This window comes from Pseudomonas gessardii (genome assembly GCF_001983165.1).
GTDB classification, from domain to species: Bacteria; Pseudomonadota; Gammaproteobacteria; order Pseudomonadales; family Pseudomonadaceae; genus Aquipseudomonas; species Aquipseudomonas gessardii.
Window position 1 is genome coordinate 1 of sequence record NZ_MNPU01000038.1, and the last position, 56867, is coordinate 56867.

The 56867-nt window shown below is 59.4% G+C and carries 52 protein-coding genes, 1 pseudogene and 1 riboswitch; of the genes and pseudogenes, 23 read left to right on the forward strand and 30 right to left on the reverse strand.

Translation table 11 applies throughout. The annotated features are described in order from the left end of the window. Window positions 1-116 (forward strand): annotated as a pseudogene (locus BLL38_RS31990) (IS110 family transposase); the annotation flags it as partial. A gap of 48 nt (window positions 117-164) precedes the next feature. Here BLL38_RS31990 and BLL38_RS21670 read toward each other — a convergent pair. The 3 genes from BLL38_RS21670 to BLL38_RS21680 form a co-directional block, all read right to left on the reverse strand. Next, window positions 165-1181: an ABC transporter substrate-binding protein gene (locus BLL38_RS21670; RefSeq protein WP_057959204.1), complete on the reverse strand. Its 1017-nt coding sequence runs from the start codon at window positions 1179-1181 to the stop codon at window positions 165-167. A 116-nt stretch (window positions 1182-1297) separates the two neighbouring features. Continuing rightward, window positions 1298-1495, reverse strand: a complete 198-nt coding sequence (locus BLL38_RS21675; RefSeq protein WP_057959203.1) for a hypothetical protein — start codon at window positions 1493-1495, stop codon at window positions 1298-1300. Continuing rightward, complete coding sequence (locus BLL38_RS21680; RefSeq protein ID WP_057439059.1) at window positions 1495-1944, reverse strand: hypothetical protein; 450 nt, start codon at window positions 1942-1944, stop codon at window positions 1495-1497. Before BLL38_RS21680 ends, BLL38_RS21675 begins: the two co-directional genes overlap by 1 nt. 392 nt (window positions 1945-2336) lie before the next feature. On the opposite strand from BLL38_RS21680, the gene BLL38_RS21685 reads away from it, so the two are divergent. Together BLL38_RS21685 and BLL38_RS21690 are read left to right on the forward strand one after the other, a co-directional pair. Beyond that, window positions 2337-2591 (forward strand): hypothetical protein, encoded by a 255-nt coding sequence (locus BLL38_RS21685; RefSeq protein ID WP_057959202.1) that lies wholly within the window; start codon window positions 2337-2339, stop codon window positions 2589-2591. An 80-nt stretch (window positions 2592-2671) separates the two neighbouring features. Beyond that, window positions 2672-2908, forward strand: coding sequence for a DUF2789 domain-containing protein (locus tag BLL38_RS21690; RefSeq protein WP_057439060.1), 237 nt, complete (start codon window positions 2672-2674; stop codon window positions 2906-2908). A gap of 7 nt (window positions 2909-2915) precedes the next feature. Here the strand turns inward: BLL38_RS21690 and BLL38_RS21695 are convergent, their stop codons facing one another. The 12 genes from BLL38_RS21695 to BLL38_RS21750 form a co-directional block, all read right to left on the reverse strand. Beyond that, on the reverse strand, window positions 2916-3119 hold the full coding sequence (locus BLL38_RS21695; protein WP_057439061.1) for a hypothetical protein: 204 nt from the start codon (window positions 3117-3119) through the stop codon (window positions 2916-2918). A gap of 125 nt (window positions 3120-3244) precedes the next feature. Then, window positions 3245-4885: a methyl-accepting chemotaxis protein gene (locus BLL38_RS21700; protein WP_423213046.1), complete on the reverse strand. Its 1641-nt coding sequence runs from the start codon at window positions 4883-4885 to the stop codon at window positions 3245-3247. Between the two features lie 142 nt (window positions 4886-5027). Beyond that, entirely contained in the window at window positions 5028-5432 is a 405-nt protein-coding gene (locus tag BLL38_RS21705; RefSeq protein WP_003214706.1) for a TraR/DksA family transcriptional regulator, read from the reverse strand. Window positions 5433-5836: 404 nt separating this feature from the next. Further along, a complete protein-coding gene (locus BLL38_RS21710; RefSeq protein ID WP_076964286.1) occupies window positions 5837-6874 on the reverse strand; it encodes an ABC transporter permease in 1038 nt (345 codons plus the stop codon). Between the two features lie 21 nt (window positions 6875-6895). After that, entirely contained in the window at window positions 6896-8434 is a 1539-nt protein-coding gene (locus BLL38_RS21715; protein WP_057959200.1) for a sugar ABC transporter ATP-binding protein, read from the reverse strand. A gap of 62 nt (window positions 8435-8496) precedes the next feature. Further along, window positions 8497-9432 (reverse strand): sugar ABC transporter substrate-binding protein, encoded by a 936-nt coding sequence (locus BLL38_RS21720; protein ID WP_057439065.1) that lies wholly within the window; start codon window positions 9430-9432, stop codon window positions 8497-8499. Between the two features lie 364 nt (window positions 9433-9796). Then, complete coding sequence (locus BLL38_RS21725; RefSeq protein ID WP_076964287.1) at window positions 9797-10843, reverse strand: Gfo/Idh/MocA family protein; 1047 nt, start codon at window positions 10841-10843, stop codon at window positions 9797-9799. Between the two features lie 137 nt (window positions 10844-10980). Continuing rightward, window positions 10981-11991, reverse strand: a complete 1011-nt coding sequence (gene iolG, locus BLL38_RS21730; protein WP_076964288.1) for a bifunctional inositol 2-dehydrogenase/D-chiro-inositol 1-dehydrogenase — start codon at window positions 11989-11991, stop codon at window positions 10981-10983. A 23-nt stretch (window positions 11992-12014) separates the two neighbouring features. Then, on the reverse strand, window positions 12015-13946 hold the full coding sequence (iolD, locus tag BLL38_RS21735; RefSeq protein ID WP_076964289.1) for a 3D-(3,5/4)-trihydroxycyclohexane-1,2-dione acylhydrolase (decyclizing): 1932 nt from the start codon (window positions 13944-13946) through the stop codon (window positions 12015-12017). A gap of 25 nt (window positions 13947-13971) precedes the next feature. Continuing rightward, window positions 13972-14766, reverse strand: a complete 795-nt coding sequence (gene iolB / locus BLL38_RS21740) for a 5-deoxy-glucuronate isomerase (RefSeq protein WP_076964290.1) — start codon at window positions 14764-14766, stop codon at window positions 13972-13974. Next, a complete protein-coding gene (gene iolE, locus BLL38_RS21745) occupies window positions 14763-15656 on the reverse strand; it encodes a myo-inosose-2 dehydratase (protein ID WP_076964291.1) in 894 nt (297 codons plus the stop codon). Before iolE ends, iolB begins: the two co-directional genes overlap by 4 nt. A gap of 87 nt (window positions 15657-15743) precedes the next feature. Then, window positions 15744-17681 carry a bifunctional 5-dehydro-2-deoxygluconokinase/5-dehydro-2-deoxyphosphogluconate aldolase gene (locus BLL38_RS21750; RefSeq protein WP_076964292.1) on the reverse strand — a complete coding sequence of 646 codons (1938 nt, stop codon included), beginning with the start codon at window positions 17679-17681 and terminating at the stop codon, window positions 15744-15746. 242 nt (window positions 17682-17923) lie between these two features. Between BLL38_RS21750 and BLL38_RS21755 the strand changes: the two genes are divergently transcribed. The 3 genes from BLL38_RS21755 (at window position 17924) to BLL38_RS21765 (ending at window position 21018) form a co-directional block, all read left to right on the forward strand. Then, window positions 17924-18844 carry a MurR/RpiR family transcriptional regulator gene (locus BLL38_RS21755; RefSeq protein WP_076964293.1) on the forward strand — a complete coding sequence of 307 codons (921 nt, stop codon included), beginning with the start codon at window positions 17924-17926 and terminating at the stop codon, window positions 18842-18844. A gap of 124 nt (window positions 18845-18968) precedes the next feature. Next, entirely contained in the window at window positions 18969-19652 is a 684-nt protein-coding gene (locus BLL38_RS21760) for a response regulator transcription factor (protein WP_076964327.1), read from the forward strand. Beyond that, window positions 19630-21018, forward strand: coding sequence for a sensor histidine kinase (locus tag BLL38_RS21765; RefSeq protein WP_076964294.1), 1389 nt, complete (start codon window positions 19630-19632; stop codon window positions 21016-21018). The genes BLL38_RS21760 and BLL38_RS21765 overlap by 23 nt, the downstream gene beginning before the upstream one ends. Before the next feature lie 28 nt (window positions 21019-21046). Here BLL38_RS21765 and BLL38_RS21770 read toward each other — a convergent pair whose 3' ends face one another. After that, entirely contained in the window at window positions 21047-21463 is a 417-nt protein-coding gene (locus BLL38_RS21770) for an SRPBCC family protein (protein WP_076964295.1), read from the reverse strand. Window positions 21464-21702: 239 nt separating this feature from the next. Between BLL38_RS21770 and BLL38_RS21775 the strand changes: the two genes are divergently transcribed. After that, window positions 21703-22659, forward strand: coding sequence for a nucleoside-specific channel-forming protein Tsx (locus tag BLL38_RS21775; RefSeq protein ID WP_076964296.1), 957 nt, complete (start codon window positions 21703-21705; stop codon window positions 22657-22659). A 7-nt stretch (window positions 22660-22666) separates the two neighbouring features. On the opposite strand, the gene BLL38_RS21780 is transcribed toward BLL38_RS21775, so the two are convergent. Further along, the gene (locus BLL38_RS21780; RefSeq protein WP_076964297.1) at window positions 22667-23122 is read right to left on the reverse strand and encodes a DMT family transporter; all 456 of its coding nucleotides are present in this window, start codon (window positions 23120-23122) and stop codon (window positions 22667-22669) included. A 4-nt stretch (window positions 23123-23126) separates the two neighbouring features. Continuing rightward, window positions 23127-23612, reverse strand: a complete 486-nt coding sequence (locus tag BLL38_RS21785) for a DMT family transporter (protein ID WP_076964298.1) — start codon at window positions 23610-23612, stop codon at window positions 23127-23129. A gap of 116 nt (window positions 23613-23728) precedes the next feature. On the opposite strand from BLL38_RS21785, the gene BLL38_RS21790 reads away from it, so the two are divergent. Next, window positions 23729-24661, forward strand: a complete 933-nt coding sequence (locus BLL38_RS21790) for a LysR family transcriptional regulator (RefSeq protein ID WP_076964299.1) — start codon at window positions 23729-23731, stop codon at window positions 24659-24661. A 1-nt stretch (window position 24662) separates the two neighbouring features. Here the strand turns inward: BLL38_RS21790 and BLL38_RS21795 are convergent, their stop codons facing one another. The 4 genes from BLL38_RS21795 to BLL38_RS21810 form a co-directional block, all read right to left on the reverse strand. Further along, window positions 24663-25982 (reverse strand): Nramp family divalent metal transporter, encoded by a 1320-nt coding sequence (locus BLL38_RS21795; RefSeq protein ID WP_076964300.1) that lies wholly within the window; start codon window positions 25980-25982, stop codon window positions 24663-24665. Window positions 25983-26030: 48 nt separating this feature from the next. Further along, window positions 26031-27587, reverse strand: coding sequence for a DUF726 domain-containing protein (locus BLL38_RS21800; protein ID WP_076964301.1), 1557 nt, complete (start codon window positions 27585-27587; stop codon window positions 26031-26033). Between the two features lie 75 nt (window positions 27588-27662). Continuing rightward, window positions 27663-27968, reverse strand: a complete 306-nt coding sequence (locus tag BLL38_RS21805; RefSeq protein ID WP_076964302.1) for an XRE family transcriptional regulator — start codon at window positions 27966-27968, stop codon at window positions 27663-27665. Beyond that, window positions 27961-28326, reverse strand: a complete 366-nt coding sequence (locus tag BLL38_RS21810) for a type II toxin-antitoxin system RelE/ParE family toxin (RefSeq protein ID WP_076964303.1) — start codon at window positions 28324-28326, stop codon at window positions 27961-27963. Before BLL38_RS21810 ends, BLL38_RS21805 begins: the two co-directional genes overlap by 8 nt. A gap of 278 nt (window positions 28327-28604) precedes the next feature. On the opposite strand from BLL38_RS21810, the gene BLL38_RS21815 reads away from it, so the two are divergent. Next, window positions 28605-30413, forward strand: coding sequence for a monovalent cation:proton antiporter-2 (CPA2) family protein (locus BLL38_RS21815; RefSeq protein WP_076964304.1), 1809 nt, complete (start codon window positions 28605-28607; stop codon window positions 30411-30413). A 73-nt stretch (window positions 30414-30486) separates the two neighbouring features. Next, complete coding sequence (locus BLL38_RS21820) at window positions 30487-31071, forward strand: DcrB/PsbP domain-containing protein (RefSeq protein WP_076964305.1); 585 nt, start codon at window positions 30487-30489, stop codon at window positions 31069-31071. 144 nt (window positions 31072-31215) lie between these two features. On the opposite strand, the gene cobF is transcribed toward BLL38_RS21820, so the two are convergent. Further along, on the reverse strand, window positions 31216-31974 hold the full coding sequence (cobF, locus tag BLL38_RS21825) for a precorrin-6A synthase (deacetylating) (protein ID WP_076964306.1): 759 nt from the start codon (window positions 31972-31974) through the stop codon (window positions 31216-31218). 47 nt (window positions 31975-32021) lie between these two features. After that, window positions 32022-32588, reverse strand: a complete 567-nt coding sequence (locus tag BLL38_RS21830) for a histidine phosphatase family protein (protein WP_076964307.1) — start codon at window positions 32586-32588, stop codon at window positions 32022-32024. A 179-nt stretch (window positions 32589-32767) separates the two neighbouring features. On the opposite strand from BLL38_RS21830, the gene BLL38_RS21835 reads away from it, so the two are divergent. The 4 genes from BLL38_RS21835 (at window position 32768) to BLL38_RS21850 (ending at window position 40903) form a co-directional block, all read left to right on the forward strand. Continuing rightward, window positions 32768-37330, forward strand: a complete 4563-nt coding sequence (locus tag BLL38_RS21835) for a hypothetical protein (protein WP_130898254.1) — start codon at window positions 32768-32770, stop codon at window positions 37328-37330. Between the two features lie 66 nt (window positions 37331-37396). Further along, a riboswitch (cobalamin riboswitch) is annotated at window positions 37397-37601 on the forward strand. Between the two features lie 91 nt (window positions 37602-37692). Continuing rightward, a complete protein-coding gene (locus tag BLL38_RS21840; protein WP_076964309.1) occupies window positions 37693-39633 on the forward strand; it encodes a TonB-dependent receptor plug domain-containing protein in 1941 nt (646 codons plus the stop codon). After that, window positions 39633-39992: a (2Fe-2S) ferredoxin domain-containing protein gene (locus BLL38_RS21845; protein WP_076964310.1), complete on the forward strand. Its 360-nt coding sequence runs from the start codon at window positions 39633-39635 to the stop codon at window positions 39990-39992. The genes BLL38_RS21840 and BLL38_RS21845 overlap by 1 nt, the downstream gene beginning before the upstream one ends. Window positions 39993-40012: 20 nt before the next feature. Then, window positions 40013-40903, forward strand: coding sequence for an ABC transporter substrate-binding protein (locus BLL38_RS21850; RefSeq protein WP_076964328.1), 891 nt, complete (start codon window positions 40013-40015; stop codon window positions 40901-40903). 208 nt (window positions 40904-41111) lie between these two features. On the opposite strand, the gene BLL38_RS21860 is transcribed toward BLL38_RS21850, so the two are convergent. The 6 genes from BLL38_RS21860 to BLL38_RS21885 form a co-directional block, all read right to left on the reverse strand. Next, entirely contained in the window at window positions 41112-41546 is a 435-nt protein-coding gene (locus BLL38_RS21860; RefSeq protein WP_076964312.1) for a response regulator, read from the reverse strand. Between the two features lie 133 nt (window positions 41547-41679). Continuing rightward, on the reverse strand, window positions 41680-45318 hold the full coding sequence (locus BLL38_RS21865) for a transporter substrate-binding domain-containing protein (RefSeq protein WP_076964313.1): 3639 nt from the start codon (window positions 45316-45318) through the stop codon (window positions 41680-41682). 1 nt (window position 45319) lies between these two features. Next, window positions 45320-45946, reverse strand: coding sequence for a response regulator transcription factor (locus tag BLL38_RS21870; RefSeq protein ID WP_076964314.1), 627 nt, complete (start codon window positions 45944-45946; stop codon window positions 45320-45322). Between the two features lie 327 nt (window positions 45947-46273). Next, window positions 46274-46990, reverse strand: a complete 717-nt coding sequence (locus BLL38_RS21875; protein ID WP_076964315.1) for an MgtC/SapB family protein — start codon at window positions 46988-46990, stop codon at window positions 46274-46276. Window positions 46991-47307: 317 nt separating this feature from the next. Continuing rightward, a complete protein-coding gene (locus BLL38_RS21880; protein WP_076964316.1) occupies window positions 47308-48645 on the reverse strand; it encodes a lysine N(6)-hydroxylase/L-ornithine N(5)-oxygenase family protein in 1338 nt (445 codons plus the stop codon). Then, complete coding sequence (locus BLL38_RS21885; protein ID WP_076964317.1) at window positions 48642-48890, reverse strand: hypothetical protein; 249 nt, start codon at window positions 48888-48890, stop codon at window positions 48642-48644. Before BLL38_RS21885 ends, BLL38_RS21880 begins: the two co-directional genes overlap by 4 nt. A gap of 330 nt (window positions 48891-49220) precedes the next feature. On the opposite strand from BLL38_RS21885, the gene BLL38_RS21890 reads away from it, so the two are divergent. From BLL38_RS21890 to BLL38_RS21930, 9 genes are all read left to right on the forward strand, one after another. Then, the gene (locus BLL38_RS21890; protein ID WP_076964318.1) at window positions 49221-49844 is read left to right on the forward strand and encodes a LysE family translocator; all 624 of its coding nucleotides are present in this window, start codon (window positions 49221-49223) and stop codon (window positions 49842-49844) included. Between the two features lie 211 nt (window positions 49845-50055). After that, window positions 50056-51435: a class I adenylate-forming enzyme family protein gene (locus tag BLL38_RS21895; RefSeq protein ID WP_262383188.1), complete on the forward strand. Its 1380-nt coding sequence runs from the start codon at window positions 50056-50058 to the stop codon at window positions 51433-51435. 63 nt (window positions 51436-51498) lie between these two features. Next, window positions 51499-51747 carry an acyl carrier protein gene (locus BLL38_RS21900; RefSeq protein WP_076964320.1) on the forward strand — a complete coding sequence of 83 codons (249 nt, stop codon included), beginning with the start codon at window positions 51499-51501 and terminating at the stop codon, window positions 51745-51747. A gap of 12 nt (window positions 51748-51759) precedes the next feature. Next, window positions 51760-53160, forward strand: coding sequence for an aminotransferase class III-fold pyridoxal phosphate-dependent enzyme (locus BLL38_RS21905; protein ID WP_076964321.1), 1401 nt, complete (start codon window positions 51760-51762; stop codon window positions 53158-53160). Further along, a complete protein-coding gene (locus BLL38_RS21910; RefSeq protein WP_076964322.1) occupies window positions 53157-53561 on the forward strand; it encodes an acyl-CoA thioesterase in 405 nt (134 codons plus the stop codon). Before BLL38_RS21905 ends, BLL38_RS21910 begins: the two co-directional genes overlap by 4 nt. Beyond that, the gene (locus tag BLL38_RS21915) at window positions 53558-54127 is read left to right on the forward strand and encodes a hypothetical protein (RefSeq protein WP_076964323.1); all 570 of its coding nucleotides are present in this window, start codon (window positions 53558-53560) and stop codon (window positions 54125-54127) included. Before BLL38_RS21910 ends, BLL38_RS21915 begins: the two co-directional genes overlap by 4 nt. Window positions 54128-54217: 90 nt before the next feature. Beyond that, window positions 54218-55327, forward strand: a complete 1110-nt coding sequence (locus BLL38_RS21920) for a beta-ketoacyl synthase N-terminal-like domain-containing protein (RefSeq protein WP_076964324.1) — start codon at window positions 54218-54220, stop codon at window positions 55325-55327. Next, window positions 55321-55923: a beta-ketoacyl synthase N-terminal-like domain-containing protein gene (locus BLL38_RS21925; protein WP_076964325.1), complete on the forward strand. Its 603-nt coding sequence runs from the start codon at window positions 55321-55323 to the stop codon at window positions 55921-55923. Before BLL38_RS21920 ends, BLL38_RS21925 begins: the two co-directional genes overlap by 7 nt. Continuing rightward, window positions 55920-56705 carry an enoyl-ACP reductase FabI gene (locus BLL38_RS21930; RefSeq protein WP_076964326.1) on the forward strand — a complete coding sequence of 262 codons (786 nt, stop codon included), beginning with the start codon at window positions 55920-55922 and terminating at the stop codon, window positions 56703-56705. The genes BLL38_RS21925 and BLL38_RS21930 overlap by 4 nt, the downstream gene beginning before the upstream one ends. Window positions 56706-56867: the final 162 nt, after the last annotated feature.

Sequence of the window (56867 nt, forward strand, 5' to 3'; positions counted from 1 at the left end):
CGACTCAAGCCCTGGTCATCATTGGCCGCAAGCTGGCGCGCATCGCCTTTTCGCTCATGAAAAACCTGAGCGAATACCAGTCAAAAGCGGTTTTGGGGGCTTCCCCAAAACCATAGAATCTCCCACACAAGCCCGCGCCCACAGTTTGATCCTCATATGAAAGGTTATTTGAGGCTGGCCTCGACCTTTGCAGCCACTTCCTCCGTCAACCAGGCCTTCCACACCTGCGGGTGATCCTTGAGAAACGCCTGCGCCACTTCACGGGGCGGAGTGTGTTTCTCGCTCATCGTCGCCAGGGCCTGATTGAGCGGGCCAATCGGAAAGTCGACTTTTTCAAAGAACTGCGCAATCTGCGGATACTGCTGCTGGAACGGCGTGGACACGCCAATGCTCAGCTTGGACGCCAACGAACGCGTGGGCTTGGGGTTGGGATTGTCGGCATCGGTCAGGGTCTTCCAGGCCTCGGCGTCGAACGCCGGCTCCTCCAGCTGGACCAACTTGTAACGCCCCATCAAGGGGGTTGGCGACCAGTAGTAGAACAGGATCGGCTTGCCACGGCGGATCGACGAGGCAATCTCGGCATCCAGCGCCGCGCCTGAACCGCTGCGAAAGTTGACGTAGCTGGCGTCCAGGCCGTAAGCCTTGAGTTTTTGCTTATTGACCACTTCCGAGGTCCAGCCGATGGGGCTGTTGAGGAACCGCCCCTTGCCCGGGGCTTCCGGGTCCGCGAACACGTCCTTGTAGCGCACCAGGTCCTTTACGCTACGCAGCTCAGGTGCCAGCGGCGCAATGCCCTTGTCCGGGTCGCCCTTGACCACGTATTCCGGCACCCACCAGCCTTCGGTCGCACCCTTGACGGTATCTCCCAGGCCAACCACCTTGCCTTCGGCTTGCGCCTTGATCCACACCGGGCTGCGGCCCGCCCACTCCTCGCCAATCACCTGGATATCATTTTTCGCCAGGGCGGTTTCCAGGGTAATGGTGGTTCCGGGCAAGGTGTCGGTGGGTAAATCGTAGCCTTTCTCGACAATAAACCGCAGAACTTCGGTGATCAGGCTGCCACTTTCCCAATTCAGGTCGGCAAAGTGAATGGGCGCCTGGGCAGCCGCTACCGGTGCGGCCGCCATCGACAGGCCCAGGGTGGTAATGGACGCTGCCAACAGCGCGCGAATTGCTTTCATGCCTTTGAACCTCGTGTATGCATAGCCAGGGTGGATGGCTTTGCTGTCACGCCGCGAAAGCCTCTGAACAATTAAGTCCACTGAACTGTAGTAGAGGTTCAAACGGTTGCCGATATTCAGAGCTGCTGATGCAAACGCTGTAGTTCCCGGCGCACCATGCTGGCGTACTCGGCAGGCCGCAGGGCATACAGTTGGCTGGCCACCCAGTTCAACCAGGCACCTTGCAGATCATCTTTGCGGGCAAACAGTTCAGCAGCCTTGGCTTGGGCATCCGCCAGGTGTTGCTGGTGAAACTGTGCCCGGCCTTCGCTCATTATTCGCTGGCCTTGAACGTCACCAGCTCACCTTTGCGCCACTTGGCGGCTTTGCCGGTCACGGCCTTGAGGGTCTTGCTCAGGCCTTCCTGCAATTGTTCATTGGCGGCGAACACCAGCATTACGCTGTGACCTTCCTTGAACACAATGCCCTCGCCCTGCGCGGTGGACACAAATGCATAGTCGCCCAGGCCATAGACCGTCAACTTGATGTCGCGAAACTTCAGTTCGAACTTGCCACCTTCACGACTGGGCAGGACTGCCGCACGAAAATGATCGCCGACCTTGAGTTCCAGTCGAGGCTTGTCATCTACCACCAGCGCTGTTTCAGTATCTATTTCGGCAATGTAAATGCCTTCAGGGGTTTGTTCCGTGATGTAAACAAACCGCGACTGAAATTGTTTAACCAACTTCGCGCGCAAATCACCCAGCACGAACAATGCGTGCATATCCAGATTACTGACTGCCAAGGAAACGCCCCCACATCTAAAAAAGCGCTACCCGCCCGAGGCAGGCAGCACAAAAAAGGCCGATACGGCTCGACACATTGAAAAAACATACTGAAGTTGATTCCCGCCAGACTCGTGCAGCCGGGCATGACAGTCCTTGTACAAGGTCGTCAGGCTTTGCAGGAAATCACAGGTTTATCGGCCAGAGAATACTGGACGCCCCACTTCAGAGAATACCCCACTTGAAAGGGTGGTTTTCCGACAGCCAAAAACCAAGGAAAAACGTTGGATGGAACCGAACGTGAGCTGCCGACAACAATATTAGAACAGCAACACAGCTCAAAACCACCCGAAATGCTGCAAGCAGGTCAATAGATCGAAAGGAGCTGGTCATGCAACGAGTTCAACGCCAACCGACACAGACTTCCGGTGCCTTATCACGCAAGGATAGCGCGCTATTCTACAGCGTGTATGCCAATGGCGTGTGCGCAGATTTCGCCTTGTACCGCGTCGTCCCCGCGGGAAGGAATTTTTTCCATATCCTGGAAGTGCCCAGCGGCCGGATCAAAGGCTTTCGCAGTGATCACAACAAGGCCTGCGCCCTGGCCAAGGAATTGGAAGCCCTCCTCTGCCCCCCTGCCCGTTGAGGAGCGGCTACAGCCAAATCGAACTATGCGCGCTGGCACACCTCCCATACGAGTAGAAGCTCACTCTTTTGGAGAATGAAATGGACGCGCCAACGCACACCCTACACGACCTGTTCGAACAATTGGGCCTGGAAGCCTCGCCTGCAGCCATTGACAAATTTATCGGTGAACACCCCCTGCCAGAGGATGTGAAGCTGATCGACGCGCCTTTCTGGACCCCACAACAGGCGCAGTTCCTCAAGGAAGAGCTACGCGAAGATGCGGACTGGGCGATTGCCGTGGATGAGCTGAACCAGCGTCTGCATCAGAGCGCCTGACCGGCCCTCAGTGCAGGCGGTCTGATTGCTCGAGGTCCATCAGGGCCTGCCAGGCGGCGCGGCACTCCTGGGCTTCGTCGCGACTGGCGAAGGCCGTGCCGCGCTGTTCCCCGTTGAGCAACACCACCCAACAGGCGCGCAGGCCCAGCGCACGCAGGGTCTGTGGCACCCCACTGCCAATCATCACCGCCACATCGACTTTGTTTTGCATGGAAGCTCTCCGCCAGATTAGCTAGCCAGCTAACGATATGCCGCATCTTAAGCGGTTCCTTTCACCGGAAAAAGCGACCGGCGTAAAAGCTTCCTTGCATAACACGCAACAATCCTGGCCAGGGTCTAGCGCGCCCCAGCCTGCCCTTCAGGCTTATAGCCCAGGCGCAAACCGCCCCAATGCCGGCCGTTGACCATGATCGGCACGGACAGATCGTGCATCAACTCCCCGGTGTCGCGGGTATAGGTTTGCAACAACACAGCCTGCTGGTGGCTGCCACAGCGGATCCCGGTGCGGTCTTCAAACTTGCGCTTGGTGCGATTGTTCACGGCATCAACCTGGGCATCCCCGGTCAGTGCCTGGGAAAACGCCTTGTTGTGCGTCGGCACATAGCCCTGTGGTGTGCAGGCAATCGCGAACACCAGCCCTTCATGACGGGGCAGCAAGGCTTCCTGGATAGCGGGCAAGACCTGATCGGTGTAGCCGTCGAAGCGGCTGTGATATTTGGTCGGGTGGCTGTTGGCTATCGGCGTGTAGCTGCGATTGAACAGGTCATCGAGGCTGATGCGGTTCTGTTGGATATCCGCCTCGAACTGCGCGGCGATCTGGCTGGCGCCTTCGCGGGCGAGGTCGTAGATACGCTGGTGATAATCATCCAGACCGACTTCGGCCAGGCGCTCGCTGATGGTTTCGGCCTGCCCTTCCATTTGCACGGCGGCCTGGGCCAATTGCTGGGTCTGTTGGTCGCTGACGGTCAAGTCGCTGCGCATCTGCTCCACGGCATGGAACAGGCTGTCGAGTTGCGCACGGTTGGTCTCGGTGCCCTGGGCAATCTCGCTGACCTGGCCCTCCACACCCGCCGCCAACGTGGCAATGCTCTCCAGTTGCTCGCCGGCATGCTCCACTTGCTCGACGCCGGCCTGCAAATCCACGGACAGTTGGCGGATTTGCTCCACCACCTGGGCGGTACGCTGCTGGATATCCGCGACCATCACCCCCACTTCATCGGTGGCGGTCGCCGTACGGCCCGCCAGGCCGCGCACTTCGTCGGCCACCACGGCAAACCCACGCCCATGCTCACCGGCGCGGGCGGCTTCAATGGCGGCATTCAAGGCCAACAGATTGGTCTGGCTGGCAATCGACTGAATCACCAGGGTCACCCGCTGGATTTCTTCGCTGCGCTGACTCAGGGCCTCGATCAATTGCCGGCTGTCGCTGGCACGCTGGCTGAGCTGATGCATGCGGCTGATGGATTCCCCCAGCACCGCACGCCCTTCGGTGCTGCGCTGATGGGCCTGGCCGGCCGCCCCCAGGGCCTCGCGGCTGAGCTGGGAAGTGACTTGCTCGGTGCCAATCATCACTTCGGCACTGCTGACGATCTGCTGGGCCGCGCTCAATTGCGATTGCAACCTGGCGGCCAGTTGCTTGACCGAATAGGCCACGCCAGCGGCCGACAGCGCATTATGGCTGGTGGTGTAGGACAGATCGCGAGTCAACGCGCCAATGGCATCCTCGCCAACATCAGGCGCTGGGCTGCGGGCCGGCCTTTTCAGGCACGGCAGCCAGATCAGCAACAGGGCCACGGGCAGGCAGAGGTAGATCGACAGGTTGGCGAACGCCAGGCCCGACAGTATCAGCACCAGGGCGATGCTTTGCAGCAGCGGAGTCACCCAGCCAGGCAGCCGGCGGTTCACCGCGTGCGGCACCACGACGGCGCCCATCAGAGATCCATCCCCGGCCATGTTTGTCACCCCACTGCTTGTCATTATTGTGTCTGCATTAAACGCCACTATCTGGCCATTATCTATGGGCCTTTGGTGTTAGGGCTTGCAGCAGATCAATAGACGGGGGGATGACACGCGGGGATCTGTAGGGGCCGGCTCGCCGGCGCCTACAACATCAAACAGATCAGGCCTGGCGCTGATGCTTGTCGATTTGCTCGTGGCGCTCTTGCGCTTCGATGCAGTACTTGGTGGTCGGGCTGATCAGCAGGCGCTTGAGGCCGATAGGCTCGCCGCTGTCGTCACACCAGCCAAAGGAATCTTCCTTGATACGGCCCAGGGCCTGTTCAAGTTGCGGCAGCATGCGCTGGTCGCGGTCGATGGCGTTGACCAACCAGGTGCGCTCTTCTTCAACCGAGGCGGCGTCAGCCGGGTCAGCCGGGGTGTCCAGGCTTTCAATGGCGATGCGGTTTTGCTCAATGCGCTCGTGGTGCTCGACTTTCATGTCTTGCAACAACTTCTCGAAAAAAGCGTGCTGCTCGGCATTCATGTAGTCATCCGCCGGCATGGCCAGCAACTTTTCCTTTGTCATTGATTTCTCTATAAAAAATACGTGCATTAAGGCGAATAAGGGAGCGTTCCGGCCAACCTCTGGAGGTCGGGGAAAGACGCCGTCCATTCCAAGCGCCACCCGGCACTCAATTTACGAGGGGCGGCAGTCTACGGCCGACTTGAGGGCGCAGCAACTGAAATGACAGGCAATTTGTCCGACATTCCCCTAAAAGGCACCAGGACGGGCTTGGCAGGCGGTTATCGGAGTGCGTTTATAGCAAGAAATTCAGTGTCGTGGAGCTATATAGAAGACAAACGGTTATGTGGAAGCGGGCTTGCCCGCGATAGCGGAGGGTCAGTTGATAGAAATTTGACTGACCCATCGCTATCGCGGGCAAGCCCGCTCCCACACAAACAAGCCCCACTTTTTGATTCAAATCTCGCTCAGCGCTTGAGTTTGCGCTTGTTGCGATACTGGTCGATCACCACCGCCACCACAATGATCAGGCCCTTGATGATGTCCTGGATATAGGCATCCACCCCGACAAAGGTAAACCCACTGGCCATCACCCCGAGGATCAGCGCGCCAATCACCGTGCCGGTGATACGCCCCACCCCGCCCGCCAGGCTGGTGCCGCCGATGACCGCAGCCGCGATCGCGTCCAGCTCATAAGACATGCCCACCCCCGCCTGCCCGGTAGCCGCCCGTGCCGAGGCAACCACACCGGCCAGCCCGGCCAGCAGCCCGGCGATGCTGTAGACGATGATCAGGTGGCGCTTGACGTTGATCCCCGAGGTGCGCGCCGCCTGCATGTTGCCGCCGATGGCGTAGGTGTACTTGCCGTACTTGGTGTAGCGCAGGGCAATGTGGAAAATCACCGCCACCACCAGAAAGATGATCACCGGCATCGCGCCATGGCCGATGGCCGTGTAGGAATCCGAGAGCATGCTCACTGGCTGGCCTTCGGTGTAATAACGTGCCAGGCCACGGGCCGAGACCATCATGCCGAGGGTCGCAATAAACGGCGGGATGCCGGTTATGGCGATGATGCTGCCATTGATTGCCCCCGCCAGCAGGCCCACGCCCAGGCCGGCGACCACCGGGATCCACACCGGCAAGTCCGTCAACGATGGAAACACCGCCCGGGAAAAGTCCGAGGTCTGCGCCAGACTCGCGGCGATCATCGCCGACAACGCCAGCACCGAGCCCGAGGACAGGTCGATCCCCGTGGTGATGATCACCTGGGTCACGCCAATCGCCAGCAAACCGATGATCGACACTTGCAGGATCATCAGCACCAGGCGCTGGGAGTTCATCAAAAAGCTCTGGTCCCGTACGATCCAGCCAAACAGTTCGAACACCAGGCCGATACCGATCAGCACCAGGAAAATGCTCAGTTCGGTAGGGAACCGCCGCCGGCTCTTGACCGGTGCCGCGGCGGGCTTCTTTTCCTCGGGTTTGCTTTCCAGTATTGCGTTCATTGCCCGTCACCTTTTTATTCGTTAGTGGACTGCCGTCATACCGGAAGCCAACTGCATGACTTTTTCCTGGGTGGCCTCGGCCCGATCCAGGGTGCCCATCAAATCGCCTTCGTGCATGACCATCACCCGGTCGCTCATACCCAGCACCTCCGGCAGTTCCGAAGAAATCATGATCACCGCCATGCCTTCACTGGCCAGGAAGGCAATCAAGCGGTAGATCTCGGCCTTGGCGCCGACGTCGATACCACGGGTCGGTTCGTCAAGGATCAACAGCCGTGGATTGGTCATCAGCCAACGTGCCAGCAGGGCCTTCTGCTGATTGCCACCAGACAGGGTGTCGATGCACTGCTCAAGGGAGGGGGTTTTCACCCGCAGTTTCTTGCACATGTCTTCGCACAAGGCGCGCAGGGCTTTTTGCTGGATAAAGCCATTGCCCGAGTAATGGGGCAGCACGGCCATTTCCATGTTTTCCAGGACCGACAGGCACGGGAACAGGCCACTGAGCTTGCGGTCCTCGGTCAACAGTGCAAACCCCTGCTGGATGGCCATATGCGGGTCGCTGATACGCAACGCCTGGCCGTCGAGACGGATCTCGCCGCCGTCGCTGGGGGTAATGCCGAAGAGCGTTTCCGCCACGTTGGTGCGGCCCGAGCCCATCAGCCCGGCAATACCGAGGATTTCGCCGGCATGCAGATCAAAGGACACGCCCTGGAACACTCCGTCCAGGCGCAGGTCGCGCACCGACAGCAACAACTCGCCGATGGGCGTCTCGCGCACCGGGAACAACTGGCTCAATTCGCGCCCGACCATCATCGAGATCAGGCTGTCGCTGTCCATGCTGTCGGCCCGTTGCAGACCGATGTAGGCGCCATCGCGAAACACTGCCACTTCATCGGCGATGGCGAACACTTCATTCATTTTGTGGGTGATATAGATGATGCCTTTGCCCTGGGCCTTGAGGTCGGCAATGATCGAAAACAGGTGGGCCACTTCCTTGTCGGTAATCGCCGACGTCGGCTCATCCATGATCAGGATGTCCGAGTCGTAGGACACCGCCTTGGCAATCTCCACCATCTGCCGCTCGGCAATGCTCAGGTTGCCGACCTGCTCCTCTGGGTCCAGGTTGATCCGCAGGCGCGCCAGCAACTCGGCAGTGCGGCGATGCATGGCGCGGTGATTGACTAGGCGCAGGCCGTTGAGCTGTTCGCGGCCGATCCAGATGTTCTCGGCGATGCTCATATGGGGCATCAGGTTGAGCTCCTGGTGGATCATCGCGATGCCCGCCTGCAAAGCCGCCAGAGGCGTGTCAAACACCACCGGCTTGCCCCGCAGGCGGATTTCCCCGGCGTCGGGCTGGTAGATGCCGGCGATGATTTTCATCAGCGTCGACTTGCCGGCGCCGTTCTCTCCCATCAGTGCCAGGACCGAGCCGGGGCGCACCCGCAGTTGCACATCGGCCAGGGCCACGACGCCGGGAAAGCCTTTGCTGATATGGGCGATTTCCAACAGGTAGGGTTGTTCTACACCTGCGGGCTGCGCAGCAGTCGCTTGAGCAAGCATATCGGGGCTCCATCGGCAGGGCGGCTGTGGCCGCCCTGCCCGCTTATTGTTGTGATTGAACGCTACTTGAATGACGCGACGTTGTCCGGGGTGATCAGTTGGAAAGGCACCACGACGTTTTGCTCGACCGCCTCGCCCCTGGCCATTTTCACGGCCGCCTCCACCGAACCGATCGCCTGCCCCTTGGCATCCTGGAACACCGAGAGCGCCATCTCGCCCTTGGTGATCGCATTCAACCCGTCGGGTGTGCCATCGACGCCGCCAATCAACACGCTGCCGGGTTTCACCCCTGCGGTTTTCAAGGCCATGGCGGCGCCAATTGCCATTTCGTCGTTGTTGGCCACGACCGCATTGAACTCGCGGCCCTGGGTCAGCCAATCGTTCACCAGGGTCATGCCCTTGTCCCGCAGCCAGATCCCGGTCTGTTCCTGTTCAATCTTGATGTCCGGGTATTTGTCGAGGATCTCCTTGACGCCCTTGGTGCGATTGGTCGTCGAGTTGTTGGCCAGGTCACCCAGCAGAATCACGATTTTGCCTTTGCCGCCCAGCTTCTCGGCCACGTACTGCATTTGCAGTCTGCCGGCCTCGACGTCATTGGACGTCACCGTCACCACCCCTTTGGGCAAGTCGGCCTGATCCGGACGACGGTTGACGTAGACCAGCGGGATACCCGCCGCCACCGCCGCTTTAGTGATGCGCGCGGTGGAGGCCGTATCCACCGGGTTGACCACCATGGCATCGACTTTCTGGCTGATAAAGTTCTCGACCTGGCTCAGTTGCTTGACCACGTCGGCACGGGCGTCCTCGAATTGCAGTTGCACAGCATCGCCCTTGGGGTAGGACTTGGCTTGCTTGTCCATATCCTCACGCAGGTAGGTGAGGAAGGTGTCGTCGAACTGCGACATGCTGACGCCAATCTTGATATCGGCGGCTGAAGCCACGCCACTGCCGAGCATCATCGACAAGGCCAGCGAGGCGAAACGGATCTGGGTCTTCATGAACGGTCTGTCTCCACTTTCTTGTTGGTTTTCTGGACGTAGCGTTTATCAGAGCGAGGGGGCTGCGGCAGGCAGCCGGACCACCGGCGCTCCCGGAATGCAGCACACCAGGGCACCCTTGCTTTCCACGCAAAGGACATTGAGAAAAGAGAAATAGAAGGGCCGTGCGCGGGGCAGGAAGGCAGAACGTAACACTCGCAGTACAGCGCTGAAGATTTTCATCTGACGGTACCTGGTTGTTTTATCTTGTTTTTGTTGAGTCCCCCGGCCCCCTTATAAAGGAAGGTCGAGATGGACTTTCGGCAACCTGGAAATGACTTTATTGGAAAATAATTTCCATATCAACTCATTTTAGAATTTTATTCTATTTCCATTCTCCGCCCTCCACCGTCACCATCTCCACCACTTGCCGACGCTCGGCGCTGAGCCTGGCGGCATCCAGCACGCGCGTGGTTTCCCAAGCATCCATGGCCTGCACCGGCAGCGCGCCCTGGCCCTGGATTGCACTTTGCAACTGGCGATAGAACTGGTTCCAGGCGCCCTTTTCCGAGGGGATACGCTCGCGTTCCGCACCTTGCTCGAACCAGCCCCAGCGTCGATGTTCTTCGGCGCCCCAGTGCTCGCCTTCGGTCTTCGGACTTTTGCCGGCCAGCAGCGCTTGCTCCTGGCCGTCCAGGCCGTCGACGGTGTAGCAGCCCGCCGTGCCATTGACCCGAAAACGCGGGCCTTGGCAGTTTTGCAGGGCGCTGCCCCACAGGTGGGAAATCACCCCGTTGGCGTGGGTCAGGCTGACAAAAAAGCCATGATCGAGGGTGGGGTGCTCGGCGCTGTACTGCAATTGCGCATACACCCACTCCACCGGACCAAACAGCTGCAGGGCCTGGTCCACCAGGTGGCTGCCCAGGTCACGCAGGAACCCGCCACCGCTGGCGTTGCCCAGGGCCTGTGGGCTGTAGCGCTCCACCCGGGACTCAAAGCGGGTGATGCTGCCCAGGGCGCCGGCGTCGATCAGCTTGCGCAGGGTCAGGTAGTCCGAGTCCCAGCGCCGGTTCTGGTAGACGCTGAGTGCTACCCCCTCGCGTTCGGCGGCGCTAATCAGCGCCAGGGCCTGCTCGGCATTGCTGGCGAAGGGTTTGTCGCTGACCACCGCCACACCGTACTCAATGGCCTCCAGCACCAGGGCCGGGCGCCCTTTGAGGGTGGTGGAAATCACCAGCACCTCCACCCCGGCTTCGACGATCTGCGCAATGCTGTCGAAGGCAGGCACCCCGGGATGCTCCGTCGCCAGTTGCTGGCGGCGCTCGGGGGAGCGGGTCACCACGCCGACAAACGTCGCCCCGGGCAATGTGGCGATCAGCGGGGCATGAAAAAAACGGCCGCCATGGCCGTATCCAACCAGTCCGATTCGCATGAACCAACTCCTTCTTGGAATGGAAACCCAGTCAAAAAATGTGGGAGCTGGCGTGCCTGCGATAGCGGTGTTTCAGGCCCTACATCTGTTGCTGATCCACCGCTATCGCAGGCAAGCCAGCGCCTACACTGACCGCACTAGCCGTAGAATGCCGGGCGCTGCGGCAGGCTGACCGCAACGATCTGCCCACTGCCCTGGGCCTCGATACACGCGTCCGCCGCCACCGCAGCGGCAAAGCCATCCCACGCCGAAGGCCCACCTACCTGGCCGGCCCGCACGCCATCAATAAAGGCCTGCAACTCGACGTCATAGGCCGCGATAAAGCGGTCTTTCCAATCCATCAGAATCGCATTCGACAGCTTGGCGCCGCTGCGCAATTGCACCTGGGACGGCTCTGGCAATTTGGCAATGCCGGTCTCCCCCACCACCTCGCACTGGATGTCGTAGCCGTACTGGCAGTTCACAAACACTTCCACATCAATCCTCGTGCCCCTGGCGGTTTCCAGCAGCACGATCTGCGGGTCGCGCAAATGGCTCAGGGCCTTGCTGGTTTTACGCGGGAACACCACCTGCACCGACACATAGTCATCGGCCAGCAGCCAGCGCAACACGTCCAGCTCGTGGATCAAAGTGTCGGTGATGGCCATGCTGGTGTTGTAGTTCTCACCCACGCTCGGGTTGCGGTGGGCGCAATGCAGCATCAACGGTTCGCCGATCTGGCCGCTGTCGAGCACCGCCTTGAGGGCTTGGTAGCCCTGGTCATACGGGCGCATAAAACCGACCTGGACCAGGCGTTTGCCGTGGGCCACTTCCGCCTCGACGATCTTGCGACAGCCCTCGGCGGTGACGGCCAGGGGTTTTTCACAGAACACCGGTTTACCGGCCGCGATAGCCGCCAGCACAAATTCCTCATGGCTCGGCCCCCAGGAGGTGACCAGCACCGCCTCGACCTGCGCCGACTGGATCAAGGCATGGCCATCGGCGTACACCTCGGCGCTCAGTTGCAGGTCAGCCACCACCTGGGCCGCCTGTTCAAGGTTGATATCGGTAACCGCCACCACCTGGCTGTTGAGCAAGGTCTGGCTGCACCGGCGGATATGGTCCCGGCCGATGGCGCCCGTACCGATCACACCCAGCTTCAAAGACATGGCAACACTCCTTTCTCTTGTTATCAGTACTGCCGGGCCTTGGCCAGGCGTTCATTGAGTTGCCTGGCACAGGCATTGGTACGTGCGCTGGTGGACACCTGGGCCACGCCAACCCGCCACCACGACAAGTAGCCGTGGATCATGGTCTTGGGCAGCACCTTGATATCGATCAGCGTCGACACGCTTTGCGTGCGGGCATCGGCCAACGCGGCGTGCAGGTGTTCCAGCGTGGTGACCTTGTAGGTCTTGCAACCATAGGCCGCCGCGCTCATGGCGAAATCCACCGGCACCAGGCCGCCATCGAGCTTGCCGCTGTCAGGGTTGCGGAAACGGAATTCGGTGCCGAAGCTGTCCATGCCATGGCCCATCTGCAGGTTGTTGATGCAACCAAAGGCCATGTTGTCCAGCAGCAGCACATTGATCTTGCGCCGCTCCTGGATCGAGGTGGCCAGCTCCGAATGCAGCATCATGTAGGAGCCATCGCCGACCAGGGCGTAGACCTCGCGCGCAGGCTCGGCCAGCTTCACGCCCAGGGCCGCGTTGATCTCGTAGCCCATGCACGAATAGCCGTACTCGACGTGGTAGGTATTGACCCCCTTGCTGCGCCAGGCCCGCTGCAAATCACCGGGCAGGCTGCCGGCGGCGGCGACAATCACCGCGTCGTCGGCCAGGGTCTGGTTGAGCACCCCCAGGACCTGGCTTTGGGTCAGGCAGGAGCCGGTCAGTTCGATAAACTCGCGCAGTACCGCCGGGTCCATATGGTCGTTGATCTCGGGGCTGAAGTCGGCGTCGGTGTAGCGCGCCTGATAGACCCGCTCCACCTCAGCATCGCCCTGCGCGCGGGCCTGGCGTGGCTGCTCGCCCCATTGCGTGGCGTAATCGCCCAGTGCGTCGGCCAAGGCCAGCAACCCGTCCCGGGCATCTGCCAACACCTGTACCCCGTCGAGTTTCAGCACATCGCCGGGGCTGATATTGAGGTTGAGAAACTGCACCTCGGGATGCTGGAACAGCGACTTCGACGAGGTGGTGAAGTCGGTATAGCGCGTGCCGATGCCGATGATCAGGTCGGCGTCCCGGGCCAGCAGGTTGGCGGCCAGGCAACCGGTTTCGCCGATGCCGCCGACATTCAGCGGGTGGCTGGAGACAATGGCGCTCTTGCCGGCCTGGGTTTCGGCAAAGGGGATCTGAAAACGCTCGGCAAAGGCCTGTAGCGCGGCATTCGCGCCGGCGTACTTGACCCCGCCACCGCAGATAATCAGTGGCTTGCCCTTGGATTTGAGCAGCGTGACAGCGTCGCGCAGCATCGCTTCGGTGGCCGGGCGCCGGTCCAGGCGGTGCACGCGTTTTTGCAGGAAGTCATCGGGGTAGTCCCAGGCCTCGGCCTGCACATCCTGGGGCAAGGCCAGGGTCACGGCGCCGGTTTCGGCCGGGTCGGTCAACACGCGCATGGCGTGGATCGCCGCACTCATCAACTGTTCGGGGCGGTTGATGCGGTCCCAGTATTTGCTCACGGCGCGGAACGCGTCGTTGGTGCTGAGGCTCAAGTCATGGAATTGCTCGATCTGCTGCAACACCGGGTCCGGCTGGCGACTGGCATACACATCGCCGGGCAGCAGTAACAGCGGGATGCGGTTGGCCGTGGCGGTCGCGGCGGCGGTCAGCATATTCGCCGCCCCCGGGCCGACCGACGCGGTACAAGCGTAGACCTTGCGCCGCAGGTGCTGCTTGGCAAACCCAATCGCGGCATGGGCCATGCCCTGCTCGTTGCGGCCCTGGTGCACCACCAACTCGCCACTGTCTTGCTCCAGGGCCTGGCCCAGGCCCAGCACATTACCGTGGCCGAAAATGGTGAAGACCCCGGCGACAAACTTGCTCTGCACGCCATCGACTTCGATGTACTGGTTATCCAGGAACTTCACCAGGGCCTGGGCCATGGTCAATCGGGTGGTGGTCATATTGGGTCCCCTCGGCGCCTACGGGTTAAAGGTCCAGCAGCCAACTGTGCTGCGGGTCGTTGTGAAAGTGCCAGGCGCGCTTGGGGCCGGCCATCACATTCAGGTAATACGACTCGTAGCCATACGGCACGCTGACCGGGTGATAACCCTTGGGCACCACCACCAGGTCGTGGTTTTCCACGGCCATGGCCTGGTCGATGCTGCGGTCGTCGGTGTACACCCGCTGGAACACAAAACCCTGGGGCGGGTTGACTTGGTGGTAGTAGGTTTCTTCAAGAAAGCTCTGGTGCGGCAGGTCATCGGTGTCGTGCTTGTGCGGGGGGTAGCTGGACGAATGCCCGGACGGCGTGCGCACTTCCACCACCAGCAGCGAATGGGCCGGCTCGCTGTCGGGCAGGATGTCGCACACATAGCGGGTGTTGGCGCCCTTGCCACGTACGCTGCGCTTGCAGTGCTCGGGGCGGATCAGTCGCGGTGCAAGGCCGGCGGCAGTAGAGCCCGGCGCGGCGCAGACGGCGATCTGCACATCGCCCAGGGCGGTCACCTGGGCAAGCGTGCCCGGTGGCAGGTAGGCGGCGAACGGCGATTTGTCTTCAAATACCGATTGGCGATCACCCAGGTTCTGCCACCTGAACCCTTCGCCCTCGATCGAGACCCGGCCACTGAGCAGCACCAGGCACAGCTCCTGGTCGCCGGCACTGACCGGCAGCGTTTGCCCCAGGTTCAGGCGGTAAGCGCTAAACCCCACGTATTCCAGGCCGCCTACTGGCAGCGCGACCATGGTTTGCCCACGGGGCGTGCTTTTGACCAAAAGGCTCATTGTCCGACCCTCCCGTCCAGCAGGGCGCGCAAGGTATCGAAGCCTTTTTTCGCGTAGATATAACTGGGCGCCACGGCCGGATCCTGCTCGGCCTCCACCACCAGCCAGCCACGGTAGCCGGCGCCCAGCAGCACATCCAGCAACTGGGCGAAGTCGATATCGCCGTCGCCCGGCACGGTGAAAGTGCCATTGACGATGCAGTCGGGAAAGCTCCACATCTGGTTGCGTGCCAGTTGCACCACCGGTTTGCGCACATCCTTGAAATGCACATGGCACACACGCCCCAGGTGCTTGCGCAACACCTCGACCGGCTCGCCACCGCCCATATAACAGTGCCCCGAATCAAACAGCAGGCCGACCTCCGGGCCGGTCAGGCGCATCAGGGTGTCGATATCCTCCGGGGACTCGACGTACGCACCCATATGGTGGTGGTAGGCCAGGCGCACGCCCTGGGACAGGGTAAAACGCGCAAGCTCCGTGAGTTTGTCGGCATAAGCCTGCCAGGCCTGTTCACTGTGAAAACGCGGGCGCTCGATCAGGCGGATCGGCGAGCCCTGGATCGAGTCGGCCACTTCGCCATAGACCAGCACCGTGGCGCCGTTCTCGCGCAGCAGTTGCACATGGCTGGCGATGGCGTCGATTTCCTCGGCCACCGAACGCCGGGCCAGGCGGCTGGAGTACCAGCCGGAGACCAATGCCAGGCCGTACGGGCGTAACACATCGCCCACGCCCTTGGCGTCCTTGGGGAACTTGCCGTTGAGCTCGAAACCTTCGTAGCCGATGGCCTTGCCTTCGCTGAGCGCGGTGCTCAACGGCGTTTCGCCGCCCAGGGCCGGCAGGTCGTCGTTACTCCAGGAGATGGGGTTGATGCCAATACGGATTGCGGGCATGGCTGCACCTTTTATTGTTTTAACCTTGAGGCTGCTGAAATCTGCTTGTGTGGGAGCTGGCTTGCCGGTTCCTACAGTTGAGCGTGTTTAAATTCTGGAGCTGCACCAGGCCTGGATCAGTTGCTCGAAGGTCTGCTGCACCTGCTGGATCAGGGTTTCGTCGTCGATTTCCGCCGCCATCCACGCTCGGCTCGGCTCCTGGAAGATCGTCCGGCCCACGGCAAACCCGCGGCAGGTCCGGCTCCGGCTGGCCTGCTGGAAGCCCTCGGCCAACGATTGCGCCGAGGCATTCAGGCCCAGCAATACCACGCCCCGGCAATAGGGGTCGCGCGCCTCGATCAGCTCATCGAGCTGTTGCCACTGCTCGGCACTCTGCGCTTCGATCTTCCACCACGCCGGGTAGATGCCCAGGTTGTACAGGCGCTTGAGGCTGCGATAGAGCACATCCGGGTAGGTCGAGGGGTGATCCTTGGGCGGCACCACTTCCAGCAGCAGTTCATGGCCGCTGGTTTGCGCGGCCTGATACAGGCCCTTGAGCTGCGCCTCCTGTTCCAGGCGCAGCAACGGCTCGTCATCGGGGTGAAACTGCACCAGACACTTGATGATCTGCTCCTGGGGCCAGGCGATCAGGTTGCTGCCAATCGAGCGACCGTGCTCGAACGCCAGCGGCCGCGAGCCCTGTACCTCTACCGGACGCGCGACCCACCAGCCACGGCCGGTGGCGGCATTCAGCGCATCCTGACCAAAACGCTGGTCGGCCAGAATGCCCACATCGGCCTCGACGCCCTGCTCGCGCAGCTTGCCCTCCACGCGCTCCACCGCCTGGATAAACAATTGCTTGATCGCGCAGATCCGCGCCGGATCCTGGCCGCCTTTGTGCGCCAGTTCCACCAATTGCCAGCGATGGTCGAAAGCAAACACAAACAGTTGCTTCCAGGCCTTGCGCGGCACACTGACCTGATGCAGGCGCTGCAGTACCGGGTCCTGGTCCGGCCGGGTGATCGGCACCGGGCTGCTGAACAGGTAGTCAAGCTCGGCCGGGGTCGGCATCGCCGGGGCGCAGGCATGGCGTGACACCACCAACCCGCCGCAGGCATTGGCCAGCTGGCAGCAACGCGCGTCATCGGCGTCGTTCAGCCAGCCGCTGAGAAAGCCCGCCATAAACGCATCGCCAGCCCCCAGCACGTTAAGCACTTCGACGCGCACGCCGGGGTAAATCGCCCCGTCTTCCAGGCGCGCCGGGATCGCCCCGTGAATCACCGTGCAGCCTTGCGGGCCGAGCTTGACCACCAGGGTCGCCGCCGTCAGTTGGCGCACGTTACGCAAAGCGCTGAGCAAGTCGTGGCCGGCACCGGCAATCAGGAATTCTTCCTCGGTGCCGACAATCAGGTCAAAGCGCGGCAGGATGCCTTGCAGGTGCTGGCTGACGTTCTGGTCGGCAACAAAACGGGTCTGGCCGTCAGCCTTGCCCGCCAGGCCCCAGAGCACCGGGCGGTAGTCGATATCCAGCACGCGCCGGACGCCGTGCCGCTCGGCGTAGTCCAGGGCCTGGAGGCTGGCCTGGTACACGCCGTCGGTCGAAAAATGGGTGCCGGTGATCAACAGCGCCTTGCTGCTGGCGATAAAGCTTTCGTGGATGTCCTCGGCGCGCAAGGCCATATCGGCGCAGTTTTCGCGGTAGAACACCAGGGGGAAGGTCTCGCGGTCCTTGAGGCCCAGCAGGACCGTGGCGGTCAGGCGCTGCGGGTCGAGCGTGATGCCACTGACATCACAGCCTTCGCGCACCAGGGACTCCACGAGGAAGCGCCCCATGTGATCGTCCCCGACCCGGCTCAACATCGCCGACTTGAGCCCCAGCCGCGCCGTGCCAAAGGCAATATTGGCGGAAGAACCGCCCAGGTACTTGGCGAAACTGGCGACATCTTCCAGCCGCGCCCCGACTTGCTGCGCATAAAGATCGACGCCCAGGCGCCCAAGACAAATCAGATCCAATTGACGCCCACTGGCAAAACGAGTCTGGCCCATGCTGGCTCCTGTTATTTTTATCTGCCCGCGCCTGCCGTCGTGGCGGCGACGCGCTTGGTGGATGCAGACTAGGACGTCCGGCGCCAGCAATCAATATTTATTCTATAAATATTTTATGTGGAATATATTTTCCATTAAGATATTTTTTGCCACCTTCCCTGTAGACTTGCGCCCATTGACCTATTGTCAGGGGCGACGTGCCCGTCACCTGCCCTGATAAGAACACGCCAGAAGGATTGCCTATGTCCCGCACCGATCAGCAGGCTCGCGCCGAGACCGACGTTACCGAAGCTCTCGCCAGCCCTCCGATCAATGCCGAGCGTCTGTTGCAGTTGATCACCGATGAATACGAAAGCCTGCCCCGCCAGCTCAAGCGCATCGCCAGCTACATGAGCCAGCAGAGCGATCGGATCATGGTCGATCGCATCAGCGATATCGCCCGGGAATGCGAAGTCCATCCTTCGGCCATCGTGCGGTTTTCCCAGCGCTTTGGTTTCAGCGGGTTCAGTGAGATGCAGGCGCTGTTTCGCGAGGCGTATACCCACAAGACCACGCCGGTGCAGAACTACCAGCAGCGCATCCGCAGCATGATCGCCAACAAGTCGCAGAAAGCCAGCGGCGGCGACCTGGCCCGCGAATGCGTGAATGCCACGCTGTCGGGCATCGAGCGCCTGGGCCTGGAACTGGACGACGCCGCCTTCGAGAAAGCCGTGGACCTGGTGGTCAACGCCGACAATATCTACGTGGTCGGCGTGCGCCGCTCCTTTGCGGTGGCCGACTACCTGGTCTACAACTTGCAACACACCAACAAGCGCATCCACCTGGTCTCGGGCCTGGGCGGCAGCTACCGCGAGCAGATGCGCAGCGTGCGTGCCAATGACCTGGTGATCGCCATCAGCTTCACGCCCTACGGCAAGGAAACCCAGCACTGCCTGCGCATCGCCCAGCACCACCAGGCCAAGACGCTGATCATCACCGACAGCAACCTGTCACCGCTGGCCAAGCGCGCCAACACGGTGTTGCTGGTCAATGAAGGCTCGTCGTTCGCGTTCCGCTCGCTGAGTGCCACGTTGTGTCTGTGCCAGGCGCTGTTTATTGCCGTGGCGTACCGGCTGGAATTGAAGGTCGATGAGATTCACGAACAGGTGGGGTTCGACGACTAAAAAGGCCTGCTCCCACATGTTGACCGAGGCAGCCCCAAGAATGGCCTACATGAATTTTCTTTTAGAAACCTCGCTAGCATTTCTTGGCAAAATGCCTCACTCCCGTGTAACCAGGTAGCCCCCCATGCCCCGTATTTTGACCATCGAAGACGACGCCGTGACGGCCCGCGAAATCGTCGCCGAGCTGAGCAGCCATGGACTGGAGGTGGACTGGGTCGACAACGGCCGCGAAGGCCTGACACGGGCGGTCAGTGGCGATTACGACCTGATCACCCTCGACCGTATGCTCCCGGAGCTCGATGGCCTGGCCATTGTCACCACCTTGCGCACCCTTGGCGTGTCGACGCCGATCCTGATGATCAGCGCCCTCTCCGACGTGGATGAACGGGTGCGCGGCCTGCGCGCCGGGGGCGACGATTACCTGACCAAACCCTTTGCTTCCGACGAGATGGCCGCCCGGGTCGAGGTGCTGCTGCGGCGCAACAACGCGGCCAAGGCCGCGCAAACCGCACTGCGCGTGGCCGACCTGGAACTGAACCTGATCAGCCGCGAAGCCAGCCGCGCCGACCAGCCGCTGAGCTTGCTGCCCACCGAGTACAAGCTGCTGGAGTTCTTGATGCGCAACACCGGGCAAATCCTCTCGCGGATGATGATCTTCGAGGAAGTGTGGGGTTATCACTTCGACCCGGGCACCAACCTGATCGACGTGCACATTGGCCGCCTGCGCAAGAAAATCGACCCGCCGGGCCTGACGCCGCTGATCCGCACGGTACGAGGCTCGGGCTATGTCATTGCTGAACCCGTCTAACGGCTGGCGCTCGTCCAGCAGCCGCCTGCTGGCGCTGTACAGCTCGCTGTTCGTGGCCTGGAGCTGCATCCTCATGGGGGTGCTGTATTACGAGGTCTCGGCTTACCTGGGCGACCTGTCGCGCCACTCGCTATTGCAGCGCCAGCACCTGTTCCAACACTTCGAGGGCACGCAACTGGATGAGGCCCTGGCCACCAGCATGACCTTCGATATGAAGGGTATTGATGCCTATGGCCTGTTCGACAGACAACAACGGCCCCTTAGCGGCCCGCTCCAGCAGATCCCCGCAGGCTTGCCCCTGGACGGGCGTATCCATGCCCTGGCCAACTGCATCGAATCGGATGACCCGACACTGCCCCGGGGCAGTTGCGACGCGGTGGCGACCCACACCCAGGATGGCCGCTGGCTGGTGCTGGTGCGCGACAACGGCTCGTTGCTGGGCGTGACCCGGATCATCCTGCAAGCCCTGTTCTGGGCCATTTCCCTGACCATCCTCCCCGGCGTCGCCGGCTGGCACCTGCTGCGTCGGCGCCCGCTGCGGCGGATTCGCGGGATCCAGGCCAGTGCCGAGGCCATCGTCGCCGGCGACCTGACCCACCGCCTGCCGCTGTCCAACCGCCGCGACGAACTGGACATGCTGGCGGCCATCGTCAATGCCATGCTGGAGCGCATCGAAAAACTGATGAACGAGGTCAAGGGCGTGTGCGACAACATTGCCCACGACCTGCGTACCCCCCTGACCCGCTTGCGCGCGCAGTTGTACCGGATCAAGCAACAGGCCGCTGAAGATTCGCCCCTGGCCTGGCAACTGGATGCAGTGATCAGCGAGACCGACACGCTGATGGCGCGTTTTCGTGGCTTGCTGCGCATTTCCGAACTGGAGGACCGCCAGCGGCGCGCAGGCTTCCGGGTTTTCGCCCCCCTGCCCTTGCTCCAGGAACTCCATGACGTCTACCTGCCCTTGGCGGAAGAAGGCCAGATGACGCTGCTGTTGCAAGTTCCCGCAGCCTTGCCGCCGATTACCGGCGACCGCGCGCTGCTGTTCGAGGCCCTGGCCAACCTGCTGAGCAATGCGCTCAAGTTCACCCCGCCGGGCGGCGAAGTGATTCTGCGCGGGATCGAGCAGGCTGGCAGCACGCGCATCGACGTCCTGGACTCGGGCCCGGGGATTCCAGAGGCGGAACGGGCCGCGGTGTTCCAGCGCTTTTACCGGGTCGAGGGCGGTCAGCAGCAGGGCAGCTTTGGCCTGGGCCTGTCGATTGTGGCGGCGATCATCAACCTGCATGGCTTCCGGCTGGAAGTCGGCAGCAGCGAGCGTGGGGGCGCGCGGTTGACCCTGGAGTGCCGCCCACAGCCCCCACTGTAGGAGCCGGCTTGCCGGCGATAGCGGCGGATCAGGCCGGGAAGTTTTTGCGCAGGGCCTCGACGCCGCCGGTGTAAACGCCGCTGAACAGCTCTTCCACCTCGGCATCCGTCACCCCGGCAATCGGAGTGAACACACCCGACCAGGTGACTTTGGCCGAGTGCTCACCCAGCGCTTCAACCTGCAAGGTCGCCAGATACGCACTGACCGGGAACGGCGATTCGCTGATGGTGTACGTGTAGGTGCGCGCAACGTTATCGAAGGTCTGCAAATGCTCGACCACCACCGCGCCATCCACGGTTTGCAGGTGACGCACACGCCCGCCTTCGCCCGGCTCGCTCTTGGCAATCAGCGGCAGCCAATCGGGCAACGAGTTGAACCCGCCGACCCGTTGCCAGACTTGATCGGCCGAGACCGGGATTTCAATGACAGCAGATGCTTTGGCCACAAACAGACTCCACAACGATTGGAAAAGGTAGGTCAGCTTACGCCGGCGGCAAGGTGAGCAGAGTTACCTTCTGATCAAAAGATCGGAAATTTCCCACTTTCCCCAGGCTCGTCAAGCGTTTGACCAAAGTTGGTACAGCTTATGCAAACGTTTGCGTCACGAACTTGGCCACCGATTGCCTGCATGTTCGTCCGTCTCCGGGCCACCGGCTCAACACCGCACACGAACAAGGATTTTCCATGCCATTGACCTCCAGGCGCCCCACCCCGCTGACCACCTTGGGTGTTTCCTTAATGCTGGCTGCCGTTACGGGAGTACTCAGTACTCCCACCCGGGCCGAGAAAAAACCGCTTGATGAATCAGCCCAGGGCGAGGCCCTGAGCGCCGAAGCCAGCCCGGCGAAAAAGGGCGTGTACCTGTCGGACTGGTTCAACCAGGACCTGACGATCATTGGCAGCAAAGACATCAGCTTCGGGCCCAGGCCGACCGATGATATCTATCTGGAATACGAGTATTTCGGCCGTAAAGGCCCATTCGAGCTATATGGCTATATCGACGTGCCGAAGATCTTCGGCATCGGCAACAGCAACGACAAGGGCGTGTGGGACCGCGGCTCACCGGTGTTCATGGAACATGAGCCACGGATCTCCATCGACTACCTGGCCGGACGCAGCCTGGCGGTTGGGCCGTTCAAGGAATGGTATGTGGCCTTCGACTGGATCTACGACCATGGCAGCAACAGCGCCAACCGGGCCAATACCTTGTACAGCGGCCTGGGCACAGATATCGACACCCGCTCGCGGGTCATTCTGTCGGCCAACTTCTATGGGCGATACCAGTGGGAAAACTACGGCGCGAGCAACGAATACTCCTGGGACGGCTACCGTGCACAGATGAAATACATCGTGCCCCTTGGCCAGTTCGACAATGGTGCATCGCTGACCTACATCGGCTTTACCAACTATGACTTTGGCTCGGACCTGCACAAGGACAACCCGGCACGCACCGCCAACTCCCTGGTGGCCACCAACGTCTTGCTGTATGCCTTTACCCACCTGCGCTTCACCCTGGTGGGGCGTTACTTCCACAACGGTGGTAACTGGCAGGACGGCAGTGAACTGAACTTCGGCGATGGCAACTTCCGTGCCCGGTCCAATGGCTGGGGTTATTACGCGGGCGTGGGGTATCAGTTCTAGCCCGTGCTCAATCCGCCTGGCGCGTGCTGCTGCGATACATGAACACCAGCGCCAACGCCAGGCACAGCATCGCCAACACCCGGCTGCCGGACAGTTCGATGGCCGTGTTGCCCAGCCAGCCGAAGCTGTCGATCAACAGGCCCATGGCCAATTGGCCGACGATCACCGCCACCGTCGCTACCGCCGTGCCCACGATGGGCACGGCACCGACCATCACTAGCATGTAGACCACGCCGAACAATGCCCCGGTCAGTTGCCACTTGGGCACCTCAAGCAGGCTCACGGCCTGGGCCGGCTCGAAAAACAGAATCAGCAGGCCGGTCACCAGCATGCCCACCACGAACGTGACCAGGCTGCTGCGCAGCACCCCCACGGTTTGCCCCAGGCGCCCATTGATTGCCGCTTGCACACTCAACACCGCACCGGCGGCAACCACCAGCACCAACAATAGAATCAGATTCATCGCCTTAACCCCGCGCAATCAGAACAAGAGCCACCCCAATCAACAGCAGCGCAAGCCAGCGTTCGCCATTGACCCGCTTGCGGGGGCTGCCGAACCAGCCGAAATGGTCAATCAGCACGCTCTTGCCCACTTGCCCGGAAAGGATCGCGATCATGGTCATGGCAATGCCGATCCGGGGCGTGGCCAGGATCAGCACCACCACATACGTGGGGCCCAGGAAACCGCCGATCAGTTGCCAGCGCGGCAGTGCGTTGAGGGCCGGGCCTTTTTGCGGGCCGCTGAACAGCAGCAACAGCAGCAGGATGGGCGTACCCACCCCAAAGATGCTCAAGGTGGCCCATAAATGCCCCACCTGGGCCCCCAGCGGCCCCAACAGGCCAGCCTCCACCGACAGGCCCATGCCGGCCAGGATCACCAGCGGCAACAGCAGCAGCCCCAACCGGTTCTGCGGGCGGGCCTGGGCCGCGCGTTCAAGAGAAGAAGTTTGCATACATCACCTACACGTCAGAGAAGCACAATGACGCGCATTATCCGGTGACAAATCTGTGCGATAAATGGGAGCATGCCGACAACACTTTTGCGTATTACGCACAGCACGGAGCGGTCATGCAGGGCTTCAACGAGTTGAGTTTCAAGGCGCTACGCCTGTTTGTCGCGGTGCTGGACCACGGCAGCTTCTCCGAAGTCGCACGCCGCGAAGGCCTGGCGCCCTCTTCCATTTCCCGACAGATCCAATTGATGGAACAGGCCCTGAGCCAGCAATTGCTCTATCGGCATACCCGGGCGATCAGCCCCACAGAAGCCGGGCGTTTGCTCGGGCATCATGCGCGCCTGATGCTGCAACAGCTGGAAGAAGCCGGGCAGGCCCTGCAAGAACAGGAAAGCGAGCCCAGCGGCCTGGTGCGCATCAATGCGCCCATGGTGTTCGGCCAGCGGCACCTGTCGCCCTGGGTGGCCGAGTTGTGCCAGCGTTATCCCAGGCTGCAACTGGATATCCAGCAGACCGACACCTACATCGACCCCCTGCAAGAAGGCGCCGACCTGTTGTTCCGTATCGGTGTGCTCAACGATTCCGGGATGCAGGCGCGTATTTTCGCGCCCCAGCGCTACCGGATCGCCGCCAGCCCCGACTACCTGGCGCGCTTCGGCACGCCGCGCCATCCCGATGAACTGCGCCATCACCAATGCCTGGCGTACAAGGGGGTGAATGGCCAGCAACGCTGGTACTTCCGTCGCGAACCAGGCGACTGGACGCCCTACTCGGTCAAGGGCCCGCTCACCGGCAACCACGCCGACACCCTGGCGCGCGCCGCCGAACAAGGCCTGGGACTGGTGGTGTTCCCCTCCTGGCTGATCGGCGACAGCCTGCGCGCCGGGCGCCTGCAGGCGGTGCTGACCGACTATGAAGTGGCCACCACCCTGGAGCCGCAGCAGATTGCCGCGTTATGGCCCGGCAGCCGGCGCTTGTCGGTGAAGGTGCGCACGGTCATCGACTTTTTTGTCGAACGCTTCGGCAGCGTGCCCTACTGGGACCGCTGACTCAAAACAGCCACTGGCCGATCAACCAGGCATTGGCGCCGCTGATCACCGTAAACAGGCTCCAGGCCAGGATCCTGGTGGGCAGGCGATTGACGAACGGCCCCATCAGTTGCTGATCGCCGGTCATGCGGATCAGCGGGTACAGGGCAAAGGGCAACTGCAGGCTAAGCACCACCTGGCTGAGGATCAGCAGCTTGCCAATGGCATCATCTCCCATCAACCACACCCCGAGGAACGCCGGGATCAGCGCCAGGCCACGGGTGATCAGGCGGCGTTGCCAGCAGGGAAGGCGCAGGTTGAGGTAGCCCTCCATGATCACCTGGCCGGCGATGGTGCCGGTGAAGGTCGAGCTTTGCCCGGACGCCAGCAAGGCAATGCCGAACAGGATACTGGCGAAGGCGCCGCCCACCAGCGGGTCCAGCAGGTGGTAGGCGTCCTGGATTTCCACGACCTCGCTATGCCCGGTCTGGTGGAATGCCGCAGCGGCCAGCACCAGGATCGCCGAGTTGACCAGCAAGGCCAGGGCCAGGGAGCCGATGGTGTCGATACGCGCCAGCCTGACCGCGTCCTGGCGGCTGGCCAGGTCCTTGCCAAACAGGCGGGTCTGCACGATGGACGTGTGCAGGTACAGGTTATGGGGCATCACGGTGGCCCCGAGGATGCCGATGGCCAGGTACAGCGGCGCGGCGTCGCTGATCGCCGAGAGAGATGGCGTGAAACCACGCAAAACGTCCGGCCAATAAGGTTTGATCAACACCAGTTCGACAAAGAAACACACCCCGATGGTCGCCACCAACGCCAGCATGATAGCTTCCAGGCGCCGGAAGCCACGGTTTTGCAGGGCCAGGATCAGCAGTGTGTCAAACGCGGTGATGACAATGCCGGTGGTCAGCGATACCCCCAGCAACAGGTGGAACGCCAGGGCACAGCCGAGCACTTCGGCCAGGTCGGTGGCGATGATCGAGATTTCCGCCAAGACCCATTGCGTGCGCGCTGAACGCCGGCTGTAGCGTTCGCGGCACAGCTGCGCCAGGTCCTTGCCGGTGGCAATGCCCAGCCGCGAACACAGGCACTGCACCGCCATCCCCGCCAGGCTGGCGAGCAACACCACGAACAACAGGTTGTAGCCATAGCGCGACCCGGCCTCGATGGCCGTGGCCCAGTTGCCGGGGTCCATGTAGCCGATGGAAATCAGCAGGCCGGGGCCGGCAAACTGCAGCACCCGTTTGAAAAATGGCGCACGGGGATCGACGGGGATGGTGCCCGCCACTTCCGGTGGGCAGAACGGTGCGGTGGCAGTTTTCGGCAGGCTGAATTTCACACGGGGTACCAGGCAGGCAGACAAGACAAGACAAGACAAGCCCGCAGCTTAGCAGTCCGGCGAGACCGTGCGCATCAGCGTTTCCCGGGGTAGATCAAGCTTCTCGACCACCTGCACCACCAGGTCCATTTCTTGATTAAGCGCCTCGCGCTCCATGCGCTGGCGAATCACCCCCAGCACCAGCACCGCCAGGGTCGTGATGGAGTACGCCGGCCCGGAAAACGCCCGCACCCCGCTCACCAGCAGCATGGCCGCCGCCAACGCCTGCCCCACCACCGGAATCGCCGTGGCCGCCCCGCGCCGCAGGATAAACCCGGTCAACCCGGCCAGCGCCGTACCGCTCAAGGCGGTAGTGGCCGAACGGCCGACATCGAAACGGTGGAAAAACCCCTGTTCCTTTTGCGCTGCGGCCCGGAGCTCGGCCTCGAACACCTGGCGGTCGGCCAGGCTGAGCTTGTCCTTGTACTGCTCGATCAGGGTCTCGGCAACCCGCTCCTCCAGGCTCACCAGGGCCACGCTGTCGATGGGCTGGTCAAACTTGATGCCGACGCGCAAGGCCACGTCCTGGGCCAATTGGCGGTAACTCACACCGTGCCCACGGGCCAGGTTCATAAAGCTGTCACCGCCCATGCGCTGCAACTCGATAGCCAGTTTCAGTGGGTCGCGCACCTCGCCATCGATGGCCGCACTGTGCTTGGCAGCCATCAGCTCGGCGAGAAACTGCAACTCTGGCGCCCGTGCCTGGAGCAGCACCGGGAACAGGTCCGCATCCTCTTGGGCAAAGCGCACCTCGGCACTGCGCGGGTCCACACGGATCATGCCCCGGCGCTCGTGCAGCAAGTCGGTGTACTGCACCACCATCTTCAACTGCGGCCAGTAGGCCGCGTGGTCGAAGGTGACCAGGTGCACATTGGTCACTTTGCCCTTGAGGGATGGGGTCAGGGGAATGGCATAGCGGCCGATGCAGCGCTCGGCATCCGGCTTGAGCGCCAGGGCCCAGTCCTTGCTGGAATGGCAATTGATCACCCGCCCCTTGAGCGGCGCCGCCACCTGCTCCCAGGGGCTGGATGTGCATATCGCGCCGCCCATCAACAACAGGTGGTTGAGGGGCAGTTCCCGGGCCAGTTCCGGGCTGGCCAGCAGGCTCTTGACCAGCAGGCGAGCGCCCAGGGAATGGCCGACCAGGTTGATCTGGCGCACCTCGATCGATTCGCGGTGCAGGTAGTTGGCCAGTTCCGCCAACAGTGTCCTGGCCACCTCGTCGACCCGGGCCTCGACACTTTTGTAGTGATCAAGAAAATAGCCCACCGCCTTGCCCAGGCCCACGGTCGCCGCGCCCAGGGTGCCGCCGCCGAGCATCGAGGCGATGATGTCCTTGAAGGGGGCGAACAGGTTTTCCAGGAAATGCCCGGCCGGCCAGAACAACATCAGGTTGGTCGAACCTTCGATATCCGCCAGTTGCGCCTGGAAACTGGCCAGTTGCTGCGGGTTGAAAAACGCAGAATAGCCATGGACATAGAGATTGAGCACCTGCCCCTGGGGCTCGCCGCACAGCACGAACGTGGGCTTGCGGGTGCGGTGCATTTCATCCCACTGGTGTTGCATGAGGCGCTGGCTCCTGGTGAAAACGCAGAGCGATAGTAACAAGAATTGGCGCAGGGCCTGCCCCTGTAAAAGACGTCAGGTGGCGAAGTTCTCGATCTTGACCTGCCCGTCCGGGAACGTCGCCACAATCTCCAACTCCCCACCCATTGCACGGATGTAGTTGCGCAAGGTGCTGATGTACATATCGGTACGACGCTCCATCTTGGAAACCGCTGCCTGGTTGATATTCAGGGCCTTGGCCAGGCTCTCCTGGCTCATCTGTTGCGCTTTGCGCAGCTCGTGCAACGGCATTTCCTTGAGGTGCTGCCGCAAGATCCGCTCGGCATCGGCACGGGCCTCGGGGGTCATGCGCGCCTGCAGGTCAGCAAATTTCTTAGCCATGATTCAGGCCCTCCTTAAGCAATGTTTCCAAGTGTTCGTCATACAGCTTTTCGGCAATCGGAATATGGTCTGCATACCAGCGATTGCGCCCGGTTTTTTCACCACCGGTCAGCAGCAGCGCACATCTGCGCGGATCAAATACATACAGCACCCGATAAGGTCGCCCGGCATGCTGGATCCGTAGTTCCCGCAGGCTGCCATGTCGGGAGTTCTTGATATCGCTGCTGTGTGGAAAGCCCAGGGCTGGCCCCAAAAGGCCCAGTAAATCTACAGTCGCCGAGACAGAAGACTGCTCCTTTGCATCCAGCCCAAACCACCAATTGCCGAATTCATCCGTGTACTCAATTTCCCACTTCATGTAAATATGCCATCCATGGAATATAAACTCAAGGGCATAACTTTAGGACTTTCTACACGCGCCCGACACCTAGCTTTTAATTCAAAAAAAAACCGCCCTCACCGAACTCATTGAAATAAACGGTATTAAAACTTTCGCGAGCGCCCTGTAGGATTTATACGACATCCAACAGGCACTGGCACAAAGCGCTGTGCCCTGGCAAAAATTCAGATTCAGTAGCATAAAAGCGCGTTCTAATAGCGCCCTATCGATTCGCCTCAAAGATCCTGGAGTAAGCGATGCCCCATGAAGGCAACCTGTTACAAGCGGCCGTAGTGTTCCTGTTGGCCGCCGTACTGACCGTGCCCCTGGCCAAGCACCTGAAACTGGGCGCGGTGCTGGGCTATCTGTTCGCCGGCGTGATCATCGGCCCTTCGGCACTGGGGCTGATAGGCAACCCGCAAAGCGTCGCGCAGTTCTCCGAGCTGGGGGTGGTGTTGTTGCTGTTTATCATCGGCCTGGAACTGTCGCCCAAGCGCCTGTGGGTGATGCGCAAGGCAGTGTTTGGCGTGGGCCTGGCGCAAGTGCTGCTGACCGCCATGGTGATGGGGGCGGTGGCGCTCTGGGCGTTTGGCCAGTCATGGAACAGCGCGATTGTGCTGGGCCTGGGCCTGGCGTTGTCCTCCACGGCCTTTGGCCTGCAAAGCCTGGCCGAACGCAAGGAGCTGAACAGCCCCCACGGGCGTCTGGCCTTTGCGATCCTGTTGTTCCAAGACATCGCGGCGATCCCGTTGATCGCCATGGTGCCGCTGCTGGCCGGCGGCGACCACACCACCACCGCCGCCCAGGACCTGAACCACGGGTTGCAGGTATTGGGCAGCATCGCCGTGGTGATTATCGGCGGCCGCTACCTGTTGCGCCCGGTGTTTCGCATCGTGGCCAAGACCGGCCTGCGTGAAGTGTCCACCGCCACCGCGCTGTTGGTGGTGATCGGCACCGCCTGGCTGATGGAACTGGTGGGCGTGTCCATGGCCCTTGGCGCGTTCCTCGCCGGCCTGCTGCTGGCCGACTCGGAATACCGCCACGAGCTGGAATCACAGATCGAGCCGTTCAAGGGCCTGCTGCTGGGGTTGTTCTTTATCAGCGTGGGCATGGGCGCCAATATCAGCCTGTTGTTCAGCACGCCCTTTGTGGTGCTGGGCCTGACCCTGCTGCTGATCGGCATCAAGTTGCCGCTGCTGTATGCGGTCGGGCAGATGGTCGGTGAGCTGAACCGCGAGAGCGCAGTCCGCCTGGGCGTGGTCCTGGCGGCCGGTGGTGAATTTGCCTTCGTGGTGTTCAAGATCGGCCGCGACCAGGGCCTGTTCGCCCCGCACCTGTACGATGTGCTGGTGTTGACCATCACCCTGTCCATGGCCCTCACCCCGCTGCTGTTACTGCTGTGCCCGAAGCTGTTCCGGCCCAAGGCCAAGCCGGTGGAAGTGCCGGAAGAATACCGTGCGATCGAGAGCGATGCGCCACGGGTGGTGATCGCCGGCATGGGCCGGATGGGGCAGATTGTGGCGCGGATCCTGCGGGCGCAGAATATTTCGTTTATCGCCCTCGACACGTCGGTGGAAACCATCGAGCTGACCCGCAGTTTTGGTGGTATGCCGGTGTTTTACGGTGACCCCCAGCGCCCAGAGATCCTGCACGCGGCCAAGGTCGACCAGGCCGAGTACGTCGTGATCGCCATGGATGATCCCGAAATCAACATCAAGACCGCCGAGCTGGTGCGCAACCTCTACCCACACATGAAAATCATCGCCCGTGCCCGTAACCGCCAGCATGTGCATCGCCTGGTGGACCTGGACGCGTCACCGGTGCGCGAAACCTTCTATTCCAGCCTGGAAATGAGCCGCCGTACCCTGGTCGGCCTGGGGCTGAGCGAGACCCAGGCCGATGCGCGGATCAACCGTTTCAAGCACCACGACCTGCAACTGCTGGCCGCGCAGCACGCGGTGTACGACGACGCGGCCAAGGTGATGCAGTCGGCCCAGGAATCGCGCGCAGAGCTGGCGCGGTTGTTTGAAATGGACCGTCTTGAGGAGGAGTCGGGGAAGGTTTGAGGATGGATCCGAACGAAATTGCGAATTTTCTGACAGAATACAGCGCAATTTCGTTCATCCATTGGAAGACCTCATGCTCACCCTCAGCCAAACCGCCGCCCGCCTGGCCCTGACGCTGACTGTCAGCCTGGGCGCCAGCCCACTGTTCGCGGCCACCAAGCCGGCCGCGGCAGCGCCGGACGACTTCCAGATCGTCTCGACCCTGGACGGCAAGTTCACCTTCACCCTGCCCAAGGGCTATGTCGCCGACGCCCTGCCCGCCGGCGCGCAAGCCCAGGGCACTGCTGGCGCCAACGGCACGATGTATATCAACCAGGCGTCAAAAAGCGTAGTGGTCGTGGCCCAGACCCTGCGCAATGACGGGATCGACCTGCAAGACAACGAACCGCTGTTTCTCGATAGTGCGGTTGAAGGCTTCCTCAAGGACGTAGGCACCAGCCTGCCGGACTACAAGAAACTGGCGCAGAAGAAACTGCTGATCAAGGGCGTGGGCCTGCGCCAGGTTGATGGCACCGCCAGCATGGGCGGTGGCAAGACCTTGAACTCGACCTTCCTTGCCGGCGCAGGCAACCGCTTGCTGGTGATCCAGGCCATTTCCCGGGCCGAGGATGTGACGGGGCATGGGCTGCTGGTCAGGCAGATTACCAGCGGCAAGTGACCCCGCCCGGTAAAACGACAAAAATCCACTGTGGGAGCGGGCTTGCTCGCGATGGCGGTGTGTCAGTTGATAGATATTTGACTGACCCACCGCCATCGCGAGCAAGCCCGCTCCCACATTTTTTAATGCATTCCCCTCCCCCTCCTACGGCTTGCGTAGCAGGTAGGTATCCATGATCCAGCCATTAGCCTGGCGCGCTGCCTTGCGTACACGCTCGATCTCGTCGGCCACCTCGGCCACCTTGCCGCGGATCAGGATTTCATCCGGCGTGCCCAGGTACGCGCCCCAGTAGATCTCCAGGTCCTGGTCCGCGACGCTGCGGTAGGAGTCCTCGGCATCGAGCATCACCACCAGGGTGTCGGCATCGCTGGCCTGCCCCGCCGCGAGCCGCCGCCCGGTGGTGATCTCGATCGAACGGCCGATGCGGTTCAGCGGCACTTTATGCTGGGCCGCCAGGGCCTGGACGCTGGTAATCCCGGGGATGACGTCAAACTCAAAGGCACAGCGCCCATCGGCCAGGATCGCCTGCAGGATACGGATGGTGCTGTCGTACAACGCCGGATCGCCCCAGGCCAGGAAGGCCCCCACTTCACCGTCAGCCATGTGTTCGTTGATCATGCGCTCGAAGGTCTGTTGCTTGTCGCGGTTCAGATCCTGCACCGCCGTGGTGTAGTCGATTTCGCCGCGCACACGCTCGGGGCAGTCGGCTTCGACAAAGCGGTAGGCGTGCCCGGCGTCGATATAGGTCTGGCAGATTTCCCGGCGCAGGTCGATCAGCTTGTCCTTGCTCTGGCCCTTGTCCATCAGGAAAAACACGTCGGTGCGGTTCAGCGCCTTCACCGCCTGCATCGTGATGTAGTCGGGGTTGCCGGCGCCAATGCCGATGATCAGGATCTTTTTCATGAAGGGGTTCTCAGTGCGGGGCTGCGATTTTGCCATGTTCGCGCCGCTCAGGTCTCGCGCGTTTCCAGGCGCAGGCGCCACACGCCGTTGAAACGCAGCTCGGTGGCGGACAACGGCTCCACATCAATCCGGTTGAACATCGCCAGCGGGCCCTGCATGGCGTACAGCAACGCGGCGCGGATCACAAAAGGATGGGTCACCGCCAGGACATGGCCCGGGGTCTGTTCCAGGGACCGCAGCCACTGCCCTACCCGCTCGCACAGTTGCTCAACGGACTCACCTCCATGGGGGGCCGCCGTGGTATCCGTCAGCCAGGCCTGCAAGGCGTCGGGCTCGGCAAGTTGCACCTCATCGAGGCCCTGCCCGCGCCACCGCCCCAAATCACAGTCGCGCAGGGCCTCTTCCACCTGCGGGGATTCGGCAAAAAACATGGCTGTTTGCCAGGTTCGGACCTCGGGGCCGCAGAGCACACGAGGGGCACGCTTGAAGCGGCCGGCCAATGACAATGCCGGCAACTGCCACGCGCTTTCCAAGGGCTCGTCCAACGCGAAACGCGCACGTTTTTGAGCAGGTGTGCGGGCATGGCACATAAGGGTCAAACGAGTGGCCTGCATCGAAAATCGCCCCGATTTCAAGGTAAGACCGACATCCTGACACAGGAGCACCAAGGCTTGTAGGAACACGGAAAGCCTACGAACGGCGGGAACGGATGCCGGACAGAAAGCCACCCAACATCAGACTTCACCGACAACGTTGCGAGCCCCTTGTTGAACCACTGCCTGAAGGAATAATCATGAAAGTCGCCAACCCCCGACCCACTCTGCCCGCCATGCCCAGCCCCCCAGGCTTGAACCCCTCACCCGAGCCTGCCGTTCAACAAGGATTACCCCTGCGACTGCCCCCGCCCAGAGACCGGGGCGCCGGAAAAACCTACGCACAACGCCTCGACGAAGCCCTGTTTCTTCCCGCAGCCTCGCCATCAGGCTCCCCCTTGGGCGCACAGGACAACCTGGCACGCTCACGACGCAGCCCTTCGCTGAATGTCATTACCCTGAACGCCCAGGCAAAAGCCGAACATACGGTCAGAGTGGCCGACAGTGAGCTGTCGGCGCAGTTCGCCGCCACCTTGATGAACCAGGTCATCTCACTTGATTCAGGTGCTCAAGACAGCCCGGAGACCCGGTTGGTCTACAACATCCCGCCCGATTCCACCTTCGCAAAAGCCTGGGCGCGGCTCACCCAGGCCCTCAAGGATGAGCCTTTTGCAACCTTTGCCAAAAATAACAACATCGACACATCACATTTCAAACTGAACCCAAGGTCCGGGTGGCTGGAGTGCATGATCAATGGCCAGCCAGCCAACTTTACAACGTACACCCCCGGCTGGGACGCGGTGTCTGCAGCCGTCGTGGCCGCCGCGCGCAATCTGGCGCCCACCCTCGAATCACCGTTTGAATATGCCGGCGAAGACCGCGCATCGCTGAATATCGTGGGCGACTTCTACGGTGCCAGCTACTCGAATACCAGAACTGACATGCTCCGTTTTATCGGTCGCTTACAGCATGACCATGGATTTCCTTGCGTAGCGTTCTCCAGGTCTCACCTGCCGCGTCATCACCTACCCGAACACCGGCACATCCAACAATTGCAACAGGATGCGATCGACACCCTCGCGGCGCAAATCACACAGGCGCAGGGTCAACACTTGCCTGCGCGACAAGTCAAAACCTCATCGCAGCTCATCGCCAAAGGCGATCTGGAACTGGCGAGGTGGTGCAGCACAGTCCTGACAGCCCGGCATACGGAAACCCGGCCCCCTGGAGAGGGCATCACCTCTGCCTTCGGGACGGTTCCAGAGTACTCGACCTTTGGACAGGTACGCATGGCCCTCGAAAACGCACTGGCCGAGCCTTCATTCTTGACCTTCGTGAAAAACAACAAGATTGATCTCTCAAGTATCAGCATTGCGCCACAAACCGGCGAACTGACCTGCCAGGTAATAGGGGCCAAAGGTGTCAAGGTCCAGAAGGTTTTCCGCATGACCGACGACTCAGGCTGGTCAGCCGTCAGCACCGACATCTGGGCGTCAGCCAAGAGCCTGGCCGCAGGCTCGACAGAGCAGGTGCGTCACCCCCGGCACAGCTGGATCAGTGTCAATGAGTTGTTGAATTTCTACGGGGAAAACCTGGCGACGGGGACGTTGCTGGAAACCCTCAAACGGTGCGCGGCACTCAACTACACCGGTTTCCCTGCCTTGAACGAGAACGCCCCAGCCCACAACGAACGCTCTAGCGCCGTCCGGGCGAAACGACGCGCGGTCATTGATCGCCTCGACAACAAAACCAGCCCCCGCGAAGCCACACCTGCCACGCCCCTTAACCCGACCACCGAGATAGCCAGTCGCCAGTTTGCCGGCGAGCCCGGCCTGCGCGCGGTCATGGCCCGACTGCTCACTGATGCCTTGAAGAGCGCATCGCCCGGGCTGGACTTCGATATCAACCACCTCGACTTTGCCCAGCCCGACCCGGACAAGCCTGGCCAGTTCAAGCGCACCCCCCTGATGGACCTGGCCCTGGATTACCTGACAGACGACGCTGTGCCAGACTTGCCCGCCGGCAGCAAGCTGGTCGATACCCGCCCTGATCTTATGGCCCATACCGGCAATACCCCGGACACGCCACTGCCCGTTGAAATGAACGATCTTCAAAGCGCTTTACGCGCCCTCCCAGGCCAAATGAACCCAGCCTTGGCAGCGGACGTGCCCAAGTACTGGGACCAGCCCGCCTTCAGCACACCCGCCTCTGGAGGTCTGCGCCCCTTTGCCGGCAGTCATCGGTCACTGATCAGTGACCTGCTGCGCGACAATGTGCGACTGGCCGGGCTCAAGCAACCGGGGCTCGATGAGCAGCAACGCGAAACCCTCGACCTGGTAGTGCGCTACCCCAATGGCTTGACGCGCCCAACCCCCACCGACAACAGCGAAGTGACAATCTTCGCCCTCGGCAGCCTTCCAGCGGCCAACCAAGGCGCAATCGAATCCACCTCGCCGAACCTGCTGATTCAGCGTCATATCGCCGAGCGTACGATTCTCCTGCTCTGCGAACCTAACGGCACAGTCACCCCGTATGACTCCTACGCAGCCTTCAACGCAGCACGCGAGCAAGAGCTCAACGCGCAATTCCCCGGGCAACGGCGCCTCAACACCTTGCGCAAAGTGGACGGCCATGCCTTCGATAACCAGGCCCAACCCCTTATCGATCAACGCCTGGATCACAGCCTTGCCAGTGCTGCGGCTTATCTCAACCTCAACACACTGGATCAGCCCCAACGCAAAATGCCAGCCTGGGTCAGTCAAGCCAGCGAGGCCGAGCGCTTTGTCTTACGTGGACTCAGCCTGGAACTGGCGAGTTTCACCCAGCGCAATAAAGGGCGGACCTACAACAGCGATATCCCGGATATCCGCCCCTTTGCCGAAAAGGCCTTCGGTCAATTGATGGTGTCGGGGCACCCGGCGAAAAACCTGGAAGTCGTGTTCAGGGTTCCCGTGGGCGGCAACTCCCCGGGTGGTGTGGTCAGTGGCAGCATCCATCGCGAACGCCTGAGCATGACCGATGTGCTCCTGAGAAACCTCTCGGGGCTGCCCAGCCGGGACGTGGAGGTCTATCTCAAACCGGGTAACACGCGGGTTCCCGAACTGGAAGTGGATGGCGAACTGCAGAAGCTGATCCAGAACATAGACGTGGGAAAAAATTACCCCGAGTTGCTCAAACGCGAACTGCTGGACGATCCCGCCAAAAAGGCCGAGCGCCAGTCTTTGTTTGCCCAGCAGATTCCGGTGGAACTGCAAATCAAGGCCCTGGAGTTGGCCGTTCAAAAACAATCGGGGTTCGACACCACAGGCTTGCGTTACGTCCAGGCAGCCGTCAATCCAGAACCCGGCACGAAGACCGTCGACGGCAAAGAAATCACCGTGCGACCGCTGGCATTCATCGCCGGGCCAGGCGCGACGCCCGACGTGGTCGACAACATGTACCTGATCGAGCCCGAAGACAGCACCAGCGGCCCGCACATTCTCTATCGCCCATTGATCGCCGACGCGCCGCTGCTGCAATTTCCGACCCGCCAGGCCTTGCTGGAGGCCATCCAGCAGCCAGGGCGTTTGCAAAAAGACATCCTGGCCTGGTTTCCCGACAGCTCGACCCGGGAATACTACAAGGCCTGGAGTTTCAAGGAGCCCTCCGCCCAGATCACCAGCCTGTTTGGCGTGGGTGACGGAGAAACCATTCCCGCCGCACCCACGCTGGCCGTAGGAAGCTACGCCGCTGCCGATGCGCTGAAGGCCAAACTGCAAACCGGGAGACTGATAAACCACCTGTACGACGCCAACGCCCAGGGCCTGATCAGCATGGCCGAACAACAATCTGTCTCCGATGCCGAAAGCCGCTGGGCAACGCTCAAGGAAGGCGGCTATCTGTTGCTCAACGCCGTACTGCCCGCCCTGCGCGGCCCGGGTGCCGCCATCGGTACGATGTTGCAGTTCCAGGGCCTTCTCAGCGACCTGCAAACGCTGGCGGACGATGACACGTCGAACAAAGAACCGGCCATGGCGGATCTGTTGCTCAACCTTGCGATGCTGGTGACCCATCGTCGAGCACGCCCCCTGCCCAGGCAGACCGACACACACCCGACCTCAGGGTTGGCCGAGACACCTCTGCGTGGTGGCCGCTACAACAGTATCGTAGAGGCGCCCAATGGCGAAAAGGTCCGACGCATGATCGTCATGAAGGGCAACATGAAAAAAATGCAACTGGTCAAAGGCAACCTTTTTACCTTTGAAGATGAATACAAAGGCAAACCCCGCCTCAACATCAACGCCCATGGCCGCGACCTCAGCTTCACGGAACAACTGCTGGGCAAGAGTTCAACCATCCTTTATGACGGCGCCGAGCATACCGCCGAACAACTGCATGCCCATCTGCTCGCCAAAGGCATCGACCCCAGCCAGTTCGACAACGTTCGCTTGCTTGTCTGTTACTCCGGCAATGGCTCCGAGAACTCCTTTGCCGCCGAGTTCCAGAGGTTGATCAAAAAGCCGGTGAAGGCCTTCGTGGGGACCGTGACAGTGACCCCCAGCCCCGAACTGGTCACCTCCGAATTTGAAACCGGCACCCAGATGCACGGACCGCAAAACGGACCGAAGCTGGTGAGTGACACCTACGCAGAATACGACAGTGTCGACACCGTCAAGGACCGCACGGGTATTTCCCTGATCCGCAACCCTCTGGAATACATTCTCTTCTCCTACTACCCCGTGTATTACCCGCCCCGCACGGGCGCTACAACGGCAAATCGCTGAGCACCCTCCAGCACGCGGCACTGGCCAATCGGTTCGTCGCATTGACGAACGGTCCTACGAATGTTCAGATGCGGCCCTGTTTCAGGTGCCGCATGCCGCCGTGCATGAGGTGAAACGGGAAACCGGTACGCTCGTTCGAGCAAGTCCGGTGCTGCCCCCGCAACGGTATTCGCGTGACCCCTTCGTTACACCACTGTGGCCAGAACGCCATGGGAAGGTGAAGGGTTCGATACGCGAGAGCCCGGAGACCGGCCTGGAATTTCTGTTTGGCATAATCCTGCGGTGGGCGGGCATGGGCCGGTGTCGGTGTGTGCCCGGCGCCTTCTCCTGCGTGCTTCTGCGAAGATACTTTCGAGAAGACTATGATTTTCCAACGTTCCTCTACCTCTGGCCCAACCCTGCTCCTGGGTTGCCTGTTCAGCCCGCTGCTGCTCGCCGATGACGCGGCCCTGGTGCTCCATCCGCAGACCGTTTCGGCGCCGTCGGTGGAATCCACCACCGTGGCCGAGATGGCCCAATACGGCAGCAAAGTGGCGATTGTCACCCGCGAACAGATTGAACGCGCCGGCCCCAGCGCCGATATCACGCGGGCGATGCAGATGTTTATCCCCGGTTTCTATGTCGCGCCCAAAAACGGCCCGTTCGACTACGGCACCTACTCCCTGCTGGGCGGGCGCAATGACGACACCCTGATCCTGCTCGACGGCGTACGCCTGAACAACCGCCTGTACGGTGGCCTGTACCTGGACACCCTGCCGGCCAACGCCGTGGAGCGCATCGAAGTGCTCAAGGGTGGCCAGAGCCTGTTGTTCGGGACCCAGGCGGTGGCGGGCGTGATCAATATCGTCACGCGCAGCCCGCAGACCCGCGAGGTGTCCGGCGAAACCAACCTGGGCGTCGATACCTTTGGCGGCACCACCGGCGATGCCCGGGCCGAGCGGGTTTTCACTAACGGCCTGGGCGACCTGGGCCTGCTGGCCTATGTCAGCCATAACGTGTCCGAGGGCTACCAGCCGTTTCGCAACCGCGACATGAGCCATGTCAGCGACAAGAAACGTTCCTACGAAGTCACCACCCTCGGCGCCAAGGCCATCCAGTCTATTGGCGATGACTCGCGCCTGGAGCTGTTCTACCAGTACTCCGACGCCAACCTGGACTTCGCCGGCGCCACCAACAACCGCAAGACCACCAACGACCGCGTGCAACAGATCGCCACCGCGACCTTCGAGCAACGCCTCAACGAGCGGCTGAGTTACTTCGTCAAGGGCCATATCAACGACTGGGACACGCGTTACTCGCGGGTCAACAACACCGCCGACGGCGGCACCCTGGTACGCAACCACAATGACTACTGGGGTTTTACCGACTGGGGCGTGCAGGCCGAAGGCAAGGCTGAGCTTGAAGGCGGGCATGTGCTGGTGTTCGGCTCCGACAACCAGTGGTTCAAGGGCCAGGACGATGTGCTGGTCATCGACAACAACCAGGCCGAGGCCCACGCCCTGTACAGCCAGTTGCGCCCGCAGATCGACGCCCTGCCCGACTGGCACCCGAGTATCGGCGTGCGCCACGAAACCATGAGCGGCGGCGACAGTGCCACGGTCGGCATGCTCACCTCGCTCTATGACCTCAACGCCAACTGGGCCCTGCGCGGCCAGTACGGCACCGCCTACAAGCTGCCGAATGCCGAGCAACTGTTTGTCAATGAGCCCGGCGACGAACTCGGCAACCGCAACCTCAAGCCGGAAAAAAGCCGCAACGCCGAGCTGGGCCTGGACTACAAGGGCCTGCTGGCCGACCGTGAGTTCAGTGCCAGCCTGACCCTGTTCAAGCGCACGATCACCGACCTGATCACCCTCGACGATATCCAGTGGGTCAACGGCCAGGGGCAGATCCAGATGCGCGGCTTCGAGGCCGACGCCAAGTGGGCGCTCAACGACCAGTGGAGCCTGCAGGCGGACATGACCCGCAACCTGACCGAGTCGCGCGCCGGCGTCACGATCAATGATGTGCCCAGTTTCTTCGCCCGTTCGCGGGTGGGTTTCGAGTCGCAGAACCGCCTGTGGGGCGCCGGCGCGGCCATCCGTTATATCCACGATGTGACCAGCTCGAAACGCATCGAGTACGGTCACTACTCGGTGGTGGACGCCGACGCCTACCGCTACCTCGACCACGCCCATCAACACCGCGTGAGCCTGCTGGTAGAGAACCTGTTCGACCGCGACTACGTCACCAGCCGCTCCAGCAATGTCGACAACCTGGGCCGCCCCTTCACCTCTGAGGTGCGTTACACGTATCGCTTCTGATGACTGAAATCACACACATCGACGGGGTGGACAGCCACCCCGACTGGTCCCGGATCCCCGAGCATGCCCGCCATGTGCTGCTGTGCACCGGCCCGCGCTGCACCCAGCGTGGCGCCTTGCAACTGTGGAAAACCCTGCGCCGACGCCTGCTGGAACACCAACACATCGAAGTACCCGGCGGTGTGCTGCTGACGCGCACCCATTGCCAGTTCCCCTGCAACCTGGGGCCGGTGCTCACGGTGTACCCGGAGCGCTGCTGGTATGGCGTGCGCAGCAAGGCCGATGCCGTGCGCCTGGTGGATGTGCACCTGGTGGGCGGCGACGTGGTCGAAGCACTGCTGATCCGGGAGCACCCGTGAAGCGCCTGGCAGGCTTGGCCATGGCCCTGCTGGGCAGTGCCTCGGCCCTGGCGGACGGCTATCGCAATTGCCAGCAGGATTGGCACCTGCCTACTGCGCCGCCGTCGCGCATCGTCGCCCTGAACCAGCACGCCGCCGACATGCTGCTGGCCCTGGGAGCCGGCCCGGCGCTGGTGGGCGTGGCGTACCTGGATGACAACGGCACCGCACACCAGCAGGGCCAGTATCAAGGCGTGCCGGTGATTGCCCCGCGCTACCCGGCCAGCGAAGTGTTGTATGGGCAAAAGCCGGACCTGGTGGTGGGCGGCTTTGCCACGGCCTTTGGCAATGGCATCACCTCGCGCACCGGGCTGGCCGGCAACGGTGTGGCCTCGTACCTGTTGGAGTCGGCGTGTGCCGGGCACTCCCTGGATTACTTCGGGCATATTCGCAATGACCTGCTGACCCTGGGCAACCTGCTGCATCAACCACAGCGGGCCCGCGACTTGATTGAGGCCCTGGACGCCGACCTGGCCAGCGCCCAGGCACTGGCCAAGCCGGCCAAGCCCTTGTCGGTGTTTTACCTCGACAGTGAAGTCAATGGCCTGGACAGCGAAGGACAACACGGTTTCGTCAGCGCCCTGCTGGCCGCTGCCGGAGCGCGCAACCTGTTGGCCGGGATCAATCAATACCGGGTCAGGGTCAGCAGCGAGACGTTATTGATGAGCGACCCGGATGTGATCCTGCTGGCCGACGCCCTGTGGTCCCCGGCCAGCCGCAAACGCCAGTTGCTGACCCACGACCCGGTGCTGTCGCGCCTGCGGGCAGTGCGGGAGAACCGCCTGATCGAGATCCCGTTTACCCATCTGGTGCCCACTGTCGACAGCGGCAAAGTGGCGCTGGACCTGGCGCATAAGCTCAACGCCCTGTAGGAGCGGGCTTGCCGTAATGCCGTTCAGTTAAGCGAACGCAATACTCAAAGCAGCGAAGATCAAATGTGGGAGCGGGCTTGCTCGCGAAGACGTCGGCCCAGCCAACATTGATGTTGACTGACCCACTGCTTTCGCGAGCAAGCCCGCTCCCACAGGCCAGGCCATTGCCTGACCAGCCCCAAGGGCATTGCACCGCAATGGGACTGAGCTAGACCGCCGGGCTGCGCGCCAGCTCCCGCAGCCATGGCAACACCCGCAAACCGCTGGCCGGTGACGGCGGGTCGATGATGTCCATGAAATGCTCCAGGGTGATGCTGTCGGGCGATCCCGGCAAACGGACCAGGGCCAGGGGCGCCAGGCAGGTCGGCGGCCCCAGGTCCTGGTCGTCATACACCAGCACATGGCGCACCTGCGGGTGTTGCTGCTGGAACGCCAGCGCGCCACCGCCGTTGGCGGCCAGGCCTGCATTGATGATCAACACGTCGAATGGCTGGGCAGGGATATCGGTCAGGATCAGCACTTCCTCGAAGGTCTGCACCGGGACAATCCGGTAGTAGCCCAGTTGGTTGAGCATTTTTTCGATGTGTAACCGTTGCAGGTGCTGTTCATCGGCAATCAGGATCGTCAGTGCTTTGGTTGGCATGGCAAGTCCCTGAGCAGGCAGCGCTCGTGGAAGGAAGGAGCGACCTACTCTTCCAGACATAATTCGACGAAAAAATCAGCGTAGTTCCCCCTACACGTAGGAGTTCTCCCAAACCCTCCCCGAGCCTCTCCCCTTATACCCGGTTGCAATAGTCCGTCAGGGCCTGATGCAATTGATCAATGGCCTCTTGCACACCGGCCACCGCCAAGCCCAACGCCCCCGGATCCTGCTGTTCACAGGCCGCCTCCAGTGCTTCGCAGTGGCTCACCAAGACCTGCGCCTCGACCAGGCGCGCCCCGCCCTTGGTCCTGTGGGCCAGGTCATGCAAGTGGGCGTAGTCGTTTTCTGCAAGCAAGGCCTGTAGTTGCGTGCGATCGGCGCTGAGGCTGTCGAGCAGTTGCGCCAACAACTCCTTGACGGCGTCAGTGTCAGAGCCGGTCAACTTCAATAAACGACTCAAGTCGAGCGCCGGGGCCGGGGCAGCCGTCACCAGCTCATTGACCGAAGGCATGGCCGTACGTGAGGCCAGCGCGGCATGCAGATCCTCAAGCCCGGTGGGTTTGAACAGGCAGCCGTCCATCCCCGCCGCCAGGCAACGCTCGGTTTCCTCCGGCTGGGCATTGGCGGTAAACCCCAGCAGCAGGCAGGGCGCCAAGCCACGGGCGCGCTCATCGGCACGAATGTCCCGGGCCAGGTCATAGCCGTTTTTCAGCGGCATATTGCAGTCGGTGATCACACCGTCAAAGCGCTCGGCCTGCCAGCATTCCAGGCCCTGCACCCCATCGTTGGCGGTGGTGATCCGGTGCCCGAGGAAACTCAGCTGCCGGGTCAGCAACTGACGATTGGCCGGGTAGTCGTCCACCACCAGGATATTCAATACATGGGCCGGCGGCGCCTCCAGGGCAACCGGTTCGGAATGCGCACTGGCCGAAGCGGCCACCGCCAATGGCAGTGTGACCTCGACCCGTGTGCCCTGCCCCAGCACGCTACTCAATTTCAGCTGGCCGCCCATCATTTCACACAGGCTGCGGCTGATCACCAGCCCCAGCCCCGAGCCACTGCGCGCCGACTGGTCAGTGTTACGCCCTTGAATAAACGGGTTGAACAGGCGCATCTGGTCCTCGACGCTGATCCCGACCCCGCTGTCCTCTATCACCAACCGCAGGCTCAGGTAGCCATTGGCAACGGCGGGCGATCCACTGGCACTCAAGCGCACATGGCCCTGGGCCGTAAACTTGATGGCATTGCTCAACAGGTTGGAGACCACCTGCTTGAAGCGCAGCGGATCGATCAAAACGTGACGATCGACCAGCGGGTCCAGGTCCACCTGCAAGACCAGGCCCTTGGTGCGCGCCAGCCCTCCGAAGATACGCACCACCGAGGCCAGCAGCTCGCGCAGGTTCGAGGGTTCCAGGGTCAGGGACAAGTGCCCAGACTCGATCCGGGCAATGTCGAGAATATCGCCGATCAACTCCAGCATGCCCCGCGAAGCGTCGGAGGCCACCGCCAGGGCGTCATGGTCGATACGCCCCTGCTCGGCATTTTTCAGGGCCAATTCGATCATGCCGATCACCGCATTCATCGGCGTGCGGATCTCATGGCTCATGGTTGCCAGGAAGGTGGTCTTGGCACGGTTGGCCGCATCGGCCCCTTCCTTGGCCTCCTGCAATTGCCCCAGCAAACGCTGGCGCTCGCTGACATCCACCCAGCCGGCAATCATGCCCACGACCTTTTCGTTGGCATCGCGGTACGGCAGCATCCAGTGGTAGATGGTCAGGGTCGCGCCCCCCGGCACCTTGAGCACCCGGTCATGAATCTGCGGTTCGCCGCGCTCCATCAGGCGCATGTAGTCTTCATGGTAGGACTGGGACTGGGGCTGATTGCCGGTGTCGGTCTCGACCACGGTCTTGCCGATCACATCTTCGAGGTGAAAGCCGAACACATTGAGGTAGGCACTGTTGCACGCCATCAACCGGCCCAGGCGGTCGCGCACATAGATCGGGTGCGGCGTGCCGTCGATCAACACGCTCATAAAGCGCATCTGGTCGCTCAGGGCGCGCTCGGCCTGGGCCCGCTTGCGGATCAGGCTGCGCAGGTAAATGGCCCAGCCCAGGGTGATCAGCAACAGCACGGCGGCCAGCGAGAACCCCTGGATAATCGTGTTGCGGTGCCGTAGCCAGTAGCTGTCGTCGATCACCAGCTCGCTGCGCCAGCGGTTGGTCAACTCATCCATTTCCTGGGGCGTGATGCTCAATAGCGCCTTTTCCAGGATCGAGAACAACTCCAGTTGACCGCGCCCCACACCAAAGGCCAGTCGTGCCGGCTGCGAGCCAACCGTACTGGTGATGCGCAGGCGGTCACGGTATTGATGGGCGATCATGTAGCGCGCAATGATCAGTGCGTTGACCGAGGCGTCGGCCCCCGCGCTGGCCACCAGGGCCATGGCCTGCGCAGGGGTCTCGACGTCCACCAGCACGATCTTGGGGTAGTCGCGGCTGATGATTTCCCGCTGCACGCTGCGGCCGATGACCGCCAGGCGCTTACCCGCCATGTCATCCAGGGTGACCGGGCTGCGGTCATCGTCGCGCGTGACCAGCACGAACGGGTTGCTCAGGTACGGCCGGGTAAAGCGGATCTTGTCCTCCCGGGACATGCTCGGCGTAATGAGCGCGATCATATCCGCCTCGCCCTCGCTGACCTGCTGGACTTGACGCGGCAGCGAATTGCCGCGTACCACATCGAACTTCAAGCCGGTACGCAAGCTGATCTGGGCCAGGACCTCGGCACTCAAGCCCTGCAATTGGCCTCGATCGTTGAAAAATGACAAGGGCATGAACTTGTCCAGTGCCGTGACCTTGATCCGCGGATGCTTGTCCAGCCAGCGCTGTTCACTGGCGCTCAGGCGCAGGCGCTCGCGACCAACGATCCCCAGGTTGCCGGCGCTCCAGCGGCGCAGGATCTCCATTTGTTCGTTGATCGGGATCACTGCCAGCGCCGCATTGAAGATACGCAGCAGCCGCACATTATCCCCAGTAAAAGCGAACGCGAAAGGGTTGACCTCCAGGCTGGAAAAGTCGGCCATGCGCACATTATTGAGGTGGTTTTTGTTGATCAGATAGTTGGTGCTGATCGCATCGCCCAGGTAAACGTCCGCCTGGCCAAAGGCTACGGCGCCAATCGCCTCGAAGGTCGACGAATAAAGCTGCAATGAAGCATTGGCGTAATAGGCCGCTACCGCCTCGGGCTGCATGTAGTGATAGAGCATGGCCAGGCGCTTGCCCGCAAGCTCCGCGCTCAGGGCCTGGCTGTCATCGACGCGCGTCACCAGGGTCGGCTGGTCGTTGGCATACGAATGCGAAAGCCTTAGCTGCCGGTCCGCGGCCTCGTAGCCATTGGCCGTGCCGAGGAAGTCCACGTCACCGCGCTTGAGGGCCGCAATAACCTCGTCCCGGTGCTCGTAGCGCTGCACCTGGATCGCGACGTTCAACGCCTGGCCGATCAACGCGGCATAATCGGCGGTGATTCCTTCCAGATCGTCGTTGTTGTTCGTCAGGTCGAAGGGGGCATAGTCGGGAGCCGACACCCCCATCACCAGCGTGCGGCGCTCGCGTAGCCAGCGCCAGTCCGCTTCATTGAGGTTCACCTGCGGGGCATCCAGCCTCGAATGCCCCAACAGTTGCAGAGTCTGTGGCTCGCCCAGAGCCACGTTGACGGTGAGTGACAGGTTCGCCAGCCAAAAGGCCGCGAACCATTTGCCCAAAGTGCTCGACATATCAGATCAAATGATTGCGATGGGCGAACTTGGATAAGTGCACCACTGAAGACATACGCAGTTTCTCCTTCAACCGGGTCTTGTAAGTGCTGATGGTCTTGTGACTCAACAGCATGTCCCTCGCGATTTCATTGTTGCCCAGGCCCAGGGCCAGCTTCTGCAAGACCATCAGTTCGCGGTCGGACAGGGCCTCTACCAGTTGCTGTTCCGTGGTTTGCAAGTCGTCCTTGCGTACGGAGCTGGTGGGCAGGCTGGGGAAGCAGCTGTAGTTGGACATGACCGCCTTGATGGCTTTTTGCAGCTCATCCAGCTCACCGGTTTTCGCGACAAACCCCATCGCCCCGGCGCGCATACAACGCGTCGAGAAAAACACCGCCAGGTAAGAGGTCAGGACCAGGATTTTACAAGGCAGGCCCAATGCCTTGATTCGGCTGATCACCTCCAGCCCGCCCAGCTTGGGCATCGCCAGGTCCAGAATGACCAGGTCTGGTCGTTCCTCCCTGGCGATCTGTAAGGCATCAGCACCGTTGGCGGCCTCGAAAATCGTCTCGAAGCCCTCTTGGCGTAACAAGTATTTAACAGTTGCACGAATGAACGGATGATCATCCACGATTAACGCTTTGCTCATGCGACTCCCTGGCAGAACACCACGACTGTTTAGTTGCTTCATTGGCGACTACTCATTTAAGGAGCGCCAATACCCTTACACATCACACGAAACCCCTGTACCTGTGAGAATTGCCAGTTCCGACCAGCGGCGCTATCTACACAGAACGTTTCAACGGAATTTGGTTAGGTGCAACGGCTCAACATTAACAACGCAATGATGTTTCGCCTGAAGGTAAAATCCGGCGCACTTGTAGGACTTATCCTCACTAAAGCGTAGTCAAAAACAGCAAAAAAGCCGCCCTCCCATGACAGGAGGCGGCTTTTTTCGGCCCGGAAAAAGGCCCCCTCAATCGGTGGTGCTGGGGCTCCAGAAGGCTTGTACCACCAGGGTCGAGCGGGAAATCCGCGCCACCAGGGCGTCCAACTCGTCACCATCGACCGAGTTGGCGGCCAGCGTGGCTTCGATCTCCACCTCCTCAGTGCCAAAGGTCCGTACGTCGACATCACTGGCCGGGTAGTTGCAGCGCGCCAACTCCGATTCCAACAAGGCCATCACCGCCTGCTGCTGGGTACGCCGGGCGATCACGTAAAGGATGTTGGTCACCTCGGCCGACACCACGTCCAGGGGCTGGCGGTTGATGTTATTGACGATCGGCCGCAGCAAGGTGTTGGCCGCCAGCACAAACAAGGTGCCCAGGAGCGCCTCGATGATCAGGTCGGCACCGGCACAGGCGCCCACTGCCGCGGAGGTCCACAACGTGGCGGCGGTATTGAGCCCGCGTACATTGCCCTCCTCACGCATGATCACCCCGGCACCGAGAAAGCCAATGCCGGACACCACATACGCCACCACCCGCACGGCGCCTTCGGCACCACCGAGGCGATTGGCCATATCGACAAAGATGGCGGCCCCCACCGCCACCAGCACGTTGGTGCGCAGCCCTGCCGTACGCTGGCGGAACTGGCGTTCAAAGCCGATCAGGCCACCGAGAATAAAGGCCGCACTGAGGCTGACCAGGGTGTCGATCAAGGAATCCAGATTGATATTGTTGAGGGCCTGCATGATAAATCTCCCTTTGATTGCCCGCAGAATCCGCGTCGAAAAAAAGGGGGATCAGGCAGCCACCAGGACGGTTCGCTACCCCAATACCGCTTCTCGCTTTATCGGCGAGACAACGGCATGCAAATGCGCGTCAGCTGGCCAAGCCTGGTCGACAACTGTCACTCGAAAGTCTGTTCACGAAGGTCTGCGCTATGGTTGAAAACCGGCGCAGCTTACGCCCGCAGTCTGAAGGAAGAAAGTGACAGAGCAGCGAATCGGCGGGTTCTTCAGCAAGGGTTCAGCCAGGGTCGCTCCCGCAGGCGCGGGAGCGGCCGCTGTCAGCTGGCGGTGGCCAGCAGCCGGTCACGCACCGAGCGCCCCTGGCCCAGGCGTCGGTCATGCTCATGCAGCGACGCGGCAATCTCATCGGCGCGAATCGGCAGGATCGACAGCAAGGTATCGCTCAAGCCATGGCTGGCCTGGCTGAAGCCCTGCATGTAGATACCGGCCTTGCAGCGCTCGTCGGTGACCACGCGGTAATCGCGGCTCACGTCAAAGTCCCCCATATAGGCCTCAAGTGGCGCCAGCAACTGGCGATGCATCTGGCGCTCATAGCCGGTGGCCAGGACCACCGCATCGTAGTGGTTGAGCACGGTTTCACCAGTGGCGTTGTGACGCACCAGCAGCTCGATGCCCAGGGGCCCGGCGCTGGCTTTTTCCACGGTGGTCAGGGTGCGGAATGCGTGGCGGGCGATGCCGGAGACTTTCTGGCGATAGAAGATCCCGTAGATGCGCTCGATCAGGTCCAGGTCCACCACCGAATAGTTGGTGTTGTGGTACTCGTTGACCAAGCGCTCGCGCTCGCTGCTGGGCTGCTGGAACACCAGGTCGGTGAACTCCGGGGAGAACACTTCGTTGACGAACGGGCTGTCATCGGCAGGCTTGAGGGCCGAGCCGCGCAGGATGATATCCACCTGCACCGAGGGGAAGCTGTCATTCAGATCGATAAACGCCTCGGCCGCGCTCTGCCCACCGCCGATGATTGCAATGCGCATCGGCTTGCCTTCCAGGCACGGCTGCTGGGCCATGCGCGCCAGGTACTGGGAATGGTGGAACACCCGCCCGTCCTCCTTGAGCGCCTTGAACGCTTCGGGAATCCTTGGCGTACCACCGGCGCTGACCACCACCGAGCGCGCGGTGCGCACCAGTTGCTCGCCGTGGGCATCGCGGGAGATCACCCGCAGCGCCTCGACCTGCTGCTGATGCAGGATCGGCTCGATGGCCAGCACTTCCTCGCCATAGCGGCTCTGCTCGGTAAATTGCCCGGCGACCCAGCGCAGGTAATCGTTGTACTCCATGCGGCACGGGTAGAAGGTGCCCAGGTTGATAAAGTCCACCAGGCGCCCGTGGGCCTTGAGGTAATTGACGAAGGAATAGGGGCTGGTGGGGTTGCGCAGGGTCACCAGGTCCTTGAGGAAGGAAATCTGCAGCTCGCTCTGGCTCACCAGGGTATTGCCGTGCCAGCGGTAGTCGGCCTGCTTGTCGAGAAACAGCACATCGAGCTTGCCCTGGGCTTTCTCGCGCTCTTGCAGGGCGATGGCCAGCGCCAGGTTCGAGGGACCGAAACCAATGCCGATCAGGTCGTGAACCGCGGGCGATGCAATTGCCTGTGTCATTCCAGTGTCCTCTGGATAAGCCCCGTGGCAGTGGGGCGGAAAGCCTGGGCGACCTGCTGAACAACAGGCCATGTGTTGATAGGAAACGAGGACAATGAAAAAAAATTTAAGGCGCGCACCTTATTGAGCGGCTCGCCCATTCGGTAATGCTTCATTTCCCAGATCCTGTACTGCTCGACCCCGGCGAGGGGAATAATCAGGGGTTCGGCAATCTTTGAACGAGACAGGCCTTCAACTTCACGCAACAGGAAGCCTCCATGATACATGTGTTTGAAGTTCGCCGAGCCCTCACTAACTTCGGCCTTAATTTGCTAAAAAACACTTTGGTATTTCTGCGGTTGGGATTCGCCGGGAACGAATCGGCTTAAGAGTATCCGGCGCGTGTTTGCCTGCCCCTCGCCGGCTAAATTCCGAAAGCAAAATATTTTACTCTAGGGCACCCACACCAACCTCGCAAATACAACATCGATTTTTTTCAGAAATCGCAAATATCTGGAGCAATGCCTCTTGACATAGGCAAAAACCAATTGTAAAAAACAAAAATTCAATTTGCATATCTTCAGGTGGGTTAACAAATGGATTTGTCGACACTCATGCTTTTTGTACCGGCTTGTTTTGCTTTAAATTTAGCGCCCGGCCCAAATAACCTCCTCTCAATTAATAACGCGGCCCACCATGGCTTCACGGCATCTTGTTTTGCCGGGATTGGAAGGCTGATTGCTTTTACGATAATGATCGCTTTGGCTTCTGCTGGACTTGCCGCCGTCATCTTCGCGTCGGAAACAATCTTCACGATCATAAAAACTATCGGAGCTGTATATTTGATTTATCTGGCCTATAAACTATGGACCAGTGAAGGCTTTACCATGACTCAAATAGAAAATGGAGCCAAGGTAAGAATTTTTACACTAATGCGCCAGGAATTTCTTGTTGCAATCGGAAACCCAAAAGCAATTTTAATTTTTACAGCATTCCTCCCTCAATTCATTGTGCCGGACCAACATATTTCTGCACAATTTATAACGCTAGGAGCCATGTTTCTAGTCCTCGAATGGATCGCCATTGCGATTTATGCATACCTTGGACTGCACCTTCAGCGCTGGCTCGCCGGAGCGAAAGCAAAAAAACTATTCAATAGAGTCTGCGGCTCACTTCTTGGGGGTGCTGGCCTAGCCCTTCTGGTTGCGAGAAATGCCTAAGTCATCAGACTTCTAGGGCAATCAAAATTTTATTGATAATAACTCCTAAGAAATAAGTTTTGCTGTCGTATAGCGTCAAGGAGATCTATTGCTCTCGCAATTAACGGCATGAAGCCACTACCACCCTATTTTAATGGATTAAATCATGGGTTTCCTCGGAACTTCAAACTGCATTGCGTTGTTCAGCGAGCATATTGCAACGCACACTGCTATGAGACTACAAGACCCTCGGGCATCTAATTGGCCAAGCGTTATCAATGGTCCGTTATTTATTGATCGCGCTTATGATTGGGCTAAAATTTTTTTTATAGCAGAACCCGTAAACAACTCTCCAATATTGATATTGATGAGACTAGGCGTAGAGTCTGCCAGCCTGCTCTTGGGCGCGCTACAGGCCGGTCTATTTCCCATACTCATGAAACCGACCACTCCCATCCACTTAGTGATTGAGGCCGTACGAGAGTCTTCCTGCTCCTTAGTCGCAGTGCCATCCGGGCTACGGCTTGAAATTGTAAAGTATGGATTCATACCCGTGAGCCAAGGGGATGACTACGCAATCCTTCGGTCACCCTATCATTCGTTGCCTCATTCAGTGTTAGGGAATACCCCTATAATTGGAATACTTAGTAGCGGCTCGACCGGAAAACCAAAGGTCATCGTTCACACCTTAGATAGAGTCCTACACAACGCCATACTGCATGCAAACTCCATTGGACTTCGTGAAGAAGACACCGTAGCCCTGACGCTGCCGCTGAACTTCAGCGCAGGCTTGGTCGCTGGCTTATTAAGCACCCTGGTAACGGGCGCAAGCGGGATTTTCATTGACGCCCAAAAGATCAATCCGCGCAGGCTGCTTCCGCAGCTGAGTGTTTCTGTGTGCATGGCTACGCCAGCGACAATTATGAGCATGTACGACACTACCACCCTAGGCAGAGCAAGAATTGTAACTGTTGGTGGTGATGCGATTAACTATCGCCTTGCCTCTGGACTAATTGAGAGTTGCGGAAAAACCACCGAGATTTACTCTACTTACGGAATGACCGAAGCCGGCCCGCGCATCAGTAGTTCAATCATTACACGAGAAATTCTAGAGCATTACAATGCAATTCCCTTGGGTAAGCCCCTTGAGGGTGTTCAACTAGAAATCAGAGCAACTGACACAGTGGCTGGTTCAGGCGAACTTCTCGTCAATACACCGACCGCAATGTACGGTTACCTGAATCAGTCGTTGGAAAACCCTACCACTCAAGACAAACCATTCGGAACCATTCGAACAGGCGATATTTTCAAATTGTTGAGCGACGGCATGTTATTCGTCGGTCGCTCTGGGCGTATCATTGTGCGAGGAGGGGAAAATATCTATCCCGCTGTTATTGAGTCAGCTATTTTAAAACACCTGGATATCGACGATGTCTGGGTTACTGCTGAACCAGATGAATTACTGGGCCATGTCCCCAAGGCATATATTATTGGTAATCGAGAGATAGAAACCAATTACATGGCCAAAAAACTTCGCCAGGTTCTGCCTTCTTCTTATATTCCGGCCATTTGGGAATATGCTGAAAAGCTCCCAGATCACGCCAAAAAATAGATATAAAATTTGGCGCTGAGCCAATGTAGAGGGATCCCCCCTCGCCCAACCAGGAGATAAGTAATGACCGACAACGTAATTGAACAAAAAATCCGTAATTTCTTTATCGAAGACATGGTTAAAGATAATGTACGGGATACCGCAAGCACTGACGAGCTGGATCTTGATAGTCTGGACCAAACTGAACTAAGGGTTTTCCTTGATGAAGATTTTGGCATTAAATTCTCTGAACTGCCAGATATTGATCCATTTACCACTATCCAAGGAATTGTAGAGTTCATCCAAAAACATGCTCGTGTTGAAACGATCTAGCGAGGATTTGACATGGATAAGGTATGGGAAGCGGGGCTTCGGAAAGGAAAACTAGAGATTCAATCCTTACCTATCGAACTTCAATCCTGCGTGAGCAGTGGCGATGGAGTAGCTGATCACTATGGCGGAAGGACAAATTTCACTTTTGTAGAACAGCGGGACGACCGCATTCTTATTCTCGAGAAAATAGACAGCGATTACGCTCAAGCGCATACCGCTATCAATATGACGGGCGGATATGGAACCGGTATTTTAGGAAGTGCCATAAATGAACTCGCCTCCTCGCTTCCGGAAATTGTAAATAGGTCAGTTACCACCAACGACGAATTTCATTCGGTGGAACGACGTCAGTTGGTGTCCAACATAAAAAAAATGATTGCCTCTCACACTGGCAGTGAGGAAGACCAATGGAGCATCACCTTTACAAGTACAGGATCCGAAGCCATGGATCTTGCACTGCAATTGGTGTACCTGGAGGGACTCAACCTGACCACCGGCGTCAATTCGCGTCATAAAAAAGATATCGTATTAGCTTGCCATGGCGCTTGGCACGGCTGGTCTCAAGGTCCAAATCAGCTGTTAGATCGAAAGCAATTTACCGAAGGAGTACCACGCATTCGAGATCTGGAAGTGGTTTTTCTTCAGTACGGCGATGTTGAAAACCTACGCAGTCGGTTCGCAGACTATAAAGGCAGGATTCGTGCTATATCGGTAGAAGGTATCCTGGGAGACGGAGGTGTCATTACCGCCTCCTCCGAATGGTGGTCCGAGCTTTTCAAACTTGCTAAAGAAGAAGATGCTCGAATTATTGATGATGAAATCCTGACAGGATTTCGCACCGGAGCAATGCTGGCACTTCCCAAAAATCTGTCGCCTGATTGTATTACGCTCGGTAAAGCTCTCGGATTTGGACTATTTCCAATGTCTGCGGTAGTTTGGAGAAATGATAGGCTTTCGCTACGAGCAGGAATTGGTGTTCGAACGTTCAACGCTCGTCCTTTTCAAGCAGCAGTGGTAAATGCTGGCATTGAAATCATTCAGGGGCGGGAGCTTTTCAAACGAAGTACCCATATTGGCTCTAAATTATTAGAAGAACTTTCTTCGTTGCTGACGCTCTACCCTACGATACTCAAGGCCATACGCGGAAAAGGCTTATTCATTGGACTGGAACTGAATGGCACCTTCGCTCGACGGGGTAGAATGGTAAGAGATACACTTTTACGTCACGGCATTTTGACAGAAATCGAAAGTGGCATTTTCAATCGAAAAGTCCCGAAAGAGAAGCGAGTCAACGAAACTATTCGAATTACGCCTCCGCTGACTATTTCTGATGAGTCAATAGCAGATGCTATGCACGCTTTGAAACTGGCATTGGTGGAGATCAGCAACGCTTCCGCAACAAGCGTCGCATGACTCATTTCACGTATAAGCGCCACCTCCATCATTATGAAACAGACGCTGATGGCGTCTGCCATTTTTCCAATTACTTGAGGATATTTGAAGAGGCATTTGAGTTTTCCCTGACGCAGGTAGGCTTCGCAACAGCGAAGCTAGAGCACGGCTTTGCCGTGGTCGGTTTACAAGCGGACTACACGTATCCGTTACGAGCAGGAGATGAGTTCAGTGCAAACATACATTTTCCACGTATAAAACGCTCATTTTTAGAAGCTCACGTTTCTATACACATGGGAGTTAACCATTGCGCGTCCATCAAAGCCAAGTTAGCAGCAATAGATCGTACAACCAACAACTCGGCTTCGTTAGCCTCGTTACTCCGTGAAAAATTAATAACTCTAGTTATGGAGCAGCCATGAGTCCTAATAGCTTTTTGCAAATTATCAACTATGACGGCCCGAACAAGGGAGGTATTGGCCATACTGATTTAAAAAAGTACCTTCGTCACAAACATCCGATGATTGGGGTAGACCAAGTCGTCAAACATGACTTTGAAGCGGGTTGGCTTCACGCACAGAGGGCCGTCTCGAGTTCTCACCCTGCGTTTGAAGGGCATTTTGAAGACGCTGCAATTTATCCTGGTACAAACATGGCCCAGGACATCATCCAATTAGGTATCGTTCTATTCCTTGGTTCCACCCGCCCATTGGAAGGGGAAGGTCGAAATCAGGAACTTTCAGCCGTGTCAGATTTGAATCTGAAACTGGGCCATCCGGTGCCGCCAGGCATTCTACTTGATATCGCCCTCTGGCGGACAGGTGGAAAAGGTGATCACGCGATTCGATTCGCTTTCGAGGCGCGGGTCCGGGACTTTCCCTTTTACGAAAAGACTAACCAGCTTGGAGTCTCATTCAAAGCAGCTATTCAAGGTGACGCAGAACTAGTACGAGTGAAGCGCAAAGTTTATTCAGGAATCGGTTTTTAATTTTTGACTGTTGCGAGAGGCGGATAGACCGCCTCTCTATTAAAATCAATAAGCAGCAAAATTTAATTGCGTATTTAAAATGGAGTTTTCATGTCCATCTCAATAATCTACGGCGAGGCTCTAACATCACTGGGATATGGTCGGGAACTTTTCGACAAACTAGTTGCTGGAGAGTCGGGGCTCAAGAAGGCAGATGTCGTTTTTGACAACTTACCAAATCCCGAGTTGGCGGGCATGGTTGGCACCATAGAGGGGGTTGTGGGTGAAGAAAGAATCCCTCAGATCCTCGATAGAGCCTTCCATAGAATTCTCCCCTCGATAGTATTTGCATCCGATCTGGTTGTGGGCGGTTGCAGTTTCGGCGACTTGGCTGGCCCTGAAGCCGGAAATCCCCACGCCGCACTTGTAAAAGCCATGAAAAAGATATGGCCGTCTACAATTCCGCCAACCACACTGGTGTCTAGTGCGTGCTCCAGTGGGACGGACGCAATCATCGTCGCGGCCCAAGCCATAAGTTCTGGCCTGGCAAATATCGTTACGGTTATTGGTTTTGACTCCTTGGGTGCTGGAAAACTGATCCAGCATATAGCGCTCGGGACTCAAAGTGCAGACAGGGCCAGACCATTTGACGGCGCGCGCAGTGGCACTTCATTTGGAGAAGCCTGTGGTGTCATGGTTCTGGCAAACGATTGCGGTATGAAAAAACTTAAAACACAGCGCATTGGCCGTATAGCTAATTTTGGCTTATCTTCTGACTCATATGACATAGCCGCCCCCCATCCCGAAGGTATACATGCAAGTAACGCCATTAGAATGGCTACGAAAGGCCTCAATCTAGATGAGCTTGGCTATATAAACGTTCACGGAAGTGGAACCAGCTTGAACGATCAAGCCGAGGCAGCCGCGCTCAGACTGGTTTTCGGCGACTTCCTAGATCAAGCCATTATAGGTGGAACAAAAGGCGCTCTTGGTCATTCGTTAGGTGCTACGGGTGTAGTCGAAGCAATTATAACATTACAAGCAATGAACAACTCTATTTATCCTCCAACAACGGGCTTGTTAAATCTTGATCAGCAGATAGCGGCTCCTATTCTCCAAAAATCGAGCACACGGGGAAGCACGCACAAATTCGGCCTAACGACCACCTTTGGATTTGGTGGTGTTAACTCAGCCCTTCTAATAGAGGCTAGCCAATGTTAAACAATAGTACATCTCCTGGTTTCGGTCATTTTCAATCTGACAACACAAACAAAGCCCCAACATTAAATTTTAAAATTCAAGACAACCGGTGCGACCCTCTGGTGAGTGTTGCACTGAAGGCCTTGGAAGGGGCCTTATCAAATACTGGAGAAAGTGAACGTTCTCTTCAAACAGCTATTTTTTCAGTAACTGACACTGGTTGCCAGCATCATGCAAAACGAGTGATTGACGCACTAGCGACTATGAGGCCGAGGCAAGCTTTTTTTGCACGCGGGAGTGCCATCATGCTCTCGACTTACAGCTCAATGGCGATAGGCAGCCACGGCCCTTGTCTTTCAATGAGCGGACGGGGGACTGCTATTGCACTTGTGCTTAACCTCGCAAAGCATTTTTTGACCAAGGGAGATTGTCACAGGATCATTTTACTTTGTGCCGATCAAATAGATGGTGCCCTGAAAGCGTCAGCAGTTTACTTTTCATCTGCCAACACAGGCGAAATTGACAACCTAATAGAATACAGCCTTGATACAGATAATGTCGGTTTGTATGCAGAGTCAATAATTCAATCTTTTTTTTCGCGTGAGAATCTAGTATGAACCTTTCAGGTAAACGTGGAGTCGTGCTTGGCGTATTAAATAAAAAGTCAATGGCTGCAGCCTGCGCCTCCAGACTGATGAGCGCAGGTGCAGAGGTTATTTGCAGCTATCTCCCAGTAAAGGGCGATGAAGAACGTCGTCATATTTTGGCCACCCGCGCTATCCCTAGTATGCTTCCTGAGTACATGCTGCCTTGTGACGTCACTAACGACAGCAGCATAGAAAGTTTCTTTAATGCGGTAGCGGAGATTTTTGGGGAAATCGACTTTATCGTCCATGGAGTTTCTTTAATATCCTCCGACGCAACTATTGATAACTTGGCAGAATTACCAAGGCAGGCATTCCATACTTCAATGGATGTTTCTGTCTACAGTATGCTTGCGATTTCTAAATATGCAAAAGCCCATATGTCTGGAGGAGGCTCAATCATCACATTCAGCTATTTAAGCGCTGACTCACTGGTTCCGGGCTACGAACTGCTAGGTGTTTGCAAAGCAGCGCTTCAGGCAAGTGCATCTTATTTAGCATTTGAGCTAAGAAAATCAAATATACGAGTTAATGTAATAAGTGCTCCACCCTTTCCATCTTCCTCCGCCATCGGACATACGGCTTATAGCGGACTTTGCGATGCTTACGCAAAAAAATTGCTACCAGCAGCAATACCCTCGATCGATGAAATCTTAAATGTTGCAGTTTTTTTGATTTCTGACTTGTCGACAGGAGTAAGCGGTGAGCGAATTTTTGTCGATGGTGGTTTTCACAATATGTCAGCTGCAATATAGCCTGCTGCAATGGAATAACGCTGCCCCTGCCTACCATTACGGGCTCTTCGCATTTAAGGGTGTAGAAAAAATCTGACCGGCTGGAAAAGGAGTCGAGGATCTTAGAAAATGTAAGCTCTCACACCAACAAAAACTAAGCCCCCGACGTGAACAATCTTACCT

Excerpts from the sequence above, each read along its gene's own strand:
- BLL38_RS21670 (WP_057959204.1), bottom strand. The coding sequence starts at position 1,181 with ATGAAAGCAATTCGCGCGCTGTTGGCAGCGTCCATTACCACCCTGGGC.
- BLL38_RS21675 (WP_057959203.1), bottom strand. The coding sequence starts at position 1,495 with ATGAGCGAAGGCCGGGCACAGTTTCACCAGCAACACCTGGCGGATGCC.
- BLL38_RS21680 (WP_057439059.1), bottom strand. The coding sequence starts at position 1,944 with ATGCACGCATTGTTCGTGCTGGGTGATTTGCGCGCGAAGTTGGTTAAA.
- BLL38_RS21685 (WP_057959202.1), top strand. The coding sequence starts at position 2,337 with ATGCAACGAGTTCAACGCCAACCGACACAGACTTCCGGTGCCTTATCA.
- BLL38_RS21690 (WP_057439060.1), top strand. The coding sequence starts at position 2,672 with ATGGACGCGCCAACGCACACCCTACACGACCTGTTCGAACAATTGGGC.
- BLL38_RS21695 (WP_057439061.1), bottom strand. The coding sequence starts at position 3,119 with ATGCAAAACAAAGTCGATGTGGCGGTGATGATTGGCAGTGGGGTGCCA.
- BLL38_RS21700 (WP_423213046.1), bottom strand. The coding sequence starts at position 4,885 with ATGACAAGCAGTGGGGTGACAAACATGGCCGGGGATGGATCTCTGATG.
- BLL38_RS21705 (WP_003214706.1), bottom strand. The coding sequence starts at position 5,432 with ATGACAAAGGAAAAGTTGCTGGCCATGCCGGCGGATGACTACATGAAT.
- BLL38_RS21710 (WP_076964286.1), bottom strand. The coding sequence starts at position 6,874 with ATGAACGCAATACTGGAAAGCAAACCCGAGGAAAAGAAGCCCGCCGCG.
- BLL38_RS21715 (WP_057959200.1), bottom strand. The coding sequence starts at position 8,434 with ATGCTTGCTCAAGCGACTGCTGCGCAGCCCGCAGGTGTAGAACAACCC.
- BLL38_RS21720 (WP_057439065.1), bottom strand. The coding sequence starts at position 9,432 with ATGAAGACCCAGATCCGTTTCGCCTCGCTGGCCTTGTCGATGATGCTC.
- BLL38_RS21725 (WP_076964287.1), bottom strand. The coding sequence starts at position 10,843 with ATGCGAATCGGACTGGTTGGATACGGCCATGGCGGCCGTTTTTTTCAT.
- iolG (WP_076964288.1), bottom strand. The coding sequence starts at position 11,991 with ATGTCTTTGAAGCTGGGTGTGATCGGTACGGGCGCCATCGGCCGGGAC.
- iolD (WP_076964289.1), bottom strand. The coding sequence starts at position 13,946 with ATGACCACCACCCGATTGACCATGGCCCAGGCCCTGGTGAAGTTCCTG.
- iolB (WP_076964290.1), bottom strand. The coding sequence starts at position 14,766 with ATGAGCCTTTTGGTCAAAAGCACGCCCCGTGGGCAAACCATGGTCGCG.
- iolE (WP_076964291.1), bottom strand. The coding sequence starts at position 15,656 with ATGCCCGCAATCCGTATTGGCATCAACCCCATCTCCTGGAGTAACGAC.
- BLL38_RS21750 (WP_076964292.1), bottom strand. The coding sequence starts at position 17,681 with ATGGGCCAGACTCGTTTTGCCAGTGGGCGTCAATTGGATCTGATTTGT.
- BLL38_RS21755 (WP_076964293.1), top strand. The coding sequence starts at position 17,924 with ATGTCCCGCACCGATCAGCAGGCTCGCGCCGAGACCGACGTTACCGAA.
- BLL38_RS21760 (WP_076964327.1), top strand. The coding sequence starts at position 18,969 with ATGCCCCGTATTTTGACCATCGAAGACGACGCCGTGACGGCCCGCGAA.
- BLL38_RS21765 (WP_076964294.1), top strand. The coding sequence starts at position 19,630 with ATGTCATTGCTGAACCCGTCTAACGGCTGGCGCTCGTCCAGCAGCCGC.
- BLL38_RS21775 (WP_076964296.1), top strand. The coding sequence starts at position 21,703 with ATGCCATTGACCTCCAGGCGCCCCACCCCGCTGACCACCTTGGGTGTT.
- BLL38_RS21780 (WP_076964297.1), bottom strand. The coding sequence starts at position 23,122 with ATGAATCTGATTCTATTGTTGGTGCTGGTGGTTGCCGCCGGTGCGGTG.
- BLL38_RS21785 (WP_076964298.1), bottom strand. The coding sequence starts at position 23,612 with ATGCAAACTTCTTCTCTTGAACGCGCGGCCCAGGCCCGCCCGCAGAAC.
- BLL38_RS21790 (WP_076964299.1), top strand. The coding sequence starts at position 23,729 with ATGCAGGGCTTCAACGAGTTGAGTTTCAAGGCGCTACGCCTGTTTGTC.
- BLL38_RS21800 (WP_076964301.1), bottom strand. The coding sequence starts at position 27,587 with ATGCAACACCAGTGGGATGAAATGCACCGCACCCGCAAGCCCACGTTC.
- BLL38_RS21805 (WP_076964302.1), bottom strand. The coding sequence starts at position 27,968 with ATGGCTAAGAAATTTGCTGACCTGCAGGCGCGCATGACCCCCGAGGCC.
- BLL38_RS21810 (WP_076964303.1), bottom strand. The coding sequence starts at position 28,326 with ATGAAGTGGGAAATTGAGTACACGGATGAATTCGGCAATTGGTGGTTT.
- BLL38_RS21815 (WP_076964304.1), top strand. The coding sequence starts at position 28,605 with ATGCCCCATGAAGGCAACCTGTTACAAGCGGCCGTAGTGTTCCTGTTG.
- BLL38_RS21820 (WP_076964305.1), top strand. The coding sequence starts at position 30,487 with ATGCTCACCCTCAGCCAAACCGCCGCCCGCCTGGCCCTGACGCTGACT.
- cobF (WP_076964306.1), bottom strand. The coding sequence starts at position 31,974 with ATGAAAAAGATCCTGATCATCGGCATTGGCGCCGGCAACCCCGACTAC.
- BLL38_RS21830 (WP_076964307.1), bottom strand. The coding sequence starts at position 32,588 with ATGCAGGCCACTCGTTTGACCCTTATGTGCCATGCCCGCACACCTGCT.
- BLL38_RS21835 (WP_130898254.1), top strand. The coding sequence starts at position 32,768 with ATGAAAGTCGCCAACCCCCGACCCACTCTGCCCGCCATGCCCAGCCCC.
- BLL38_RS21840 (WP_076964309.1), top strand. The coding sequence starts at position 37,693 with ATGATTTTCCAACGTTCCTCTACCTCTGGCCCAACCCTGCTCCTGGGT.
- BLL38_RS21845 (WP_076964310.1), top strand. The coding sequence starts at position 39,633 with ATGACTGAAATCACACACATCGACGGGGTGGACAGCCACCCCGACTGG.
- BLL38_RS21850 (WP_076964328.1), top strand. The coding sequence starts at position 40,013 with ATGGCCCTGCTGGGCAGTGCCTCGGCCCTGGCGGACGGCTATCGCAAT.
- BLL38_RS21860 (WP_076964312.1), bottom strand. The coding sequence starts at position 41,546 with ATGCCAACCAAAGCACTGACGATCCTGATTGCCGATGAACAGCACCTG.
- BLL38_RS21865 (WP_076964313.1), bottom strand. The coding sequence starts at position 45,318 with ATGTCGAGCACTTTGGGCAAATGGTTCGCGGCCTTTTGGCTGGCGAAC.
- BLL38_RS21870 (WP_076964314.1), bottom strand. The coding sequence starts at position 45,946 with ATGAGCAAAGCGTTAATCGTGGATGATCATCCGTTCATTCGTGCAACT.
- BLL38_RS21875 (WP_076964315.1), bottom strand. The coding sequence starts at position 46,990 with ATGCAGGCCCTCAACAATATCAATCTGGATTCCTTGATCGACACCCTG.
- BLL38_RS21880 (WP_076964316.1), bottom strand. The coding sequence starts at position 48,645 with ATGACACAGGCAATTGCATCGCCCGCGGTTCACGACCTGATCGGCATT.
- BLL38_RS21890 (WP_076964318.1), top strand. The coding sequence starts at position 49,221 with ATGGATTTGTCGACACTCATGCTTTTTGTACCGGCTTGTTTTGCTTTA.
- BLL38_RS21895 (WP_262383188.1), top strand. The coding sequence starts at position 50,056 with ATGAGACTACAAGACCCTCGGGCATCTAATTGGCCAAGCGTTATCAAT.
- BLL38_RS21900 (WP_076964320.1), top strand. The coding sequence starts at position 51,499 with ATGACCGACAACGTAATTGAACAAAAAATCCGTAATTTCTTTATCGAA.
- BLL38_RS21905 (WP_076964321.1), top strand. The coding sequence starts at position 51,760 with ATGGATAAGGTATGGGAAGCGGGGCTTCGGAAAGGAAAACTAGAGATT.
- BLL38_RS21910 (WP_076964322.1), top strand. The coding sequence starts at position 53,157 with ATGACTCATTTCACGTATAAGCGCCACCTCCATCATTATGAAACAGAC.
- BLL38_RS21915 (WP_076964323.1), top strand. The coding sequence starts at position 53,558 with ATGAGTCCTAATAGCTTTTTGCAAATTATCAACTATGACGGCCCGAAC.
- BLL38_RS21920 (WP_076964324.1), top strand. The coding sequence starts at position 54,218 with ATGTCCATCTCAATAATCTACGGCGAGGCTCTAACATCACTGGGATAT.
- BLL38_RS21925 (WP_076964325.1), top strand. The coding sequence starts at position 55,321 with ATGTTAAACAATAGTACATCTCCTGGTTTCGGTCATTTTCAATCTGAC.
- BLL38_RS21930 (WP_076964326.1), top strand. The coding sequence starts at position 55,920 with ATGAACCTTTCAGGTAAACGTGGAGTCGTGCTTGGCGTATTAAATAAA.